Source organism: Lentzea kentuckyensis, from assembly GCF_002150765.1.
In the GTDB taxonomy this organism is placed as follows: domain Bacteria; phylum Actinomycetota; class Actinomycetes; order Mycobacteriales; family Pseudonocardiaceae; genus Lentzea; species Lentzea kentuckyensis.
The window spans coordinates 1-56,625 of record NZ_MUYM01000084.1 but is presented as its reverse complement, the minus strand read 5'-3'; the positions used below and the strand labels follow the sequence as shown (position 1 = coordinate 56,625).

The window sequence follows — 56,625 nt, the reverse complement described above, 5'->3', positions numbered from 1 at the left end:
TGGCGTTCGTCCCGCTCTACCAGGCCCATCCGCTGGCGGGTTTCCTCGTGCCCGCCGCGCTGCTGGTCACCGTCCCGGCGATCATCACGTGGTCAGGTCGCGGCGCTGGAACCCGGCGAACCCCGCAGCCAGAAACACCGCCGCCACCACGGTGAGCCACGCCAGCGGCCCGAAGGTGATGTCCGGGTACTTCGGGACGTGTGTGAACGGCGAGACGTCGAGCATCCACTGGTCGAGCTGCAGGGCCGGGCCGAGCAGCGTGATCACCAGCGACACCGACACCACCGCCCAGCTCACGCCCGTGAGCTGCGGGAACAGCCCGAACAGCAGCAGCGCCACGCCCGCGATCACCCACGCGGCCGGGAGCTGGGCCAGTGCCGCGCCGAGCATCCGCGGCAGTACCCCGCCGAGGTCGTCGGTCTGCAGGCCGTAGACCAGGCCCAGACCGAGACCCGACGCCAGGAGCACGACCGCACCGCCCACCAGGGCGAACACCGCGTGCGAGGCCACCCAGCCCCAGCGCGAGACCGGGGTCGCGAGCAGCGGTTCGGCGCGGAACGAGGTCTCCTCCGAGCGCAGCCGCAGCACCGCCTGGACCAGGTAGATCGAGGAGATCAGGCCCAGCAGCTGGGTGACGGTGGCGAAGAACGCGTCCACCATCGCGTCGGCGCCGCCGATCTTGCTGACGATCTGCCCGAGCGTCGGGTTGTCCTGCACCATCTGGCCGACCGCCTGCGCGACGCTGCCGTAGATCACGCCCACCGCGAACAGCGCGATCGACCAGCCGATCAGCGACCCCTTCTGCAGTCGCCACGCGAGCCCGAACGGGCTGCCGATCGTGCCGTGCGGCGGGCCGAGCCGCGCGGCCAGCAGGCCGAGCCCCACGTCGCGGCGGGTCACGATGTACGCGGAGACGCCCACCAGCAGGGCGAACGCCGCCAGCGGGAGCAGCAGCACCCAGAACCTGTTGTCGGCGAACGACCGCACGTGCTCGGTCCAGCCGATCGGCGAGAACCAGGTCAGCCACTGCGGGCCCGACTCCCCCGCCGCGTCACCCGCCGCGCGGAGCAGGTAGGTCACGCCGAGGAACCCGCCCGCGATCGCGTTGGACACGCGCGAGTTCTCCGAGAGCTGCGCGGTGAACGCGCTGACGCCGGTGAACACCAGCCCGACCGAGGCCGTGGACAGGCCGAACGCGAACGCGCCGGTCACGTCCAGACCCTTGCCGATCAGCACCAACGCCTGCAGCACGCCGATCAGCAGGCTGGTGCCGCCTGCCACGATGACCGCGGCGGCCAACGGCGCGTGCCGGCTGACGACCGTTGCACTGATGAGCTCGGTACGGCCGGCTTCTTCTTCGGCACGCGTGTGCCGGGTGACGACCAACATGGCCATGATCGCGATGAACAGGCCCGCGAAGACGCCCCAGCGCCAGACGACCAGGCCGCCCAGCGACGACCAGTCGTGCAGCGGGCCGAGCATCGCGAGGAACGCCGAGTTCGCGTTCGCGGTCGCTCCGAGCAACGCGCGGGACGCTTCCGTTCCGTACAGCTCTTCGAGCGCGGTCGTCGTCGACAACGTCGTGAAGACCAGGAACGCGACCCAGACGGGCAGCAGGATCCGGTCGCGGCGCAATGCCAGCCGCACGAGATGCCAGGTGCCGGTCATTTCGCGTCCTCGTAGTGCCGCAGGAACAGCTCCTCCAGCGTCGGAGGCTGCGAGGTCAGGGTGCGCACGCCCGAGGACACCAGCTGCTTGAGCACCGGGTCGAGCTTGTCCGAGTCGACCTCGAACTTGACGCGGTTGCCCTCGGCCACCAGGTCGTGCACGCCCGCCATCGAGGTGAGGCCGTTGGGCGGGCCCGCGAGCTCGGCGGAGATCGACGTGCGGGTCAGGTGGCGCAGTTCCGACAGCGTGCCGGTCTCGACGATGTGCCCGTTGCGGATGATCGAGACCCGGTCGCACAGGGCCTCGACCTCGGCGAGGATGTGGCTCGACAGCAGCACGGTGCGGCCGCGCTCGCGTTCGTCGTTGATGCAGTCCTGGAAGACGGCCTCCATCAGCGGATCGAGGCCCGAGGTCGGCTCGTCGAGGATCAGCAGCTCGACGTCCGAGGACAGGGCCGCGACCAGCGCGACCTTCTGCCGGTTGCCCTTGGAGTAGGTGCGGCCCTTCTTGCGCGGGTCCAGTTCGAAGCGCTCCAGGAGCTCCGCGCGGCGAGCCTTGTTCAGGCCGCCGCGGAGCCGTCCGAGCAGGTCGATGACCTCGCCACCGGTCAGGTTGGGCCAGAGGTTGACGTCGCCGGGGACGTAGGCGAGGCGGCGGTGCAGGGCCGCGGTGTCCTTCCACGGGTCGCCGCCGAGCAGCCGCGCGGTGCCGGAGTCGGCACGCAGCAGGCCGAGGAGGATCCGGATCGTCGTCGACTTGCCGGACCCGTTCGGGCCGAGGAAGCCGTGCACCTCACCGGTCCGGACGTCCAGGTTCAGGTCGTCCAGTGCACGCGTCGGACCGAAGGTCTTGACCAGGCCCGACACGGATATCGCAGATGTCATGCCCAGTAAGCTACACTTCTTTCACAACTTCGTGAAGGACGTAAATTTTGCTCGATCGGCTGACGAAAGGGGATGATGCCGCCGTGACGAGAGCTACAGAGCGTGACACGCAGGCGGTGAGCCAGTTCGTCGAACGCTTCGGCGGAATTCTGGCGGACACCGGCGTGCCCCGCATGCCGGCTCGCATCCTCGCGGCGCTGCTGACAACGGACTCAGGCCGGCTCACCGCAGCCGAGATCGCCGAACTGCTGCAGATCAGCCCGGCGGCGGTGTCGGGCGCGGTGCGCTACCTGACCACGGTCCAGATCGTCAGCCGCGAGCGGGAGCCCGGATCACGCCGCGACGTCTACCGGATGCGCGACAACGTCTGGTACGAGGCGACGTTCCGCAAGGACCAGATGCTCGCCATGGTCGACGAGGTGCTCGGCGAGGGTGTCGACGCGCTCGGCTCGGCCACCGAGGCGGGGACGAGACTGGACGAGACGCGAGAGTTCTTCCGGTTCTGCCACTCCGAGCTCGGGGACATGCTGGACCGGTGGCGCACGCACCGCGAGAAGTGGCTGGAAGAGCGCGAGGCCTGACTCCGCTCAGCCGAGCGGCACCACGACGAGGAGTACCCCCAGCGCCCACGTCGTCGTGCGCCACCGTGATGTTCACGGCCGGCGGAACGACATACGGAAAGGGAGGCTGAAGAATTCACCTGGGGGTGTTGGGGGATGCCGCGAAACGAGCGCCCGCTGGACGCGGGTGACAACGCACTGCTCCGGTTCGCACGGGACCTGCGTCTGCTGCGCGACAAGGCGGGCAAACCGACGTACCGGGCGCTGAGCGAACGCGCGCACTACTCGGAGGCCGCGCTGTCGCAGGCCGCGGGCGGGCGCAAGCTGCCGACGCTGGCGGTGACGCTGGCCTACGTCCGGGCGTGTGGCGAGTCCGAGGACGGCTGGGAGGAGCGCTGGCGCCGGCTGGTGGCCGAGCTGCGGGAACAGGAAGAACCGGACGACTCGGTGCAGGCGCCCTACGCCGGGCTGGCCGCCTTGAAGGAGGGCGACGCTGACCGGTTCCACGGCCGCGAGCGGCTGGTCGGCGAGCTGCTGGAACGGCTGGCGCGCAACCGCGTCGTCGTGGTCTTCGGCGCTTCGGGCTCTGGCAAGTCGTCGCTGCTGCGCGCCGGGCTGGTGCCCCGGCTGGACGGACCGGCGGTCGTCTTCACGCCCGGCGCCCATCCGGTCGAGGAGTGCGCGCTCCAGTTGACCAGGGTGATCGGCGGGCCCGCCGTCGTGCTGGAGGACGACCCGCGCGCACTGCACCGGCTCGTCCGGCAGGCGGCGCCGGACGGGCGTGACCTGGTGCTGGTGGTGGACCAGTTCGAGGAGCTGTTCACGCTGTGCCAGGACGAGGACGAGCGCCGCCGGTTCGTCGACGCGCTGCTCGCCGCCGCGACCACCGAGAAGAGCGGCTGCCGGGTCGTGCTCGGCGTGCGGGCCGACTTCTACGCCCACTGCACGGCGTTCGCCGGGCTGGTCGACGCGATGCGCGACGGTCACCTCACCGTGGGCCCGATGAGCGTCGACGAGCTGCGCCGCGCGATCGTGCAGCCGGCCGTCCGTTCGGGGTACGTCGTGGAGACGGCGCTGGTCGCCGAACTCGTGGCGCACGCCTGCGGTCGCGTCGGCGTACTGCCGATGCTGTCCCACGCGCTGCTGGAGACCTGGCGGCGGCGCCGCGGCACCACCCTGACGTCGACGGGTTTCCACAGCACCGGCGGCGTGGAAGGTGCACTCGCCCAGACCGCCGAGACGGTGTTCGACGGGTTGTCCGCGGACCAACGCGTCGTGGCGCGGGACCTGCTGCTGCGGCTGGTCGCACCCGGCGACGGCACCGAGGACACCAAACGACGCGCGTACCGAGCCGAGCTCGGCGAGGACCAGGACACCGCCCTGGTCCTCGACCGGCTGGTCGAGGCACGACTGGTCACGGTGGACCGCGACCGGGTGGAGCTGTCGCACGAGGCGCTGATCCGGTCGTGGCCCCGGCTGCGGAACTGGATCGAGGAGGGCCGTGAGGAACTGCGCCTGCACCTCGAACTCACCGCGGCGAGCACGGCGTGGGAGTCGCTGCACCGCGATCCCGGCGCGCTGTACCGGGGTGTGCGGCTCGCCCGCGCCCGGCAGTGGTCGGACAGCGGTCGCGCCGCGCTCACCGCGGCCGAACGGGAGTACCTGGACCTCAGCATCGCCGCCGAGACGGCCGAACAGCAGCTGGCCCGGCGGCGGACGGTCCGGTTGCGCCAGGCGGTCGGGCTGCTGACCGCGCTGGTGGTGCTCGCCGCCGGCACGACCGTGTACGCCGTGCAGACGGGGCGCGAGGCCACGCGTGAGCGCAACGCGGCGCTGTCGCGCGTGGTCGCGGCCAAGGCCGCGGGACTGCGCCGCAGCGATCCGAGCCTGGCCGCGCAGCTCAGCCTCGCCGCCTACCGGCTGGCACCCACCGACGAGGCCCGCGACGGCCTGCTGGCCTCACTACCGCTGCCCCACCAGGTGACGAGACATTCGGGCAACGTCAACACCGTCGCGTTCTCGCCCACCGGCAAACAGGTGCTGACCAGCAGCTACGACCGTTCGGCACGGGTGACCGACAGCAGCGGCCGGATGGAGGGCACCCGTGTGCTGACCGGGCACACCGCGACGGTCAACGCGGCGGCGTTCCGCCCGGACGGCGCTGTGGTCGCGACCGCGAGCTGGGACCACACCGCCGCGTTGTGGGACATCAGCGGACGCGAGGCGGTTCGGCTGTCGGTGTTGTCCGGGCACACGGCCGAGGTGAACGCCGTGACGTTCAGCCAGGACGGCAAGATCGCCGTGACCGCCAGCAGCGATCACACGGCGAAGGTGTGGGACGTCGGCAATCCGCGTGAGCCGCGCCTGCTCGCCACGATGACCGGTCACCACCACCTCGTCGTCGCGGCGGCGTTCCGCCCGGACGGCCGGGTCCTCGCCACCGCCGGGTTCGACCGGCGCATCGCGTTGTGGGACCTGGACCACCCCGACGCGCCACCGCACTTCCTCGTGGGGCACAGCGCCGCCGTCACGTGGGTCGCGTTCAGTCCGGACGGCACCCGGCTCGCGAGCACCAGCCAGGACCGCACCGCGCGGATGTGGGACGCGGCGAGCGGATCGCAGCTGGGCACGATGGCGGGGCACGAGGGCATCGTGCGGTCGGCAGCCTTCAGCCCGGACGGCAGCCTGCTGGCCACGGCGGGCGAGGACCGGACCGCGAGGATGTGGGACGCGCGGAAGTTCCAGCAGATCGCGGTCCTCGAAGGACATGCGGAGGGGGTCGTGTCGGTCGCTTTCGCCCCGGACGGACGAGCGCTGGCCACGGCGAGTGACGACGACACCGCGCTGTTGTGGCCGCTGCCGGACCCGCGGCCGGACCAGGTGGACGTGACCCGCGCGGCCGCCTGGGTGTGCGACGCGATCACGCAGCCGATCAGCGAGTCCGTGTGGACGTCGTACTTCCCAGGAGTGGACTACCAGCCACCCTGCTCGTGAACGAACCCGTGGCCCGTGAGCGACCAACGGCCGCTCACGGGCACGGTGTCACGTCAGCCCGTGATGAGCGTCAGGCCGTACGCCGAGAGGATCTCGTTGACCGGCTGGAAGTAGGTCGTGCCGCCGCTGGTGCAGTTGCCGGAGCCACCCGAGGTGACGCCCTGCGCCTGCGTTCCGCTGACCCACGAGCCACCCGAGTCACCGGGCTCCGCGCACACGTTCGTGCGCGTCAGACCGCTGACCGAGCCCTCCTGGTAGTTCACCGTCTGGCTCTTGGCCTGGACCTCGCCGCAGTGCCAGCCCGTGGTCGAGCCGGAACGGCAGATCGAGGCACCGACCGCGGACTCGGTGTGCCCGGAGACGACGACGTCGGCGCCGCCGTAGTGGTTCACCTTGGCCGTGGCCGTCCAAGCCGAGTTGGCGCGGACGAACGAGTAGTCGTTGCCGGGGAAGGACGACTTCTCGAACTGACCCAGCGCCGACCGGTCCACGCCCGCCACCGTGTCGCCCGGCGATCCGCAGTGACCGGCGGAGACGAACCCGCCCTGCACCGCGAAGCCGACCGAGCACCGTCCGGCGTTGTTGATGTAGTAGGCGTCGCCACCGCGGATGTCCTTGAACAACTGCGGTGCCTCGTCGGTCTCGACGACCTTCGCGACCGTGCCAGCCTTCTCCACCAGCGGCTTGGCCGCCTCGGCCTGACCGCGCTTGACGGTGATCGTCACCGCGTTCGCCTTGGTGTCCACGAACCAGCCGGTGACCGCGGCGGGCGCCTGGGAGGCGTCCAGCCTGGCCTTGGCCGAGTCGAGGTCACTGGCCTTGTGAGCGACCGTGCGGGGCTCGGCGCCGAGCCTGCGCAGCCGGTCGGTCTTGCCCGCGTCGGTCACGCCCACGACGAGCTTGCCGGTGGCCGCGTCGAACCACGCACCACCGAAGTCGTCGCCGGCGAAACCCTCCACGACGCGCTGCAGGACCGCGGCCGCGCTCTCCTGGCGAAGCCGCTCCGTCGCCTGCTGGGCGTCCAGCCCGAGGTCGCGCTGCATCGCGGCGAGCAGGTCAGCTGACGGTTCCGGCGCGGCGACGGCGGCAGGGGATGCCGTGGTCGCGAGGGCACCCGCCAGCACGGCGACAGCCGCGACAGCCATGCGCTTCATAGGCACTTCTCCTCAATATTCGGTTCTGCAGGGCCGGTGTAACGCCGGACCGGGCAACCGCGATGAGGAGATCAGCTGTGCTGCAACACAGCCCGCACGACACCGGATGATTGGCGTCCCCAGGCGGTTGAACTGCCCGATCAGTTCGTTCCTCCGTCTGGGTGACGCTATGTTGCGCTGCCTACCGGACGGTAGGGCCGATCGAGGGGTGGACCTCTCGGCGTTCGTGTTGGTATAGGGAAACCAAATGCGTTCTCTCGGCCTATTTCCGTGACTGTGCGCAACCATTCGTCTTGACACGAAATGTCAAATCTGTCAACAGTTCGCACTCGACGGCGTATCCCTCTGACCTGCGGTTTAGGGCTAGCGTGCAGACACCCTGTTCCCTGCACGAGGGAGAACCCTGCCATGCGAAGAGTCTTGGGTACGGGACTCGCCGCCGCTGCTGCCGTATGTCTGGCCGCCGCCGTGGTGCCCGCTGCTTCAGCTCAAGAAAACGTGGGGACGATTCTCGGCGCCGACCGCGCCGATGTCGTGAAGGACAGCTACATCGTCTCGCTGAAGGCCGACACGGCGTCGAGGGCCGCCGCGCCGAGCCTGGCGGGCAAGTACGGCGGCCAGGTCGGTCAGGTCTGGCAGCACGCGCTCAACGGCTTCTCGGTGAAGATGACGGCCAAGCAGGCCGCCCGCCTCGCCGCGGACCCGAAGGTCGCGTACGTCCAGCAGGACGCCGAGGTGCACCTGCTCGACGTCCAGCAGAACCCGCCGTCGTGGGGTCTGGACCGCGTTGACCAGCGGGACCTGCCGCTGAGCAACAGCTACCAGTACGACACCACGGCGTCCAACGTGACGGCCTACATCATCGACACCGGTGTGCGCACCACGCACTCCACGTTCGGTGGCCGTGCGACGTGGGGCACGAACACCTCCGGTGACGGCAACAACAGCGACTGCAACGGCCACGGCACGCACGTCGCCGGCACCATCGCGGGCGCGGAGTACGGCCTCGCGAAGGCCGCCAAGGTCGTCGCCGTCAAGGTGCTGAACTGCCAGGGCTCCGGCACCACCGCCGGTGTCGTCGGCGGCATCGACTGGGTGACGGCGAACGCGGTCAAGCCCGCGGTCGCCAACATGTCGCTCGGCGGCGGCGCGGACGCCACCCTGGACGCGGCCGTGCGCCGTTCCATCACCGCCGGCGTGACCTACGCGATCGCGTCCGGCAACTCGAACACCGACGCCTGCAGCACCTCGCCCGCACGTGTCACCGAGGCGATCACCGTCAACGCGTCGACCAACACCGACGCGCGTGCCTCGTTCTCGAACTACGGCTCCTGCACAGACATCTACGCACCGGGTCAGAACATCGTGTCGTCGTGGAACACCAACGACACCGCGACGAACAACATCTCCGGTACGTCGATGGCCACCCCGCACGTCGCGGGCGCGGCAGCGCTGTGGCTCGCCACGCACCCCAACGACAACCCCGCGGCCGTGTGGGCCGGCCTGAACGCGGCCTCCACGCCCAACAAGATCACCAACGTCGGCGCCAACACGCCGAACAAGCTGCTCTACACGCTGTGGGGCGGCGGCCAGCCCGGCACCCCGTCGGTGACGAACCCCGGCAACCAGACCTCCACGGTCGGCACGGCGGTCTCGCTGCAGCTCTCGGCGTCCGGCGGCACCCCGCCGTACACCTGGTCCGTCTCCGGTCTCCCGGCCGGTCTGTCGGCGTCCGCCTCCGGCGCGATCTCCGGCACGCCGACCACGGCGGGCACCTCCACGGTGACCGCCACGGTGACCGACTCGGCGGGCAAGACCGGTTCCGCGACCTTCACGTGGACGGTCAACGCGGTGGGTGGCGGCTGTGACGCCAAGACCAACTCCACCCCGGTGACCATCGGCGACCTGTCGACGGTGACCAGCACGATCGTCATCTCCGGCTGCGCGGGCAACGCGTCGGCCACGTCGTCGATCAAGGTCTCGATCACGCACACCTACAAGGGCGACCTCGTGGTGGACCTGGTCGCGCCCGACGGCTCGGTCTACAACCTGCACAACCGGTCCGGCGGCTCGGCCGACAACATCAACGAGACCTACACCAAGGACCTCTCCGGCGAGGCTGCCAACGGCACCTGGACGCTGCGCGTGCGTGACGCGGCGTTCCTGGACAGCGGCACGTTGAACAACTGGACGCTCGACGTCTGAGCTCCTTGAGCATCACCCCGCTGAACGAAACCGCCCCCGGTGCTTCCGCCTCGGGGGCGGTTTCCCGTTCAGGCCGCGAACCACTCGCGCCGGTGCTCGAACCACTCCTCCAGGTCGTCCTCGTCAAGACTCTGGCCCTGCAACAGTTCCAGGACCTCGTCGCGGTCCGGGTGGTCGCTCGCGCGCACGTGTTCGATGGTGGCTTTCACCCCCGCCGCCAACAGGTGCTCGACGTCGTAAGCACATCCGGCGTCGAAGTTGGCGCGCTTGATCGCGAAGTGCCGCCACACGTCCTCGACCTGCCGGTGCTCGGCCAGCAGGAACCCGGCCAGCGCCGCCTGCTCCCCCAGGCCGTGCGACGGCCCGTTCGCACAGCACAACGCCTCCTGCTCGACCAGGAACCGCAGCAGTGGCAGGTCTTCCCGCGTGCGGTCGTCGCGCAACACCTCGCCGCGCGCCGCCTCGTTCGCGTCCTCACCGTCCGTTGCGCGTTCGTACCGCAACCCTTGCCAGGCCGTCATCAGTCCATTGTGGCCGTGTCGCATACTCTGCCGGTGAGTCCTGGGGAGAGATGGCGGGTCGTCCTGCACGACGACGACCACAACCTGATTCCGGTGGTGCACTACCTGCTGCGCAAGCTCTGCGGCCACGGCTGGGAAACCGCGCGCGACCTGACCATGAAGGTCCACGAGACCGGTGGCACCGTCGTCGGTGTTCACGACCGCGAGACCGCGGAAGCCGTCACGGTCGAACTGCTCCGGCACGGGCTGTCGGCGAGCTTCGGGAGAGCCGGATGAAGCACCAGTCCTTCAGCGCCCATCCGGTCGACGGCGGCGTGCGGGTGGACATGACCAAGGGGCTCGCCTGGAGCTGGGGGCGGGCACTGCGCCTGCTGTCGAAGAGCTACGTGCGTGGCAACCCGTTCTACGCGCTGCGCGATCCCCGCTGGGTGCTGACCCAGCCTTCCCTGCTTCGCCACCTCTATCCAGATGTGGCGGAGTCGCGGCAGGAGTCGGAGGCGTTCCGGCGACGGCACCGGGACGTGCTGGCGGACCGCGAACTCATCGACCGGGTGCGAGCCCGCTGGACCGGCCCCAGGCCCATCGTGCTGACGCACGCCGAGGTCGACGAGTGGATCGCGGTGCTGGGACAGCTCCGGCTGTTCTTCGAGCTGCTGGCGTTCGGGCGCAAAGCGATGCCGTGGGCGAGCGCGTTCCAGCAGCTTCTGGTGATGGCCGTCGCGCCGGACACGTTCCCCGACCCGCGCAGTCAGCCGGTGGCCTAAGTGGGCTGGCGGCACAAGCGTCTCGTGGCCACCTGGCAAGCTGACCGCGCCGATGCGGAGACCACCGCGGCCGCACTGCTCCGGCGCGGCTTCAGGGTGACCGTCGAGGCCGCGGCATGACGGAGGCGTACGACTACTTCGACGCGGTGGCCGCGGGCGACGGCGTGCTGGAGCCCATGCCGTTCCTCGTACGGTTCGACGAGCTCGACGACTGGCACACGACCATGGGCCTGGTGCGCGCGCTGCAGAACGCACAGCGCGCGCCAGACGACACGATCATCCAGTGGCTCCTGGATCCCAGGCCAACACCGGCTGGCCCGTCGCTTAACGCTCCACACCCAGAGGTGGTCGCAATGAATTTGCCTTTACCCCGCCTTGGTGAAGATCAACAAGAAAATCCCGCAGTTTTTTCGTTGTGTTTGCGCGCGACGTTTTCGAGCGGACTCTCCTCCACCCAGGTGTATGCGGGCGGCCGGTACAGCGCGAGACGGTCCAGCAACCGGTCGATGTCGTCGTCGACGAGCAGCATCTCGCGATAGGGAACTTTCAGAAATCCTTCAGACACCATGTGGTCGACCAGCGCGATCAGGTGGTCGTAGTACCCGTCGACGTTGAGCAGGCCGATCGGCTTGGCGTGCAGCTCGAGCTGCGCCCACGTCCAGATCTCGCACAGTTCCTCCATGGTGCCCGCGCCACCCGGCAACGCGACGAACGCGTCCGACAGGTCCGCCATCAGCGCCTTCCGCTCGTGCATCGAGCCCACGACGTGCAGCTCGGTGAGCCCGTCGTGCGCGATCTCCCACTCGACCATGTGCTCCGGGATCACCCCGATCACCGAACCCCCCACGCTCAGCGCGCCGTCGGCCACGGCACCCATCGTGCCGATGCGGCCGCCGCCGTAGACGATCCCGGCCCCGCGCACAGCGAGGGTCCGACCGACCTCGGCGGCGACCTCCATGTGCCGAACCCGCCCCGCCGAGGAACCACAGAAGACAGCAACTCTCATGCCGTCACCTTATAGCGCGGCAACATTCGCATGTTTGGGATCAAAAATCCGAAACATTTACCTCCAATTTAACTTCGAGTTTCACCTGAGAAATTTCGAAGAATGATCTGACTGCGCTCCCGAGACCACGTTCGCGAGGTAGTAGTGAGAACATCGATCTCTTCGAGGAGTGACTCATGAATTGCGTGCATCTGATCGCCGGCCCCACCTGCTCGGGGAAATCCGACGTCGCGATGAACGTCGCCGCCGAACACGACGCACCGGTGGTCGTCGCCGATCGGATCCAGTGCTACGTCGACCTGTCCGTCACCAGCGCCCGGCAGGAGGGCGACCGCCGCCACCACCTCGGCGACCGGACCGTGCCGGATGGCGACTACCCCACCTACGAGGCCGCGCACGCGCTGCTGCGGAAGGTCGAGGCGCTGAGCGAGGAGCACGAGCACGTGGTGGTGGAAGGCGGGTCCATCTCACTGCTGAGCAGGTTCGCCGCCTGCCGGGGCCGTTTTCCGTTCCACCTCGTCGCGACGGTGCTGCCGCTCACCGACGAACGGGCACATCTGGACCGGCTGCGCACGCGGGCCGAGCGAATGATCACCGAGGGCATGCTCGACGAGATCGCGAAGGCCTGGCAGCACCGCGAGCAGCGCCCGTTCGTCGCTTCGGTCAACGGACCGGAAGCCGTGCTGCGGTGGTGCACCGAGACCGGCACCGATCCCGAGGACCTGCCGGGGATCGACACCACCGCGACCGCCGAGCTGGTCGAGCGGATCGCGGTGGTGCACCACGAGCACAGCCTGGAACAGCACGAGGTGTTCACCCGGCTGTTCGGCTGGAACCATCCCTGATGGTCAGAGCTCCACGCCCAGCAGCGCGTCCACCGCCGTGCGGATCTGCGACGGGCCGTGCTTCTCGGAACCGCCGTGCGCCAACGCCTCGTCGGCCCACGCGTCGATCGCGGCGAGAGCCTTCGCGGTGTCGAGGTCGTTGCCCAGGTGGTCACGCAGCCGGGTCACGGTGTCCACAGCGGACGGACCGGTGTCCAGGCCGGCCGCACGACGCCACTTGTCCAGCCGCACCAGAGCCTCGTCGAGCAACGACTGGGTCCAGGCGCGGTCGGTGCGGTAGTGGCCGGACAGCAGGGCGAGCCGGATGGCGTTCGGGTCGACCTTCTCGGCGCGCAGCTTCGAGACGAAGACCAGGTTGCCGCGCGACTTCGACATCTTCTCGCCGTCGAGGCCGATCATGCCCGCGTGCACGTAGTGGCGGGCGAACGGGTGCTCGCCGGTCTGGGCCTCGGCGTGCGCGGCGGAGTACTCGTGGTGCGGGTAGATCAGGTCGGAGCCGCCGCCCTGGACGTCGAAGCCCATGCCGAGACGGTTGTGGGCGATGGCGCTGCACTCGACGTGCCAGCCGGGGCGGCCCTCACCCAGTTCGGACTGCCACGACGGCTCGCCGGGACGCTTCAGGCGCCACAGCAGGGCGTCGAGCGGGTGCTTCTTGCCAGGACGTTCGGGGTCGCCGCCGCGTTCGGCCAGCAGCTTCACCATGGTGTCGGCGTCGAGGTTCGACTCGTAGCCGAAGCGGCCGGTGGCGTTGTGCGCGAAGTAGATGTCCGGGTACTCCGGGTCGTCCACGCGGTACGCCACGCCGTCGTTCACGAGCTTGACGATCACCTCGACGATCTCCGGGATCGCCTCGACGATGCCCACGTAGTCCTGCGGCGGCAGGACGCGCAGGGCCTCCATGTCCTCGCGGAACAGGGCGGTCTCGCGCATGGCGAGCACGACCCAGTCGTCCTGGTCGCGCAGTGCCCGCTCGAGCAGCGGGTCGTCGACGTCGGTGACGTTCTGGACGTAGTGCACGTTGTGGCCGTTGTCGAGCCACACGCGGTGCACGAGGTCGAACGCCAGATAGGTGGCGGCGTGGCCGAGGTGAGTCGCGTCGTACGGCGTGATCCCGCAGACGTACAACCTGGCGGTGTCTCCTGGAGCCGTGGGGCGCACCTCGCCCGTAGCCGTGTCGAACAGCCGCAGCGGGCGGGGGTCCCCCGGAACCCGCGGCACAGGAATCGATGACCAGGTCTGCATGCTTCCGACACTAACGCGTGCCGCCGGGTGGAGTGCACATTCCGGGTGTTGGGACGACCACCCCGAACGGATCAGGACAGAAAGATCGGACATTCGTTGACGACGTTGTCGCCGCGCCCCTAGCTTCCGAAGGCATGCTTCGTGTCGTCGTAGCCACGGTGGTAGCGCTCTCACTGTCCTCGGCAACCGCGTCGGCGGAGCCGGTGGATGCCTTGGCGTATCTGGAGAATCCCAGAATGACCGGGGAGAACCAGGAGCCCCCGCACCCGGATCTGAAACCCGAACGACGGCTGAGCCTCAACGGTGAGTGGCGCATCCGGATGTTCGACCGGCCGGAGGACGTCCGCGACACCCCGGACGGGTGGCGGACGGTCAGGGTGCCGCACACGTGGCAGACCGACTTCCTCGACCACCCGATGTTCCGCAACATCCCCACCGAGATGCACCCGGACAACCCGCCGGCTGTCCCGCACGACGTCAACCCCACCGGCGTCTACGAGAAGATCTTCGACCTGCCGGCGAACTGGGACCGCACGCTGGTCAGGTTCGAGGGCGTGACCAGCGGATACTTCGTCTGGGTCAACGGCGCGTACGTCGGCTACGACCAGGGCGGCTACACGCCGGCCGAGTTCGACATCACCAGCAAGCTCAAGGCCGGCCGCAACACGCTGAAGGTCCAGGTCCACCGCTGGGGCTCCGGCTCCCACCTGGAGGACTACGACCAGTGGCGGTTCTCCGGCATCTTCCGCGAGGTCTGGCTCTACTCGACGCCGAAGACCTATCTGAGCGACGTCACGATCAAGACCGACCTGGACGCCGAGTACCGCGACGCCACCATCGGCGCGGACGTCAAGATCGGCGGCCCGCAGGAGGGTCACACGGTCCGGACCAGGCTTTTCGATCCACAGGGCCGTGAGGTCGCGATCCGGGACGGCAAGGTCTCGAACCCGCTGAAGTGGACCGACGAGACCCCGAACCTCTACGAGCTCCGGATCGAGCTGCTGAAAGACGGCCGCGTGATCCAGACCGGCAGGCAGCCCGTCGGGTTCCGCGAGATCGAGATCATCGACCGGCAGCTGAAGATCAACGGCAAACGCGTCCTGTTCCGCGGCACCAACCGAGCCGAGACGTCAACGCACGGTAGCCGCTACGTCACCCGCACTGACCAGGAAAAAGACGTCCAGCTGATGAAGCGGTTCAACATCAACGCGGTGCGCACCTCGCACTACCCGAGCGACCCGTACTTCTACGAGCTGGCCGACCGCAACGGGCTGATGATCGCCGACGAGGTCGACATCGAGACCCACCACCACGACGGCTGCCCGGACAACTGCCTGGCGGAACGGCCGGAATGGCAGGACGCGTTCCAGAACCGGTTCGTCGCCATGATGCAGCGCGACAAGAACCACCCCAGCGTGATCATGTGGGACACCGGCAACGAGGCAGGTCTCGGCAAGGCGCACCACACGATGGCCGAGTACGCCAGGAAGAACGACAGCCGCCCGCTCTACCACCAGCCGAACTCGCCGGACGGTGACGCGCCGTTCGCGGACGTCTGGGGCCCGCGCTACCCGTCGCCGGCGAGCCTCGAAGCCAAGGCGAGGACGACCACCAAGCCGATCATCATGGGCGAGTACGCGCACGCGATGGGCAACAGCCTCGGCAACTTCAAGGAGTTCTGGGACGTCGTGCGCGCCTATCCGCAGGTTCAGGGCGGGTTCATCTGGGACTGGGCCGAGCAGAACATCGCGCTCCCCCTCCACACCACCCCGGACGACGCCAATGGCATCATGAGCTGGCTGTCCGGCAAACCGTCCCAGGTGGACGGACCGCACGGCAAAGCGTTGCAGCTCAGCGGACTCGACGACTTCGTGGAGGTCTACCGCGACCGCAGGCTCGACGAGGTGAGCACCGGCCTCACGCTCGACGCCCAGGTCAGGCCCGCCACGTGGACCGGCGACTTCACCGTCATCTCCAAGGGCGACCACCAGTACGCGCTGAAGATGGCCGACCGGACCACCCTGCAGTTCTTCATCCACAGCGGCACCTGGCGCACGGTCGAGGCCCAGGTCCCGGCCGACTTCTACGACAACTGGCACCGCGTCACCGGCACGTTCGACGGCACCAGGCTCCGGTTGCTGATCGACGGTCGCGAGGTGGGATCCACCAGCTACACCGGCACGATCGACTGGTCGCACTGGCCGGTCAACATCGGCCGCAACGCCGAGACCATGCAGGAGAACGTCCAGACCCGGATGGCGCACGGGGCGATCGACCAGGTCCGCGTCTACCACCGCGCCCTGACCGACGCCGAACTGGCGCAGGACCCCAAGAAGACCGCTGTGCTGGCGCTCGACTTCGAGCAGCTGGAGGACAAGGGCCGCCACCAGTCCTACGGCGCGGGCACCGGTGGCGTGGACGGCGTGGTGTGGGCGGATCGCCGGCCGCAGCCGGAGACCACCGAGCTGATGGCGGTCCACTCCCCCATCCGGTTCTCCTTCGCGGACAACAAACTGACGATCGTCAGCGAACGCCGGTTCACCGGCACCGACGACCTCGAACTGCGCTGGCAGATCCAGGACAACGGGCGCACGATCGCCCAGCACCGCGGGAAACTCCAGCCGGGCACGCTCACGTTCCCCGGCCACCCAGCGACCACCGAGCGCTGGCTGACCGTCCGCGCCACCGACCGGCAGGGCAACGACGTCGGCATCGGCCAGTTCCCGCTGGGCGGCACGCAGATCGCCGGCCTGCACACCGAGAGCTTCCCGGGCAGACTGACGACCACGCAGAACGACAACGAGATCGTGGTGTCCGGCAAGGACTTCCGGTACGTGGTCAGCAAGAAGTCGGGCACCCTCACGTCCATGCGCGTGCGCGGCACCGAACTGCTCAGGACCGGGCCGGAGCTGGACGCGTGGCGGGCACCGCTGTCCAACGAGTTCATGAGCGAGGACAACTCCTGGTACCGCAACGGCCTCGACCGCCTCACGACCACGCCGTCGAGCGTCACGGTCACGCAGAACGCCACGGACACGGTCATCACCGCCAAGTCCACCGCGCAGGCCGTGCGGAACGCGTCGTTCGGTCAGACCTTCACCTACCGGATCACCGGTGACGGCGAGATCAACGTCGGCCACCGGGTCGCGGCGCGGGACCGGATGCGCGATCTCAGCTACCTGCCGAACATCGGCTTCACGCTGAAAGTGCCTGAGACATACCAGAAGTTCACCTGGTACGGCCGCGGTCCCGGCGAGAACTACGACGACCGCAAGGCGGGCGATCCGGTCGGCGTCTACCAGTCCACTGTGGATCGTGAGTTCAACGACTACTACAAGCCGCAGGACTACGGCAACCACGCGGACACGCGCTGGGCGACGCTGTCCAACGGCCGTGCGGGCCTGCTCGTCGCGGGCGATCTGGACGTCCGTGTGTCGCAGTACGACGACCTGGATCGGGCGCCGTACCCGTTCGCGCTCAAGAAGAACGACGGCTGGAACACCCTGCACGCGTCGCATCGTGTGTCGGGTGTCAGCGAGACGTTCCACGAGCCGTTGCCGCAGTATCAGGTGGAGGCGGGCAACGAGTACGCGTACTCCGTGCTGCTGCGCCCGCTCACGCCCGTGGAGGCCGCAACGGGCAAACTCGGCCGTCATGTCGATTGCGCTCCCACGGCGCAGTTCAACGCCGCCGACACCGCCCTGGAACCGGGCGAGCAGGTCGAGGCCGAGCTCGTGGTCACCAAGCCGTGCCCCGGCATCACGACGGCCCGGCTGAGCGCGCCCGAGAACTGGTCGGTCTCCCCCTCGACCATCGACCTCAGCACCGGCTCCGCGAAGGTGACCGTCAGGCGCGAAGGAGGCGCGACGGGCGTCCGGCCGGTCTTCGCCGAGATCTCCACGGGCAAGGCGACCACGACCCTGACCGCGGACTTCACCGCCACGCCGCCCGCGCCGGCCGGGGACGCGGTGGTGTCGGGGCTGGAGTTCCTCGGCGAGAGCAACGGCTGGGGCCCGATCGAACGCGACCGGAGCAACGGCGAGCAGTCCGGCGGTGACGGCAACCCGATCAGCATCCGGGGCGCGAGGTTCGACCGGGGCCTCGGCGCGCACGCCGACTCAGAGTTCCAGGTCCACACGGGCGGGAAGTGCTCGAACCTGGCCGCCACGATCGGTGTCGACGACGAGACCGGTGGTAGCGGCAGCGTCCGGTTCGAAGTGCTGAAAGACAACCGGTCGGTCTACCTGAGCCCGGTGCTGACCGGACAGAGCGCAGCCGTGCCGATCAGCGTGGACACGTCCGGAGCAACGGTGCTGACGTTCCGGGTGACGGACGGAGGTGACGGCAACGCGCACGATCACGCCGACTGGGCGGGTGCGGTGCTGAGCTGCCGATAATTGTCGGACCCCAGGCGTACCGTTGGGATCAAGGGTATTCGCCGGTGAAGGGCGGGTCTCATGATCGTAGAAATCCTCGGCGGACTGGTCGCGCTCGGAGGCCTGAGCCTCGCCATGAGCGCCAGAGTGATCAAACAGTTCGAACAGGGACTGGTGTTCCGGTTCGGCAAGCTCCTGCAGGGCGTGCGCGGGCCGGGGCTGACGATGCTGATCCCAGGGGTCGACCAACTCCGGAAGGTCAACCTGCAGATCGTCACCCTGCCCGTGCCGGCGCAGGACGGCATCACGCGCGACAACGTCACCGTGCGCGTCGACGCCGTCGTGTACTTCAAGGTTCAGGACCCGGCGAAGGCCGTCATCAACGTCGAGGACTACCGGTTCGCGATGCTGCAGGTGGCGCAGACGTCGTTGCGGTCGATCATCGGCAAGAGCGAGCTCGACGACCTGCTGTCCAACCGCGAGCACCTCAACCAGGGGCTGGAGCTGATGATCGACACCCCCGCGCTGGCGTGGGGCATCGACATCGACCGGGTCGAGATCAAGGACGTGGCGCTGCCGGAGAGCATGAAGCGCTCGATGTCGCGGCAGGCGGAGGCCGAACGCGAACGCCGTGCCCGCATCATCACGGCGGACGGCGAGCTGCAGGCGTCCAAGAAGCTCTCCGAGGCGGCCGGGACGATGGAGGAAACTCCGGGCGCGCTCCAGCTGCGGCTGCTGCAGACCATCGTGGAGGTGGCGGCGGAGAAGAACTCGACGCTGGTGCTGCCGTTCCCGGTGGAGCTGCTGAGGTTCCTGGAGAAGAACACCAACGTGGAATTACCCCGAAGTGATTCACCGGAGCGTGATTCGACGGATTCATCCATGTGAGTTAACCCCGGTAACGCCCTTCTGCGCCGAACGACGTCTGTGCAGGGGGTAGTTGGGTATGCAGGAGAGGGTCCGAGGCAGGTTCGTCGGCATCGGCATCGGCTCGTACGAGCGGGTGCAGCCGCTGCAGCACGCCGTGAGCGACGTGCGGGAGCTGCGTGCCCTGCTCAAGGGCTACGAGGGCGAGCCCCTGGTGGACCCGACCGAGGCCGAGATCCGCGCGCACATGCAGACGTTGAGCGACGAGCCGCAGGACGGTGGCTCGTTGGTGGTGTTGTGGAGCGGCCACGCCATCCCGGTGACCGGCAAGCTCAGGCTGCTGGCCAGGGACAACAAGGGCAAGTCCGACGGCATCGCCATCGAGGACTTCGTCATGTGGTGCGCGGCGTCGGGCGCGCACCAGCTGCTGGTGATCGTCGACGCGTGCTACTCGGGCCAGCAGCTGGACGACGCCCTGGGCACCATCGCGAGCATGCAGGAGGAGCTGCTCACCGGGCACATGCACTGGGCGGGTGTCCTGGTGTCGTGCTCGAGCGTCGAGACGGCCCGCGACGGCCTGTTCGGCGGCAAGCTCCGCAACCTGCTGCGAGCCGGCCCGATCACGGACGAGGACGTGTGGCGCTGGAGCGACCGCACGCCGCTGGTCGACGGCGGCGCGGTCGGCACGGCGCTGCTGAACGCGTGGGACAGCGACGTGCAACGGCCGCGGTTCATGCAGTACGGCTCACCCCAGCCGATGCTGCCGAACCCGCTCTACGCGCCGCACACGGTGGTGAAGCACCTCCTGCTGGCGGCCCGCGGCGGCGACTCGCCGGACAACCGGTCGTGGTTCACCGGCCGCACCGCCGAGGTGGACCAGGTCGTCGGCTGGATCTCCTCGGCCACGCCGGGCCTGCGGGTGGTCACCGGCGCGCCGGGCACCGGCAAGTCGGCGATCGTCGGCCGCGTCGTCAGCCTCTCCAACCAGGCCGAACGGGATCTGCTGCTGACCTGCGGCCCGCCGTTCCAGCACGCCGACCCCGGTCAGGACTCGGTAGCGGCGGCCGTGCACGCCCGTGCGATGGACGCCGACCGGGTCGCTGACCTGATCAGCCGCCAGCTGGTCGCGGCCGGACTGGTCCCGCCGCCCGACGGCCCGCGCCGGGGCGTCGCGGAGCTGGTCGGCGTCGTCAGCACGCTCGCCAGGCCCCCGGTGATCGTGGTCGACGGCCTGGACGAGGCGCGCGGCGAGTCGTTCTCGATCGCCACCTCGCTGCTGACCAAGCTCGCGAACCACGCCGTGGTGATCGTCTCCACACGGCAGGCGCATCGGGCCGCGGGCGGCGCGCCGTTGCTGACCGAGCTCTCCCCGGTCGAGGTGCTGGACCTCGACAAGTGCGACAGCGCGTCCTGCGTCCGCGACTACGTGGTGGCACGACTGGGTTCCCGTGTTCCGCCGTCCACTGTGGACGAGATCACGCGGATGCCGTTCCTGGCCGCGTGGATGGTCACCGACCAGCTCCTGACCAGCAGTGGGGCGGACTTCGAACTGTCGCTGGGCGCCGCGTTCGACCGCGAGCTGGCGAAGGTGCCCGCCGCACGGCCGTTGCTGACCGCGCTGACGTGGAGCTACGGCGCGGGGTTCCCCGAGGCCGAGTGGATCGCGGTGGCGCGGGCGTTGTCCGGCGCGGAGTTCGGCCGTGACGACATCACCGCCGTGCTCACCGAGCTGGGCCGCCACGTGGTGCAGGACGGTGAGGAGGGCACCGCGGTCTTCAAACTGACGCACCAGACGTTCGCGGACCACCTGCGGCCGCCGTTCGCGCCGAGCAGGGACGCGGTGTTCGCGCCGGACGCCGAGAAGGTGGCGTGCGCGCTGATCGAGCTGTACCGGCAGCGGATGAAGGCGGGCATGCCGCCGGACGTGCCGGGCTACCTGTGGAAGTACGCGTGGCGGCACTGCGGGCACGCGGGCACGCGGGCGCTGGACGGTCTGCGCGCGCTCGCGATGATGAACAGGATGCTCCTGCCGGACATCGCGCTGGCGGCCACCACGGCGGCGGGAGAGCTGGCGCACTGGGGTCGCGGCGACGAGGCCATCGAGCCGCTGGAGGAGGCCGCCTCGCACTTCCGCGTGCTGGTGCCGGACATCCGGATGTACCTGGCGGATCTGGCGCACGTGCTGAACAGGCTCGGCCAGCGGTTCCGCGAGGCCGGTCGGCTGCAGCAGGCGGTGGCGCCCGCGGAGGAGGCCGTGGTCCGCTACCGCGAGCTGGTCGCGTCGACCCCGACGACCGCGGAAACCCTCACACACAAACGGCTCGCGCAACGCATCGCCAAGACGACGTCGCACGGCGGCGACAACCCGACGTACGCGACGCACCTCAGCGGCGCGCTGGTCGACCTCAGCGAGGTGTACGCGATGGTCGGCCGCCGGCACGAGGCCTTGTCCGCCGCCAGAGACGCGGTGGCCGCGGTGGCCGCCGCCGACGGCGGTGCCCCGCTGGCTCGCGCGCTGCTGTGCCTGTCCGCGCGGTGCTGCGAGACCGGGCGGCGCTACGAGGCCATGCAACGCTCGAAGCAGGCCGTCGACGAGTACTGGCGGCTCGCGCAGACGAACCCGGCGTTCCTCGCCGACCTGGTGGCGGCGCAGGTCGAACTGAGCCGCGACTACCTGACCCTGGGCAGGCTCGCCGAGGCCGACGGGGTCACCCGGCAGGCGGCGGAGATCAGCGGCACGCTCGGCAGGCACGCGGCGTTCCGCCCGCTGCTGGCGGACGCGGCGCTGAGCCTCAGCGTCGCGTACAGCATGGTCAACCGCAGGGACGAGGCGCTCACCACCGCAAGGCAGGCCGCCGAGCTCGCGGAGGGCCTGCGGATCCACGGTCAGGCGCTGCACAACCTCATGCGCCGCCAGCGCGACGCGGGCAAGCCGGAGGACGCGCTCGCGACCGGCGTGCTGACCGTGGACGTGTGTCTGCTGCCCGAGCACGCGCACCGGTTGTCGACGCTCGCCGCCGCGTTGTTCACGCTCGACACGATCTGCGCGGGGCTCGACCGGCCCGAGGTCGTCGACAGGACCTGGGACAAGGTGACCGACCGGTTCGCCGGCTCGCACCTCGCCACGCTGCTGATGCTGCGGGCGGCGGCCACCCAGGCCGGTGATCCGGCGGCGGCGAAGTGGCTGTGCCAGGCGCTGACCCACGTCGGGCAGTCCCGCCAGGCCATCCACGACGTGCACGACATCGCACGCCGCCACTACGACTCGGGTCCGTGGCCCTGGGACACCACGCCGGACTGGCTGACGGTCGACCGCACGCTGTTGAAGACCGCACGGCGCTGGGTGTTCGCACGGTCGTACGCCGACGAACGCGCGATCCTGCTCGAACACCCCGAACTGCTCTCGACGGACGCGGACGTCGCGGTCACCGAGGCGTTGTACGGCACGAGCCTGATCGAGGCACAGGTCATCCAGTCGCGGCGGGCGACCGCACAACAGCAGGGTGTGCCGCTCGCGTACCGGCCGTGGCTGCTCGCGAGCCTCGCGGACGAGTTCGTCGACGCCACGCCCGCCCGCCGCCGCGAACTGCTGGCCACGCGCCGGGAAGAGTTGCTGGACAAGGAAGTCCTGCGCAACATCCGGGACAACAAGCCCGTGCACGCGTTGCTCATGCTGGCCGACGAGGACATCGACGTGGTCGACCTCGTGCTGGACGCGCTGGAGGACCCGGCACGGGTCACCGAGATCCTGCGAGCACTCGCGGCGAGCGCGTCACCCCAGGCCCTCACCCAGGCCGTGACGGCGTTGGAGCCACACGCGTTGGCAGCGCTGTACAAGGTGGTCGCGCGCGCTCGGGCCGGTGACAAACGTCTGGCGTTGCCCGCCGCGGGCCAGCGTCTGGCGTGGATCCACGAGCTGACCTATCTGGTGCCCGCGAACCTCAAGCTGCTCACTCTCATCCGCACACTCGCTGAGGAGTCCTGATGACCGATCTCGTCGTCGTACTGCCCGGCATTCTCGGCAGCACGTTGCGCGACAAGGACGGCGTGATCTGGGAGGTGTCCGGCCGGGCCGCCCTGCGCGCCGTCCTGTCGCTGGGCCGCAGCCTGCACCGGCTCAAGCTCCCCGCCGGCATCGGTGACGAACACCCTCAGGACGGCATCGAGCCGGTCGCGCTGATGTCGGACCTGCACGTGATCCCGGGCATCTGGTCGCCGTTGAAGGGCTACGACCGGGTGACCAAGCGGATGAACTCGCTCGGCTACACCGTCGAGAAGGGCAACCTGATCCTCTTCGCCTACGACTGGCGGCTGTCGAACCGCTACAACGGCGCGTTGCTGGCTCGGCGCGTGGACGAGGCGTTGGACCGGATCGGGCCGAACGCCAAGGTCAGCTTCGTGTGCCACTCGATGGGCGGACTGGTCGCGCGGTGGTGCATCGAGCAGTGCGGGATGGCCGAGCGAACGGCCAAGCTGATCACGATGGGCACGCCGTACCGAGGTGCGGCGTCGGCGTTGGAACAGCTGGTCAACGGGGTGCGCAAGGGCCTCGGGCCGCTGGCGGTCGACCTGACCGAGTTCGCCCGGTCGATGCCGTCGCTGCACCAGCTGTTGCCCGAGTACGCGTGCATCGAGGCGCCTTCCGGGCTGGTCAAGACGACCGAGACCACGTTGCCCGAGCTGGACACCAAGATGGTGGAGGACGCGGCGGCGTTCCACGGCGCGTTGACCGACTCGTTCGCCGACCGCACGTACGCGATCATCGGCGGTAAGCAGCCAACGGCCACCACGGCACGCATCGCCGACGGCAAAGTCACCTGCTATCGGACGTACGAGGGTGAAGACCTGTACGGCGATGCGACCGTTCCCGCCGTCGGTGCTGCTCGAAAGGGTCTGGCGTTGTCGTCGAACACGCTGCACCGCGTGACGGAGCAGCACACGTCGTTGCAGGACAACGCGGCGGTACTGGACGCCGTCGAGTCGTTCCTGACCGCGAAAGAGATCATCCCCCGGAACGTCACTGCCACGGAACCGCAGGTCAGCGTGCCCGACCTGGCGCTGGTCAGCGAGGACCTGGAGGTCACCGTCGAGCTGAAGGACACCACGCCCCGTGCGTTGAAAGTCGCGTTGCTGAACGAGCAGGGCAAACAGGTCGAAGCACGCAGTCCGGCGATCTCCGAGACCATGAACATCAAATTCGGCGGATTGGTCCCCGGCGCGTACTACGTGCAGGTCAGCGGCATTTCGGTCGGCGCTCCGGTGGTCCCGGTGACCTCCGCGGTGCTCGTCATGGATTGCCCCGCGGTCTGACCGGGAGGACGATAAACGCCTGCACGGAGGAGGCGCGATGACCACGATCAAGCCAACGCCAGTAGTGCCCCATCCGGGGGCGGCGCGTGCGCGGCCGAAAGGCTCGTACTTCCTCTCGCTGTTCAAGACCACAGATCCCAAACAGATCGGGATCATGTACCTGACCACGTCGTTCGCGTTCTTCATGATCGGCGGCGTGATGGCGCTGCTGATGCGCGGCGAGCTGGCGCGGCCGGGTCTGCAGTACCTGTCGAACGAGCAGTACAACCAGCTGTTCACCATGCACGGCACGATCATGCTGCTGCTGTACGCGACCCCGATCCTGTTCGGGTTCGCGAACTTCATCCTGCCGTTGCAGATCGGCTCACCGGACGTGGCGTTCCCGCGCCTGAACGCCTTCTCGTACTGGCTGTACCTGTTCGGCGGCATCATCGCGACGGCGGGCTTCGTGACACCGGGCGGCGCGGCGGACTTCGGCTGGTTCGCCTACACGCCGTTGTCGAGCGCGGTGCACTCGCCGGGCGTCGGCGCCGACATGTGGATCATGGGCCTGGCGGTGTCCGGTCTGGGCACGATCCTCGGCGCGGTCAACATGACCACGACGGTCGTGACGCTGCGGGCGCCGGGCATGACGATGTTCCGGATGCCGATCTTCACCTGGAACATCCTGGTGACGTCCGTGCTGATCCTGCTGGCGTTCCCGATCCTCACGGCCGCGTTGATGGGCCTGGCGGCGGACCGGCACCTCGGGGCGCACGTCTTCGACCCGGCCAACGGCGGCGTGATCCTGTGGCAGCACCTGTTCTGGTTCTTCGGCCATCCCGAGGTGTACATCGTCGCCTTGCCGTTCTTCGGGATCGTGACCGAGATCTTCCCGGTGTTCAGCCGCAAACCGTTGTTCGGCTACAAGGGCCTGGTGTTCGCGACCCTGGCGATCGCGATGCTCTCCGTGGCCGTGTGGGCGCACCACATGTACGCGACGGGTGCCGTGCTGTTGCCGTTCTTCTCGCTGATGACGTTCCTCATCGCCGTGCCGACGGGCATCAAGTTCTTCAACTGGATCGGCACGATGTGGAAGGGGCAGCTGACGTTCGAGACGCCGATGCTGTTCTCGATCGGCTTCCTCGTGACGTTCCTCTTCGGCGGCCTCACGGGCATCCTGCTCGCCGCGCCGGCCGTCGACTTCCACGTGTCCGACACGTACTTCGTGGTGGCGCACTTCCACTACGTGCTGTTCGGCACGATCGTGTTCGCCACCTACGCCGGCATCTACTTCTGGTTCCCGAAGATGACCGGGCGGATGCTCAACGAACCGCTGGGCAAGCTGCACTTCTGGACGACGTTCCTCGGATTCCACGGCACGTTCCTGGTCCAGCACTGGCTGGGCAACGAGGGCATGCCGCGTCGGTACGCCGACTACCTCGCCTCCGACGGCTTCACGACGCTGAACATGATCTCGACGGTCAGCTCGTTCCTGCTCGGCGCGTCCGTGCTTCCGTTCGTGTTCAACGTGTTCCGGTCCTACCGCTACGGCGACCCGGCCCCGCAGGACGACCCGTGGGGCTACGGCAACTCGCTGGAGTGGGCCACGACCTCGCCCCCGCCGCGGCACAACTTCAAGGAGCTGCCGCGAATCCGCTCCGAGCGCCCGGCGTTCGAGCTGCACTACCCGCACATGGTCGAACGAATGCGCGACGAGGCGCACTTCTCGCTGGTGCATCCCGGCAAGCACAGGGCTGGCAAGGATGAAACCACCGAGAAGGCGCTCGCCTCGACGGAACGGGACGGGCCGACCGAGTAGTCAGCGCCGGGCGGCGGGCACCATGCCCGCCTCGACCACGGCCTTGCTCAGCGGCGTGGCCAGCTCGACGAACCGCTGCTTCTCCTGGTCGCTGAGGACGTCGTAGGCCGGCGCCGCCATGTGGTCCGTGTCGTCCTCGATGCCCTGCCGCAACTCGCGTCCCTTCTCGGTGAGGAGCTGGTCCTCGCCGACGAGCCCGCGCCGCTGCAGGTCGTCCACCGTCGCGGCCCACTGCTCCTCGGACCACGCCCGCGTCTTGCGCAACACCTCCGCCGGGAAGTCGCCCGTCGCGACGTGCAGCACGAGCGCCTCGATGCCGGTGATGTTGTGCCTGAGCAACGCCGCGAGGTGGCCGTCGCCGCGGAACTCGCGCAACAGCGTCTGCGCGTGGAACAGCTGCAGGGGGTTCTCGTCCGGCCACGGCAGACTCGCGTGGGCGGCGAACAACGGGCGGCCGCTCAGCATGTCCTTGGCCCGCTCGGCAGCGCGCCTGGCCAGCCCGGTGATCTCCTTGAGGTCGTCCGGCAGCACCTTGCGCAGCGCCTCGTCCGCCGCCTCCCACCGCAACTCCAGCATCCGCTGCGGCGTGACCTTCTCCCAGGCCTGCGGAATGCGCGCCCGCACGATCGCGGGGTTGAAGTTGTAGAACGTCGCGATCACGACCTCGGCGCCGACCGCCCCCATCGCAGCCGCCCGTGACGCGAAGTACCCGCCGGGCCGGTCGAGCCCCACGCTCGCGTACCGCGACTCCGCCTCGGGGGCGAAGTAGATCATCCCGTGCACGGCCTCGAGCGAACGAAACAGAGTCCTGATCATGTTCCCAACCTAGTACTCGCCAGGCGGGGGAAGTCCAGGGTCAGCCGGAAATGGCCGGTGCGACCGAAATCTCGCCCGCACCGGCCATGCTCAACCGACGATCACTGGTTCGCCCAGAGGAAGTACTGGTTGCTGTCCGCGTCCAGCAGGCAGCCGACGGGCGCACCGGTGCCGGCCTTGTAGTCGATCCCGTCGCGCTGGCACTCCGTAAGGCCGTCGTCGTTACCGGGGTACGGGCCCGCCACGACTCGCCACGTCAGGACACCCATGTCAGTGCTGGGAACCGCGGCGGCCGTACCGCCCAGCGCGGCAAATGCCGCGACCGCGACCGCAGCACCGGACATCACCTTTGCGAACTTCATGCTTCCCCCAAGAAGATTGAGAACTCGCTGTTCGATCTCGACCGTGCGCGCCATCCCGGAGACCTGTCGTCACCCGGGATAGGGAGCGTGATCGGCTTGCCACATCACGACACCCGTGTCGCCACTTGGCACCGCGGCGGCCGTACCGCCCAGCGCGATGAACGCCGCGAACGCGACCACGGCACCGGACACCACCTTCGCGAACTTCACGCTTCCCCCGACGATCACAGGTTCGCCCAGAGGAAGTACTGGTTGCTGTCCGCCTCCAGCAGGCAGCCCACCGGCGCACCGGTGTCGGCCTTGTACTCCACCGCGGCGGTCTGGCACTGCGCGGCACCATCGGGGTTGCCGGGGTACGGGCCCGCCACGACTCGCCACGTGAGGACACCCATGTCGTTGCCGGGAACCGCGGCGGCCGTACCGCCCAGCGCGGCAAATGCCGCGACCGCGACCGCGGCACCGGACATCACCCTTGCGAACTTCATGCTTCCCCCAAGAAGGTTGAGAACTCGCTGTTCGACCACACCGACCGGCCTCAGCCGACGATCACTCGTTCGACCACAGGAAGTACTGGTTGCTGTCCGCCTCCAGCAGGCAACCAACCGGCTTGCCGGTCTCCATCTTGTAGAGCACCCCGGCCCGCTGACACGCCCCGAGACCGTCCTCGTTACCCGGCCACGGACCCGCGACCACGCGCCACGTCAGGGCACCCATGTCGCCACCGGGAACCGCGGCCGCCGCCGTCCCGCCCAGCGCGGCGAACGCCGCGACCGCGACCGCGGCACCGGACATCACCTTTGCGAACTTCATGCTTCCCCCAAGAAGGTCAGGAATTCGCTCTTCGATCTTGAACCTACGACACAGCGCAGTCAGGCGATCACGACCAGTTGAACAGTTGCACGTTCACATAGGCTGCCCGCACGTCAGGCACCGAAAATTGTCAGACCCCTCTGTCAGGCTCCGAGACGTGGATTCGAACACCTTCTGGCAGCTCATCGCCGCCGCCCGCGCGAGCGTCGGCGACCCCTCCGACAGCGAGGCCGTGGCCACCGCCGCCGCCACCCTGCTCGCCGCCCGGCCGCCCGCCGAGATCGTTGCGGCCCAACAGGTTCTGTGGGATCTCCTGGCCGAGTCGTACGAGAACCCGCTGTGGGCGGCGGCCTACCTGATCAACGGCGGCTGCTCGGACGACGGCTTCGACTACTTCCGCGGCTGGCTGCTCACCCAGGGTCAGGAGGTCTACGACGCGGCCCTGGCGTCACCGGACTCCTTGGCCTCGCTGCCGGTCGTGATCGCCGCCGCCGAGTCCGAGCAGGAGATCGAGTGCGAGGCCGCGCTGTCGATCGCCTGGACCGCGCACCTCAAGGCCACGGGTATGCAGTTACCGCAGGACGCCTTCCGGATCCGCTACCCCGAGCTCGACCCGGAGTGGGACTTCGACTTCGACGACGGCGAGGAAATGGCCGCCCGCCTGCCGAAGCTGACCGCGCTCTACGAGATCTGACCGCTGCGGCCGGCCACGAGCACGCCGAACGCCACGTGATCGAGCCATTGCGGAATCCTGGGCAGAGCACGGATCTGGGCGTTGTGGCGCCCGATCACCTCCAGGTCGAGGGCGGCGATCAGCAACCCCGCCACCGCCCCACCGACAACACCACGCACCCGAAGCCGTGTCAGCACGAACATCCAGAACGCCGACACGGCCAGATGCACCGCCACGCCTGCAAAAGCACCGCCGCGCACCAACGAACCGGCAGCACGAGTGGCGCGCAACGGCGAGCCGCCGACCGCGAGAGCGTGGACGGTCGACGGCGCGCCGCTCAGCACGACGGCGAGCAAGAAGCGGCGTATCACCGACGCTTGCGCCGAGACTTCAGGTAGTCGCTGACCACGGCCGCGCCCAGGCCCTCCTCGTCCGGCGACACGACGCGTCCACCGCCGCGCCGAGCCACGATGTCGACGAAGGCGGCCAGCCGGGGGTCGTCGCCCAGCTTGAACACCGAGATCGTCGCCCCGAGCCGGGCCAGCGCGTCGACCTCGTTCAGGGTCTTGGTCAGCGTTCGCGGCAACGGCGGGTAGTTGAACTCCGCGTCCCCGTCCGGCTCCAGGTGCGCGGTGGGCTCGCCGTCGGTGACGACCAGCACCACGGGCTGTGCGTCCGGATGGCGACGCACGTGCCGTCCTGCCAGCAACAGCGCGTGGTGCAGGTTCGTGCCCTGCTCCCACACGCCCTCAAGACCCGTCAACTGGCCGATGTCCACCGCCTCGGCATAACGCCCGAACGTCACCAGCTGCAACGCATCCGTCCGGAAACGGGTGCGCACGAGGTGATGCAACGCCAAGGCCGTGCGCTTCATCGGCACCCAACGGCCGTCCTGCACCATCGACCAGGAGGTGTCCACGCACAACGCCACAGCGGCACGCGTGCGGTGTTCGGTCTCCGACACCTCCAGATCAACGACGTCCAGGGACATCGAGCCGGAGCGCAGCACGGAGTTGCGCAGGGTTCGCGGCACGTCCCAGGGTTCGGTGTCGCCGAACTGCCAGGGCCGGGTCGAGCCCATCAGCTCGCCCGCGGCGCCTGCGGACACGGTGTCGCGCGAGCCCTGCGACGACCGCAGTTGGTCCACGACGCCGCGCAGGGCTGTTTCGCCCATGCGCCGCAAGGCTTTCGGGGTCAGGCGCAGCGAGCCGTCCGGCGAGCGTTCCACGATGTTCTGCTGCCGCAGCGCCTTCTCCAGCTCCGCCAGGCGGCGGGCGTCGACGGAGGCCGACGAGCCCAGCTGACGTTCCAGCGCCTCCAGGTCGATGTCCTCCAGGCGGGCGCCCGGATAGGACTGGGACAGCTGCTCGGCCAGGCCGTCCAGTTCGGCCAGGTCCGCCATCGCCTGGGCACCCTCGCCCAGCCCCAACGGGTCCTGGCCGCGGAAGCGCGCGGAGGACGTCCAGTCCTCACCCGGCCGCAACCGCTGCAACAACGAGTCCAAAGTAGACAGAGAGGAGCCGATGCCGCCGAAAGCCTGTTGCGACAACGCGGAAAGCTCGGCGCGCTGGGCGTCGGTCATCGAGTTCATCATTCGCTGCGCGGCGGCCGAGCGGGCGGCCAGGGCGTCGATGAGCTCGTCGACGTTGCGGGGCTTCTCCGGGAAGAACTCGCCGTGCTTGCGCATGAACTCGTCGAACAGGCGCGGCGTGTCCGGGGAGCCCGAGGCGTGCGCCTCCAGCAACGAGTTCAGGTCACGCAGCATGCGCTGGATTCGGCGAACGTCCTCGGAGTCCACGTTGGACAGTGCTTCCTTCATGCCCTGGAAGCGCTGGTCCAGCAGTTCCCGGCCGAGCAGCTCGCGGATCTGCTCGAACGCCTCGCGGGCCTCGGAAGAACGCCAGTCGTACGACGACAGCTCAGAGACGGCGGCGGCGGTACCGGGCGGCAACGCGTCGAGCTGGGCCTCGCGGAAGCGCGCGTCGTCGGACGGATCCGGGAACAACGCGCGGCGCTCGGCCTCGACCGCCTTGTCGAGCAGCTGGCGGACCTCGGACAGCGTGCCGTCCAGGCGGTGCCGGCGCTGGATCGACGCACGGCGCTGCCACAGCCGCGAGGTCAGGTCGTCCAGACCCCGCGTGCCGTCCACACCCCGCCGCAGGAGCTCGCGCAACGCGGACGACGGGGACGCGCCTTCCATGATCTCGCGGCCGAGCTCGTCGACGGCCGCGCGAAGGTCGACCGGCGGCGCCAACGGATCGGCGCCGCCTCCCCAGCGTCCGTAGCGATATCTCATCCGTACACCGATCGGTCGTCGTCGGAGGAGGTGTCCTTCGACAGGTGGCGGGTCAGGTAGAGCGATTCCAGGGCCAGTTCCACGGCGGAGGCGATGCGGCCGACCGGGTCCTTGGGGCCCGCGCCCATCCGTGCCGCCACCTCGTGCAGGATCGGGAGCTCCGGCAGGGCCGCCAGCAGGTCGCCGGCGTGCACGCGGTCACCGGTCGCGACCGGGTGGCCGTCCGAGACGACCTCGGCCAGCGCCCGCAGGTTCAGCCCCGCCAGCCGGGCGCGGGCGGTGTCGGCGATCGAGCGGCGCAGCAGGTGCACGAGCACCTCGTCCTCGCGCCCCTCCTCCCCCGCCTCGAACTCGAGCTTGCCGCGCAGCACGTCCGGCACCGACTCCAGGTCGATCGGGCGGGCGATCGCCGGGGTCTCGCCGATCAGCGCGGACCGGCGCAGTGCCGACGCCGCAACGGTTTCCGCCGCCGCGACGGCGAACCGGGCGGAGACGCCGGAACGCTGGTCGATCGACGACGACTCGCGCAGGTGGCGGACGAACCGGGCGATGATCTCCAGCAGGTGGTCGCCCACCTCGGCGACGAGATCGGCTTCCTGGCGGACCAGGTCGACCTCGGCGTCGATCTCCAACGGGTAGTGCGTGCGCACCTCGGCGCCGAAGCGGTCCTTCAACGGCGTGATGATGCGGCCGCGGTTCGTGTAGTCCTCGGGGTTCGCGGTCGCCACGAGCAGCACGTCCAACGGCAGCCGCAGCGTGTAGCCGCGGACCTGGATGTCGCGCTCCTCCATGACGTTCAGCAGCGCTACCTGAATGCGTTCGGCCAGGTCAGGCAGCTCGTTGATGGCGATGATGCCGCGGTGGGCGCGCGGGAGCAGGCCGTAGTGGATCGTCTCCGGGTCGCCCAGCGATCGTCCCTCGGCGACCTTCACCGGGTCGACGTCGCCGACCAGGTCGCCGACGGACGTGTCGGGCGTCGCGAGCTTCTCCGCGTAGCGCTCGTCGCGGTGCCGCCACACCACCGGCAGGTCGTCGCCGAGTTCCGCCGCCCGGCGCCTGGACTCCGGCGTGATCGGGTCGAGCGGGTGTTCGCCCAGCTCGGAGCCCTCGATCACGGGCGTCCACTCGTCCAGCAACGTCACCAACGTGCGCAAAAGCCGCGTCTTGCCCTGACCGCGCTCGCCGAGCAGGACGACGTCGTGGCCGGCCAGCAGCGCGCGTTCCAGCTGGGGAAGCACCGTGCGGTCGAAACCGACGATGCCGGGCCACGGGTTGCGCCCTTCGCGCAGGGCCGCGAGGAGGTTCTCCCTGATCTCGGTCTTGACGCCGCGCGGCAGGTGCCCGGCGGCGCGCAGTTCGCCCGCCGTGCGGGCCAGGTTCTGGGTCACGCAGACGACGCTACGCACCGAATCCGGGCCCGTCGATGTGGAGCAACTCCAGGCGGCGGCGCTTCTCGTACAGCAGAATGCGGGGCGATATGAGTGACAGCGTTGATTTCAAATGGGCGCCCTCCCCTGCCGACTGGCGGGCCAGCCTGCGGGCGATGGTGCCGATGTTCCGGTGGGCGCCGTGGTTCGCGGTCGTGCTCGGCGTGTTCTCCCTGATCCTGCTGTTCGGCTTCGACGACATGGTGCCGGTGGCGATCTTCGGCCTGGCGTGCGCGCTGGTCATCGGGTTCATGGAACCGGTCGCGGTGTGGTGGCGCTTCTCGTCGGACGAGATGCTCAGCCGGACCGTCGCCGGCAGCGCGGACGACCAGTCGTTCCGGATGGCCGTGGGCAACTCGGTGCGCGAGGAGATCGTCTGGGACGAGCTGCCGGGCTGGACCGAGACCCGGCAGGGCTTCGTGCTGGAGACCCTCGGCGACGGCGCGGCGTCGCTTTCGGTGCCGCACCGGGCGTTCGCGTCCGATGAGGACATGGCGTCGTTCCGCACGCTCCTGGAACAGCACATCGGTCCGGCCCGTTAAATGTGTGAGCAGGTGTCTCGGATCGGACACACCGGGTGGGGCTCACGGGCTCGGGCCACGTAATCTCGTCGGGTGTCCTGTGCGAGTGCCACGCTGGTCGTGTGGACGTCGGGATGGCTGCACGGTCTGGCCGCCTCCGACGACGTCCTCGACGCCCTGCACACGTGGGCCGAGCAGCACGAGGTGGTGGCCGACGACGACGGCACCGCCACGGCGCTCGACCTCCCCGGTCCCGACGAGGCCCCGGTGGGCCCCGCCCTGCTGCTGGCCGCGTTGCGGCGCGCGGGCGCCACTTCAGCGCGCCTCGCGTTGCCGGTACCCGGTGACGTGCGCGGGCTGGGCGGCAAGGGCCCCCTCTCGACGTGTGCGCTGCGGTCCGGCGAGGCGCTGGTGATCCCGTCCGTGCACATCGGGCTGGTGCCGAAGATCGTGGCGGACGGCGTGATGCGGTGGACCGTGTTCGACCTGCCGTCGTCGAACGGCCTGGAGCACATCCCGATCGGCGAGGCGGAACACGGCCTGAGCGCGGCACTGCGGGAGGCGACGGCCGCGCTGGCCTCCCTCGACGTGGCCAAGCACCGGCCGAACGTGCGCAAGGAGATCGCCGACCTCTCCGCCGCGAACTCACACCTGCCCTGGCCGGGCGCGATGCCGCCACGCGCGTTGCGGGTGCTGCAGCGGGCCGCAGAGGTCGACGCGATCGTGCAGGTGGCCAGGTCGGACTCCCCCGGCGGCGCGATGTCCGCGTCGGCGATGACGGCACGGACCGAGGCGCTGCGACCGGTCGCGGAAGCGGTGCGGCGGGCCCGGTGCGCGGCGGTCGACGAGGCCGTGCGCGTGCTGGCGGACACCGGAGCCGGCCGCCACTGATCAGGGTGTGCGCCTGCGCAACGTCACCGCGCCCAGCACGAGCGCGAGGAGTCCGCACGCGGCCACGATCGCGAGGTTGCGCACCAAGTCGCTCGTGATGTCGGACGACGTCGTCACGGCCGTGAGTGCGTCAACCGCGTACGACAACGGCATGACGTTCGACAGCCACTCCAGCACGGGCGTCATCGACTCACGCGGCGCGAACAGTCCGCACAACAACACCTGCGGCATGACGAACAACGGCATGAACTGCACGGCCTGGAACTCAGTGCGCGCGAACGCACTCGCGAACAGGCCCAACGCCGTGCCCAGCAACGCGTCCAGCCCGGCGATGACCACGAGCAGCCACACCGAGCCGCCGATCTCCAGGCCGAGCCACGACAGCGAGATGCCGACCGCGACCAGCACCTGGACCAGCGCCACGATCCCGAACGCCAGCGCGTAGCCGAACAGCAGGTCCAGCTTGGCGATCGGCATGGTCATGAGCCGTTCCAGCGTGGCCGTGGTGCGTTCGCGCAGGGTCGTGATCGACGTGACGATGAACATGATCGCGAACGGGAAGACCGCCAGCAGCGCGGGTGCGGCGCGGCTGAACGCCTGGTCGGAGTTGAAGACGAACCGCAGCAGGATCAGCAGCAGCGACGGCATGAGCACCATCAGCGCGACGGTGCGGCGGTCGTGCCGGAACTGGTTGAGGATCCGCGCGGTCGTGGCGAGCAGGATCGAGGTGTTCACGCCGACTCCTTCTCCCGGACGAGGTGCAGGAACGCCTGCTCCAAGTCGCTCGTGCCGGTCTCTGACAGCAGCGCGGAAGGCGTGTCGTCCGCCAGAAACGCCCCGTCACGCATCAGCAGCAGCCGCGAGCAACGCGCGGCTTCGTCCATAACGTGACTGGACACGAGCAAAGTGACGCCGCGGTCGGCCAACGAGCGGAACAACGTCCACAGCTCGTCGCGCAGCAACGGGTCGAGGCCGACCGTCGGCTCGTCCAACACCAACAGCTCGGGCTTGCCGAGCAACGCCACCGCGAGGCTCGTCCGGGACAGCTCACCACCGGACAACGACGCCACGAGCTGGCCCTCGTGCCCGCCGAGCCCCACCTCGTCGATCACGCGCCGCACGTCGGACCGGGGAGCCCGCAGCACGGCGGCGAAGTACCTGAGGTTCTGCTCGACGGTGAGGTCCGCGTACACGGACGGGTTCTGCGTCGCGTACCCGATCCGGTCGCGCAGCCCAGGACTGCCGGCGGGCGAGCCGAGCACCGACACCTCGCCGGCCTCGACGATCTGCACGCCGACGACCGAGCGCAGCAACGTGGTCTTGCCGCAGCCGGACGGTCCGAGCAGGCCGGTGACACTGCCCCGCGGGATCGTGCAGCTCACGTCCCGCAGGACCAGACGATCGCCCCGGCGGACCCGGAGCCCGGTGACCTCAACGGCCGCGGAACTGGTCATGCGACCAATTCTGCGCCCGTTGAAAAACTACTGTCTAGGTGCGGACGGGCCTCTTGGCCGGTTCGCAACACAACGGCGCGCACAGCGCGCCGTTCACCGTGCAGCCCGCCGCCGTGAAGTCCGACAGCTTCCGCGCGGGAACGCCGGCCACGTGCTCCGCGACCAGTTCGGTCACGAGCTCGGCGAACCGCGGGTCCGCGTTCGGGGTGGCGGCGCGGGCGAACTCCATGCCCAGCTCGGCCGCACGGTCGCGGGCCTCGGTGTCGAGGTCCCAGACCACCTCGAGGTGGTCGGAAACGAACCCGATCGGGCACACCACGACCCCGGTGACGCCCTTGGCGTGCAGCGCGTCGATGTGGTCGACGACGTCCGGCTCCAGCCACGGGATCTGCGGCGGCCCGGACCGCGACTGCCACACGACGTCGTACTCGGTGACACCGAGCTCCGCGGCGACCAGCCGGGAGGCCTCGACGACCTGCCGGGAGTAGCGGTAGCCGCCCTCGGACGGCGGTCCGGCGGCTTTGTCGGCGGACACCGGCACCGAGTGCGCGGTGAAGACGAGCCGGTAGGAACCGGACAAAGAAGAAGCCGCGGCACGAACACCGTCCGCGAACGCGCCGATGAACAGCGGGTGGTCGAAGAACTGGCGCAGCTTCACGAGTTCCGGACCGTCCGGCACGGCCTGCAGCGCCCGCACGATGTCCTCGTCGTACTGCCGGCACGCCGAATAGCCGCCGTACGCGCTCGTCGGGAAGACCAACGCGCGCTTGACCCCGTCGGCCTTCATCTGCGCGACGGCGTCCTCGACCATCGGGTGCCAGTTGCGGTTGCCGAAGTAGATCGGCAACTCGAACCCGCGGGCCTTGACCGCCTCGATGGCCTCGAGGTTCAGGCGGTTGATCGGCGACACGCCGCCGAAGTGCTGGTAGTGGGCCTCGACCTCGTCCAGCCGCTCCGGCGGCACGCCACGTCCGCGAACAACGTTCTCCAGGAAGGGGCGGACGTCCTCAGGACCTTCCGGGCCGCCGAAGGACAGCCAGAGCAGCGCATCGAAACTCACCGCTCCATCCAATCAGACGCCCCAACGCCCCACACGACGAGCCGTTGTGACCTCAGAGACCGAGGAAGTGCACACCACCGTCGACGAACACCATCGAGCCCGTCGTGGCCGGGAACCAGTCGGAGAGCAGGCCGCAGACCGACTTCGCGACCGGCGTCGGGTCGTCCACGTCCCACGAGAGAGGAGCCTTCTCGCCCCACATCTTCTCCAGCTCAGCGAAGCCGGGGATGGACTTCGCGGCCATGGTGCGCACCGGGCCGGCCGAGATCAGGTTCACGCGGATGCCGTCCGGGCCGAGCTCGCGCGCCATGTAGCGGTTGATCGACTCGAACGCCGCCTTCGCCGCGCCCATCCAGTTGTACGCGGGCCACGCCTGGCGGGCGTCGAAGTCCAGACCGACGACCGACGAGCCGTGCGACAGCATCGGGCGAACGGCCTGCACGAGCGACTTGTACGAGTACGCCGACACGTGCATCGCGACCGAGACGTCCTCCCACGGGGCGTCCATGAAGGGCGCGCCGAGGCAGCTCTGCGGGGCGAAGCCGATGGCGTGCACGACACCGTCGAGGCCGTCGACGTGCTCACCGACGCGCTCGGCCAGCGTGTCGAGGTGCTCTTGGTTCTGCACGTCGAGCTCGACCACGGGCGCGGGCTTGGGCAGGCGCTGGGCGATGCGCTGCACGAGGCTCATCCGGCCGAACCCGGTCAGCACGACCTCGGCGCCCTGTTCCTGGGCGACGCGTGCGACGTGGAAGGCGATCGACGCGTCGGTGATCACACCGGTGATCAGCAGTCGCTTGCCTTCGAGCAGTCCGGTCACTTGATCCAACCCTTTCGCAGTAACGAAAACTTCAGTGGCCCATGCCGAGGCCGCCGTCGACCGGCAGCACGGCACCGTTGATGTAGCCGGCCTCGTTCGCCGCGAGGAACGTGACGGCGCGCGCGATCTCGTCGGCGGCGCCGTAACGACCGGCCGGGATCTGCTTCAAAGCGGCTTCGCGGACGGCCTCTGGCAGCTCGGCCGTCATGTCCGTGGTGATGAAGCCCGGCGTGATGACGTTCGCGGTGATGTTGCGCGAGCCCAGCTCCAGGGCGATCGAACGCGCCATGCCGACCATGCCGGCTTTGGACGCCGCGTAGTTCACCTGGCCCGCGCCGCCGGTGAGACCCACGACGGACGAGATGAAGACGATGCGGCCGAACTTCTTGCGCAGCATGCCGCGGGAGGCGCGCTGGGCGAACCGGAACGCACCGGTCAGGTTCGCGTCGACGACCTGGGTGAACTGCTCCTCGCTCATGCGCAGCAGCAGCGTGTCCTGGGTGATGCCCGCGTTGCACACCAGCACCTCGACGGGACCGTGCGCGGCCTCGACCTCGGTGAACGCCGCGTCGATCTCCTCCGAGTTCGTCACGTCGCACTTCACGCCGAGCAGGCCTTCGGGAGCGCCGGACCCGCGGTGGGTCACCGCGACCTTGTCGCCCTGCGCCGCGAACGCCTGCGCGATCGCGAGGCCGATGCCGCGGTTGCCTCCGGTGACCAGAACGGACCGACTCACTAGCTCTCCCGAGAATCGCTGCTGGTTGACCGGGTGAGGTTATCGGCTACCGGCAGGTAGTCCGGCATCGGCGGAGCCATGTCACATCCATCCAGGCATGATCGGGTGATGCGGGCCTTTCTCGACCGACTCCGCCGTGACGTGGACGGCGACGTCCTCGACGACCCGGCGAGCCGGGCCCTGTACTCGGCCGACGCGTCGAACTACCGGCACGTGCCACGGGTGATCGTCCGTCCACGCACGACGGACGCGGTGGTCGCGGCCGTCGGACTCGCCGCAGAGCACCGCGTGCCGATCACCAGCCGCGGCGCCGGGACGTCCATCGCGGGCAACGCGTGCGGCACCGGTCTGGTGATCGACTTCAGCCGGTACCTGAACTCGTTCGAGATCTCCGGCGACCGGGCGTTCGCGCAACCGGGCGCCGTGCTCGACCGGATCAACGCGAACGCCGGCGACTTCCTCTTCGGGCCCGACCCGTCCACCCACTCGCGCTGCACGATCGGCGGGATGATCGGCAACAACGCGTGCGGCGCGCACTCGGTGAAGTGGGGCAAGACCAGTGAGAACGTCGCGAACCTGCACGTGCTCACGGCGGACGGCCGCACCTTCGACACCACGAACCCGCCCGAGTTCGCACTCCCGTCCTTCGACCCGGCGTGGTTTCCCCGGCTCAGCCGCCGGGTCAGCGGGTACGCGCTGGACGCCCCGACGCTGACCCAGCAACTCGTCGGCACCGAGGGCACCTGCGTCGTGCTGCTCGGCGCGGAGCTGAAGCTGGTCCGCAGGCCGGAACGCCGAATCCTCGTCGTGCTCGGGTTCGCGGACACCTACGACGCCGCCGACCAGGTCACCCGGATCGAGGACGCGCTCGCGGTCGAGGGCATCGACGAGGCGCTGGTACGAGCCGTGAAAACGCGGCCTGACCTGCCGGAGGGCCGCAGCTGGCTGTTCGTCGAGGTCGAAGATCACCCCGAACGTGTCGCCAAGATCACCAAGAACTCGATGATCATCCACGACCCCGCACAGCAGCGGGCGCTGTGGCGGATCCGCGAGGACGGCGCCGGGCTCGCGACCCGGATGCCCGACGGCGGCGAGGCGTGGTCGGGCTGGGAGGACGCGGCCGTGCCACCGGAGCGGCTCGGCACCTACCTGCGCGAGTTCGACCAGCTGCTGGCGCGCTACGGCCGGCGCGGCATCACCTACGGCCACTACGGCGAGGGTTGCCTGCACGTCCGGATCGACTTCGACCTGGCCGCGGGCCACCGCGCGTTCCTGGAGGACGCGGCCGATCTCGTGGTGAGCCACGGCGGCAGCCTGTCCGGCGAGCACGGTGACGGCCAGGCGCGGTCCGAGCTGCTGAGCCGGATGTACCCGCCCGCGGCGATCAAGGCGTTCCAGGACTTCAAGCACGCCTTCGACCCGTCCGACCTGCTCAACCCCGGCCGGATCGTGGAGCCGCTGAAACTCGACGACGACCTCCGGATTCTCGTGGCACCGCCGAGGATTCCAACGCGTGCGGAGTTCGCGAGCGACACCCGGCGCTGCGTCGGCGTGGGCAAGTGCCTGAACACCAAGGGCGGCGTGATGTGCCCGAGCTATCGGGTCACCAAGGAGGAGAAGCACTCGACGCGTGGCCGTGCGCACCTGCTGTTCGAGATGCTCAACGGCGAGGTGATCAAGGACGGCTGGCGTTCGTCCGAGGTCGCCGAGGCGCTCGACCTCTGTCTGGGGTGCAAGGGTTGTAAACGCGACTGCCCGGTCGACGTCGACATGGCGAGCTACAAGGCGGAGTTCCTGCACGAGCACTACAAAGGGCGTGTCAGGCCGCGCTCGCACTACGCGATGGGCTGGCTGCCGACCTGGCTGAAGTACGGGCTGGTCAACAGGTTTACGGCGAAGTTCGGCCGGTTCGCCGGGATCACGCCGGAACGCGCGCTGCCCACCCCGGTCACTCCCCTGGTCCGCCAGCTGCACCCGCTCGGCCAGGGCGACCCGGTGCTGCTGTTCCCGGACACGTTCACGAACTTCTTCGAGCCGGGCATCGGCCTCGACGCCGCGAACGTGCTGGCACATCTGGGAAACCGCGTCGAGATCCCGTCCGCGAACGTCTGCTGTGGACTGACGTGGCACTCGACCGGCCAGCTCCCGAAGGCCCGCCGGGTCGTCGAACGCACGGCGCGAGCGCTGCTGCCGTGGACGAGCCGGGGCGTCCCGGTGATCGGCCTGGAACCGAGCTGCACGGCGTTCCTGAAGACCGAGGCCCCGAAGCTGTCGGACGATCCGGCCGTGCGGGCGCTGGCCGACGCCACGCAGACGTTCGCCTCGTACGTCGAACCCCGGCTGCCGGATCTGCCCGGCGAGCGCGACGCCGTGGTGCAGACCCACTGCCACCAGTACGCGGAACTGGGCTTCGAACCCGACCGCGAGGTGATGGCGAAGGCGGGCCTGAAGCCGAAGATCGTCGAGGGATGTTGCGGCCTCGCCGGGAACTTCGGCTTCGAGCGAGGCCACTACGACGTCTCGATCGCGTGCGCGGAACAGGACCTGCTACCGGCGTTGCGCGCCGACTCCGACGCGCTGGTGATCGCGGACGGCTTCAGCTGCCGCACGCAGATCCGCCACACCACCGATCGCAGGCCCGTTCACCTGGCCAGCGCGCTGGCCGCCCTAATCGCGGTCGAGGACTGAGTCCTTCGAGGTCTCGCGCATGAACCCGTAGACCAGCAACGAGATCAGCACGCACCCGGCGACGTAGTAGAAGAACACCTTCTCCATGCCGGCCTGCTTGAACCACAACGCCACGTACTCGGCCGTGCCACCGAAGATCGCGACGGTCAGCGCGTACGGCAGCCCGACCCCCAGCGCGCGGATGTTCGTCGGGAACAGCTCGGCCTTCACGATCGCGTTGATCGAGGTGTACCCGGTGACGATCACCAGCCCGCCGAGCATCAGCAGGAACGCCGGGAACGCCTCGGAGGTCTTCGCCAGCGTCGACAGCAGCGGCACGGTGGCCAGCGTGCCGAGCACACCGAAGCCGAGCAGCAGCGGACGGCGGCCGATCCGGTCGGACAGCGCGCCCGCGACCGGCTGCAACACCACGAACATTAGCAGCGCGGCGAAGTTGATCCAGCTGACCGTCGCGGCGTCGATCTTGCTGGTGTTCACCATGAACTTCTGCAGGTAGGTCGTGAACGTGTAGAACGCGACCGTGCCGCCCAGGGTCAGGCCGACGACGAGCAGGCATTCCCTGGGGTGCTGGAGCAACGCCCGGAAGGTGCCCTTCTGCGGGTTGTCCTTCTGCTTCTCGAAGTTCTCCGACTCGTCCATCCCGCGGCGCAGCCACATCACGATGATCGCGCCGGTCGCCCCGATGACGAACGCGATCCGCCAGCCCCACTCCATCATCTCGGGCTTGGACAGGAACTGCTGCAGCACGATCTGCACGCCCAGCGCCACCAGCTGACCAGCCGTCAGCGTCACGTACTGGAAGCTGGAGTAGAAACCGCGCCGCGCGGGAGAGGCCACTTCGGACAGATACGTCGCCGAGGTCGCGTACTCACCACCGACCGACAGCCCCTGCAACAACCGCGCGAGCACCAGCAGAATCGGCGCCGCCACACCGATCGTCGCGTACGACGGCGTCAGCGCGATGATCAGCGAGCCCAGCGCCATCAGCGTGACGGAAAGCGTGAGCGCGGCCCGGCGGCCGTGCCGGTCGGCGTAGCGGCCGAGCAGCCACCCGCCCAGCGGTCGCATGAGGAAGCCGACGGCGAACACGGCCGCAGTGTTGAGCAGCTGCGCGGTCTGGTCGCCCTTCGGGAAGAACGCCGCCGCGAAGTAGATGCTGAACGCCGTGTAGGCGTACCAGTCGTACCACTCGATCAGGTTGCCGACTGATCCGCGCAGCACGTTCGCCACCACTCGGCGTTCGCTGCTCTTCTCCTGAACCACTGTCATGCCCGACACCATCTCGGCGCGCGGACACCCGTCACAACCTGGGCAGAGGCATCTTTACAGTCACTTAGGCGCGTCGCCACGCGCAGGAAACAGACGTCATGGCCGATACTGCTCGTATGCGGGTGCTGTTGGTCGAAGACGACGACGGTGTCGCGGACGCCCTGGTGGAGGCACTGCGGGCGAACGGGCACCGGCCCGCACGCGTGCGCAGGGGTGCCGACGCGTTGATCGCCCACCGCGACGCGGACGTGGTGCTGCTCGACCTCGGCCTGCCCGACCAGGACGGGCTGGAGGTGCTGCGCAAGCTCCGCAAGATCGACCCGGTGCCGGTGCTCGTGCTGACCGCACGCGGTGACGAACGCACGGTGGTGCGCGGACTCCGGCTCGGCGCGGACGACTACCTGGTCAAACCGGTGCGGCTGGCCGAGTTGCTGGCCCGCATCGACGCGGTGGCGCGCAGAAGCGCGGCGCGGTCGCGGGAACCCGACGAGGTGGTGCGGGTGTCCGATGTGGAGATCGACCTGCAGAGCCGCCAGGTCGTGGTCGGCGGACGCGAGATCTCGTTGACCACCAAGGAGTTCGACGTGCTGGCGGTGCTCGCTCGCCGGCCGGGCACAGCGGTCAGCCGGCAGCAGCTGATGGACGAGGTGTGGGGCAACGCCTTCGTGGCGGTGTCGCGGACCCTCGACGTCCATCTGACGCAGCTGCGCGCGAAGCTCGACCGGCCGGGGCTGCTGCACACGATCCGCGGTTTCGGCTACCGGCTCGGTGAATAGATGCGGCAACGGCTTCTGTTGGTGCTGCTGCTCTTCTCGCTCTCGGCCGTGACCGCGTTCGCCTTCCCGCTGCTCATGAGCACCGCCTCCGAGCGCACCCAGCAGTTCGTGATCAGCCGCACGGCCGACATGGACCGCTTCGCCACCCTGCCCGCCGACGCCGTGGTGTCCGAGGCGTTGCGGCACACCGAGATCTACGGCGAGGAGATCGTGGTCGTCGACGCGGCGGGCGAGCCCGTCGTCGAGGCGGGCATGAAGGTCGCCGAGGTCTCCGCTCAGATCGACGCCGCGCTGCGCAACCAGCCCGCCGCGCCCGTGCCGACCGTGCTGCCCTGGAACGGTGGCGACGTCCTGTTCGCCCGTCCCGTCGGCACCGGCACGAAGGTCGCGGGCGCCGTGGTCATGCGGGCGTCGACCCGCGTCGCCGCCCTGGACGTGGCGCGCCGGTGGGCGATCGTGCTGGCCGGGGCGTTGCTGGCGGCTTGCGCGTGCGTGCTCCTGGCGCTGGTGGTGGCGCGGTGGTTGCTGCGGCCGTTGAAAGAGCTCGACCGGGGCGTGCGAGCGGTCGCCGAGGGCCAGCGGCGGACGCACGTGGCCGACACCGCGGGACCGGCCGAACTGCGGGCGTTGTCGGAGTCGTTCAACCGCATGTCCGATGCCGTCGCGGAGGCCGCCGACCAGCAACGAAGGCTGATCGCCGACGCCTCGCACCAGCTGCGCAACCCGATGGCGGCACTGCGGTTGCGGGTGGACATGCTGCCGCGGAACGGTTCCCTGCTGACCGAGGTCGAACGCCTGGAGTCGTTGCTGGACGGGCTCTTGGCCCTGGCGTCGGCGGAGAGCACCGCCACCGAACGCGCGGCGGGCGGCGTCGAACCCGAACTCGCCGACCTGCAGGTCGTGGCGCACGACCGGGTCGACGCGTGGCGCGCGGCGGCACAGGCGGAAGGTGTCACGATCACCGTCGACGACCGGGCGCCCGGACTGGTGCGGTGCGCGGTGTCGGATCTGGCGCAGGTGCTGGACGTCTTGCTGGACAACGCCATCAAGTACGGCGGCTCCGAGATCACCGTGGTGTGCGACCGGGCGACGTTGACCGTGCGCGACAACGGCCCCGGACTGTCCGAAGAGGACATCGCCAGGGCGACGGAGAGGTTCTGGCGCGGCGACGACTCGCAGCGGGGAACCGGGCTGGGCCTGGCGATCGCGGAGAGGATCGTGACGGCGCACGACGGCGAGCTGACGCTGCACTCGGACGGCGGCCTGGTCGTGACGGTGGAACTGCCGAAGGAGCCGTTGCTGTGAAGCGCCGGACCTTCCTGCTGGGCGCGCTGGCTCTCACCGCGTGCGGGACGAGCGAACCCACCGGCACCATCAGGATCGCGGGCGGCGAACCCGGTGGCTTCTACAACGACTTCGCCGCCCTGCTGTCCCGCCTCTCCCAGGGCTCGCTCACCATCACCCCGATCGAGACCGGCGGCAGCGCCGACAACCTCGATCACCTCCGCGAAGGCACCGCCGACCTCGGCCTGACCCTGAGCGACAGCGCCCACCTGGAGTCCGGCCTGGTCGCGCTGGGCCGCGTCTACGAGAACTACCTGCAGCTCGTGGTGCTCGACGACTCCCCGTACCGCACCGCCGCCGACCTGATCGGCAAACCGGTCTCGCTGGGCGCGGCCGGCTCGGGTGCCGCGCTGCAGGGCTCACGACTCGCGCTGGGCGTGCGGGAAGAGCACTACCCGCTGCGCAACGCCGTCGACGCCCTGAAAGCCGGCGAGATCGCCGCGCTGCTGTGGTCCGGCGGCGTCCCCACCCCGGAGCTCGACCGGGCCAGCGGCATCCGGCTCCTGCCGCTCGACACCTACCTGCCGAGGTTGCGGCAGGACTACGGCAAGGTCTACGAACGCGTCGACGTGCGCATGGGCGTGTACGGCTCGCCGGTCGACGTCCCCACGATCGGCACGCCGAACCTGCTGGTGTGCCGGCCGGACCTGCGCGACGACTACGCGGGTGCCGTCGTGCGGCTGCTGGTCGCGAGGGCCGCGGAACTCGTGCCGGAGCAGGCGCTCGGCACCCAGTACCTCGACGTGCGCAGTCTGATCGACACGGGCAAGGTGCCGCTGCATCCCGGTGCGGCGGCGGAATACCGGAGGCTGCACGGATGATCATCACGATGGCGTCGATCTCGCTGGACGGCTTCATGGAGGGGCCGGACCACGACATCAGCTGGCACCACGTCGACGACGAGATGCACGAGCACTTCAACACCGAGCTCGCCAGGATGAGCCGGTTCATCGACGGCCGGCGCAACCACGAGACGATGCTCGCCGCGTGGCCGCACACCGACGAGCACCCGGAGTGGCCGAAGCCGATGCACGACTTCGGCCGGATCTGGCGGGAGATGCCCAAGATCGTCTACTCGCGGACGCTGGAGACCGCCGAGTGGAACACGGTGGTCAAGCGCGAGATCGACCCGGACGAGCTCCGGAAGCTGCCCGGCGACAGCATGGTCGGCGGCTCGCAGCTGGTGGGAGCGTTCTTCGACCACGACCTGATCGACGAGGTCCGCCTCTACGTCAACCCGGTCGCGATCGGCGGCGGCACGCCGTTCTTCAAGAAGGCGAAAGCCCTGGCGCTCAAGAGCACCAGGGCTTTCGACATCGGTGTGGTGGAGCTGATCTACGGCAGGCCCTGAAAACCATGAACGGCGCTTTTGTGGACCTGAGGTCCACAAAAGCGCCGTTCATGGTCAGATCTACGGCAGGCGCTGACCGAGCAACAAGGCCGCGGCGGCCGCGAACATCGCCGTCATCGTGCCGAGCAACAGCCACGGCTTCGACGCGTCCGCCTGCTTCTTCTCGTAGCCGATCTGCTCGCCGAGCGTGTCGTAGACCCGGCGCAGCTCCTCGGCCGAGGCGGCCTTGAAGAACTCGCCGCCGGAGATCTTCGCGATCTCCTTCATGGAGTCGTCGTCGACCGGCACGGACTGCTGCCGGCCCTCGATGTCGACCACGCCGTCCTCGGTGCCGAACGAGATCGTGGAGATCGGGATCGCGGCCTTCTTCGCGTCCTCGGCCGCGTCGAACGCCTTGCGGGTGCCGACCGTCTCCTTGCCGTCCGTCATCAGCACGATGCGGGCGGGCGGCGGACCCTCAGCGCCGCCGACGACCTTGCCGAACGAGTCGATCGACGCCATCGCGGCCACCAGCGCGTCACCGGTCGCGGTCGACTGGGCGAGCTTGAGCCCGTCGATCGACTGCGTCACGGCGGCGCGGTCCGTCGTGGGCGCCACCAGCACGGTGGCCGAGCCGGCGAACGAGATCAGGCCGAGGTTGATGCCAGGGGTGAGGCCCTCGGCGAACGACTTGGCGGCCACCTGCGCGGCCTCCAGCCGGGACGGCTTGACGTCCGTCGCCTTCATCGACAGCGACACGTCGACCACGAGCATCACGGTCGCCCGGTTGCGCGGCACCCGTTGCTCGGACGTCGGCCCGGCCAGCGCCACCGTCAGCAACGCCAGAGCCGCCAGCAGGAACGCCGCCGGGACGTGCCGCGACCAGCGCTCACGCTTGGGCGCGACCTTCTCCAGCAGCTCCAGGTTCGTGAACCGCAGCACCCGCTTGCGCCGGATCCGTTGCGCCACCACGTATCCGGCGGTGAGCAGCGCGACGCCGATGAGCAGCAGGAACCACCACGGGGCGACGAAGTTCGAGAAGCTCACGCGACACCCCCAGACCAGCGGCGCTTGCGCGCCACCACGAAACGAACCGTGTCCGCGATCCAGTCCGAGTCGGTGCGCAGCACCAGGTGCCCGGCGCCCGCGCGCCGCAGCCCCGCCGCCACCTCGGCCCGGTGTTCCGCGGCCGCCGCGTTGAACTCCTTGCGCAGCAACGCCGACGCGGTCACCTCGCGCTGCCGTCCGCTCTCCGGGTCGGACAGCACGACGGTGCCGACCTCTGGCAGGTCGACGTCACGCGGGTCGACGATCTCGATGGCGACGATGTCGTGCCGGGCGGACAACGCGCGCAGCGGACGTTGCCACTCCGTGCCACCGAGGAAGTCCGAGATCACCACGATCAGCCCGCGCCGCCGTGGCGGGCGACGCAGCTGCTCCAGCAACGCCGCCAGGTCGCCGCGGGTGCCTTCTTCGGCGCGTGGGATCTCGGCGATCTTGCGGATCATGCCCCGTGCGTGGGCCAGACCGCCGCGCGCCGGGATGCGGACGTTCTCCGCGCCGGTCGAGACGGCGGCGCCGATCCGGTTGCCGCCGCCGCGGGTCAGGTGCGCGACCGCGGCCGTCGCGGCGATGGCCAGGTCGCGCTTCTCGCAGACCGCCGTGCCGAAGTCGAGCGACGGCGACAGGTCGATCGCCATCCACGTCTCCAGCTCGCGGTCGGCGACCGTCTCGCGGATGTGCGGCACGGTCGTGCGCGCGGTGACCGCCCAGTCCATCCGGCGCACGTCGTCACCGGGCTGGTAGGTGCGCGCCTCGCCCGGTTCGGTGCCCGGTCCCGGCACGAGGCCGAGGTGGTTGCCCTGCAGCAGGCCGTCGAGCCGGCGCCGCACGTCGAGCTCCAGCATGCGCAGCGCGGCCTCCATCCGGACGCCTCGCAGCACCGGCGGCGCCCACGAGGGGCGCTCCTCGGCGGCTTTCTCCCGACTCACTGCCTACCAGCCGCAACCGGCTGCTGCGGACGGGCCGACACCTGCGGCAACGGCACGATCTGCAGCACGCGCGTGATGATGTGGTCGATCGGCACACCGTCGGCCAGCGCGTCGTACGAGAGCACCAGGCGGTGGCGCAGCACGTCCGGAACGACGTCCACGACGTCCTGCGGCAGCACGTAGTCGCGGCCGCGGACCAGCGCGAGGCCACGGGCGGCGGCGATGATGCCCAGCGACGCACGCGGCGAGGCACCGTAGGCGACCCAGCCGGCGACGTCGGTGAGACCGTGCTCGCCCGGCGCGCGGGTCGCGATCACCAGGCGCACCACGTAGTCGACCAGTGCGTGGTGGACGAAGACGCGCGACGCCACGCCCTGCAGGCGCACCAGTTCCTCCGGCGAGAGGACCTGGCTCGGCACCGGCGCCTCGACGCCCATGCGGTAGACGATCTCGCGCTCTTCCTCGGCGGTCGGGTACTCGACCTGGATCTTGAACAGGAACCTGTCGCGCTGCGCCTCCGGCAACGGGTACACGCCCTCGTTCTCGATCGGGTTCTGCGTCGCCAGCACCAGGAACGGGTTCGGCATCGGGAACGTCCTGCCGCCGATGGACACGTGCCGTTCGGCCATGACCTCGAGCATCGCCGACTGCACCTTGGCGGGCGCGCGGTTGATCTCGTCGGCGAGCACGAAGTTCGCGACGACCGGGCCGAGCTCGACGTCGAACGCCTCGCTGGACTGGCGGTAGATGCGGGTGCCGAGGATGTCGGCGGGCACCAGGTCGGGCGTGAACTGCACGCGGCTGAACGAGCCGCCGACGACGCGGGCGAACGTCTCGACGGCGAGCGTCTTCGCGACACCCGGCACACCTTCGAGCAGCAGATGGCCCTTGGCCAGCAGACCCACGAGCATCCGCTCGACGAGCCGGTCCTGGCCGACGATCACCCGCTTCACCTCGAACACGGTGCGTTCGAGCAGCTGGGCGTCACGAGCCGGGGTGACGGGCGCCGATGCGTTCGGCGTTGCCTCGGCGGCGGGCTCGGTCACGTGCGGGCCTCCATGCGGAACAGGGTTTACCGATAGTGGAACAGTTTTACTCTTGGCCTGTTCAACCGCTGTGAAGGGTGTCCAGGTCATCCGGTGTGTCGACGTCGCGCGCCTCACCGGGCAAAGCGGACACTTCCACCGGGTCGAGCCGCAGCAGAGTCTTGCGCAGCGGCAGGTCCCGCGGCTCTTCGGGTAGGGCTTCGCGCAGCTCAGCGGCGTTCCAGTAGCCGATCAGCCACTGCACGCGGTCGTCCTTGAGCACGGCGTTGCGACCGGCGGCGCGGAGTCTCGCGATGGTGTCCTTCGTGAGACCGGGTTGATCCACGGCGAGCACCGCGACCCAGTCCTCGGTGATCTTCGCGAGGCCTGCGGCCAGGCCGGCGAGCGGGCCGCCGCCGGGCGGATCCTCACGCGCCCAGACGACTCCAGGAAGATACTTCTCCGGCCCCACAACGACTTTCTGCGCCGCATCGTCCACAACGGACAGCACGTGGTCGAGCAGTGTCGCGTCCCGATAGGACAACGCGGCCTTGTCGACGCCACCGAGCCGTTCGCCCTTGCCGCCGGTGAGGATGATCACCGCGTACGTCATGCGCGCCCCCTGACGTGTGCCGCGACGCCTTCCAGGAACAGGTTCAGGCCGAAGTCGAAGTCCGCCCCGATGTCCTCGACGCCGAGAACGTCGTCCACGTCGAACACACCGGCCGCGACGACCTTGGCGAGCGAGGGCATCCCGCGAGGGTCGACCACCTCGCGCAACGCCTGCCCGTACTGGTGGTTGAACTGAGCCGGGTTCTCCTGGTAGCCCTGGGACAGCGTGAAGGTGAGCCGCGCCTCACCCTGCACGAAGGTCGACAGGCCCATCACGATGCCGACCTTCTCCCTCGGCTCCAGCGGCACACCTTCGAGGGCGCTGAGCGCCCTGTCGAGCCAGGCGAGGTTCTTCGGGCCGACCGGCGGGCCGCTGATCGGGATCTGCATGAACCACGGGCGCCTGCCGATGGCCGTGAGCACCGCTTTCGCCCAGAACCCGAGCTGGTCGCGCCAGTCGCCGTCCGGCAGCGGAGGCGGTTCCTCCATCGCCGCGTCCCACATCAACGTGAGCAGTTCGTCCTTGCTCTTCACGTGCCGGTAGAGCGCCATCGTGGCGTTGCCCAGCTCCGCCGCGACGCGTGCCATCGACACGGCGGCGAGCCCCTCGGCGTCCGCGACCGCGATGGCCGCCCGCGTGATGTCGGCGGCGTCGATGGTCGGCTTGCGCCCCCTCTTCATGCCCCCTAGTCAAACAGATGCGTATGTCATACGCTAATTCAGGTTTTGCGTATGAGGTACGCATAAAGGGGGTTTCGATGATCGTCGAGACAGAGGGTTTGACGAAGAGGTACGGCTCGCAGACCGTCCTCAACGACCTGGATTTGAAGGTGTCCGAGGGATCGGTGCTCGCCCTGCTGGGGCCGAACGGGGCGGGCAAGACCACCACGATCCGCATCCTGAGCACGCTGACCAGGCCTGACGACGGTTCGGCGCGCGTCTGCGGGTTCGACGTGGTGCGCGCGGCCACGTCGGTGCGCGGCGTGATCAGCCTGACCGGGCAGTACGCGGCCGTGGACGAGGAGCAGACCGGCCGCGAGAACCTGGTCATGATCGCGCGACTGCGGCGTTTCGCCAGGTCAGCGGCACGTTCGCGAGCGTTGGAGCTGCTGGAGCGGTTCGACCTGGTGGACGCGGCGGACCGGCGGGTGCGGACGTACTCCGGAGGCATGCGACGGCGGCTGGACCTGGCGATGAGCCTGGTCGCCCGGCCGCGACTGCTGTTCCTGGACGAACCGACGACCGGCCTCGACCCGGTGAGCCGCACGACGATGTGGGACGCGATCGGCGACCTGGTGCGTGACGGCGTGACGATCTTCCTCACCACCCAGTACCTGGAGGAGGCCGACCGCCTCGCCGACCGGATCGTGGTGCTGCACAACGGAAGCGTCGTCGCGGACGGCACCGCGGACGCGTTGAAGAACTCGGTCGGCGGCACCCGGCTGGACCTGACTTTCGAGTCTTTCGAGGACACTTCGCGCGCTCACGCCGTGGTCGGTGGCGTGATGGACGGATTGATGTTGAGCGTGCCGTCGGACGGCAGCGCTTCCCATGTGCATCGCGTGCTGGACGACCTGGTGGCGGCTCGGGTGAGCGTGTTGCGGGTGTCCACGCACCGTCCGACGCTGGACGACGTCTTCACCACGTTGACGGCGGTGGCCGCATGACCGCGTCGCTGACGATGGCCGGCCGCAGCATCCGGCTGAGCCGCCGCAACCTCGACGTCGCGATCATGTCGATCCTGTTGCCGGTGCTGATGATGGCGTTGTTCGTGTACGTGTTCGGCGGCGCGATCAGGCATGTGGAGTCCTATGTGGACTATGTGGTGCCCGGGATCATGGTGCTGTGCACCGGGTACGGCGCCACCTCCACCGCGATGTCGGTGGCCGACGACATGAAGAACGGCGTCGTCGACCGCTTCCGCTCGATGCCGATCAGCGGCTTCGCCGTCCTCACCGGTCACGTCACCGCGTCCGTCGCCCGCAACACCGTGGCCACGTTCGCGGTCGTGCTGGTCGCACTGCTGATGGGCTTCCGGCCGTCGGCCTCGCTGGGCTCGTGGCTCCTGGCGATGGGTCTGCTGCTGCTCTACGTGCTCGCGCTGTCGTGGCTCGCGGCCGGCGTCGGCGTGATCGCGCGGACCGTCGAGTCCGCGAGCCTGCTGGGGTTCTTCATGCTGTTCCTGCCGTACCTGAGCAGCGCGTTCGTGCCGGTCGAGACGATGCCGGCGGTGCTGCGGGCGTTCAGCGAACACCAGCCGATCACGCCGGTGATCGAGACCGTGCGGGCGCTGCTGAACGGTGCCTCGCCGCAGTCGGGCTGGCTCGCACTGGCGTGGTCGGGCGGGCTGCTGGTGGTGGCTTTCGGGTGGGCCACCTGGTTGTTCGGCCGGATCAGCCGTCGTTGAGGTGCAGCGCGTCGAGGCGGGCGAGTTCCCAGGAGGTGAGCCGGAGTTCGCCCGCCTCGACGTTCTGCTGGAGATGTCCCGGGTCGCCCGTGCCGGGGATGACCAGCACGTGCGGCCCTCTGGCCAGCGTCCAGGCCAGCCGGACCTGGGCGGGCGAGGCGTCGTGGGCCCTGGCGATCTCGCTGACCTCGTCGTCCTCCTGCTGCCCACCGGCCTCCTTGGCGGCCCCGGTCAGCGCGAAGAACGGCACGTACGCGACGTTGCGCTCACCGCACACGCCGATGAACTCCTCCTGTTCCGGGTGATGGCCAAGCCCGTACGAGTTCTGCACGCACACGACCTCAGCGATCCGCTGCGCTTGGTCGAGGTGGTGCGGCTTGACGTTCGACAACCCGAGGTGCCGGATCAGTCCGTCCCGCTGGAGTTCCGCGAGCTGCTCGAAGTGAGCGCTGACGTCGTCCAGCCCGCTCACCCGCAGGTTGACCACGTCGAGGTGGTCCCGCCCGAGCTGCCTCAGGTTCTCCTCCACCTGTCCCCTGAGCTGTCCCGGCGTCGCGAGCGGCAGCCACTCCCCCTGCGGCGTGCGGCTGGGCCCGACCTTGGTGACGATCACCAGGTCGTCCGGGTACGGCGAGAGCGCGCTGTTGATCAGCTCGTTCGCGGACCTGGTGGCGGAGAAGTAGAAGGCGGCGGTGTCGATGTGGTTGACGCCCAGCTCGACCGCCCTGCGCAGCACCTCGATCGCCTGCGCGCGGTCCCGCGGTCTCGCCTCCGGGTCGAACGCGCCTCCCTGCTGCGGCAGACGCATCGCGCCGAAGCCGACCCGGTTCACGGTGAGGTCACCCAGTCGCCACGTCACCCCTGCCACTGTGCCAGCCTTGGTGTCGTGGATCTGTTCACCCTCGACGAAGCCAAGGCCGAGCTCGCCCGGCTGCTGCCGGTCCTGGACGAGATCGTCCGGCTGCGCGCCGACGCGGCCGAGCTCGCCGTCGGGTCCTCGTCGCTGGGCGGCCTGCCGGAGTTCAAGGCCGCGCAGGCCCGGCTGGACGAGCTGATGGAGTCCGTCCAGCAGACCGGCGCCGAACTGAAGGGCTTCGCGCCGTTGCTCGTCGACTTCCCGTCCTCGATGGACGGCGTGCCGGTGCTGCTGTGCTGGCTGGAGGGCGACCGTGAACTCGGCTGGTACCACCGGGCCGATCTGGGGTTCGCGGGCCGTCGCCCGCTCTAACCCGGTGCCAGGAAACCCGCTGTGCCCAACACGCCGATCAGGCCGGCGATGAGGCCCAGCGCCATCAGGTACTGCTTGGCGGTGGTGCGACCGGGCATGCGTTGCAGGATGATCCCCGCCGCCAGCGTCAGCGCTCCCGCGATCGGTGCCAGTGCCCGCCACGCCGTGTCCCAGGTGAACGGCAGGTAGTCGTCCGCGCCGTACAGCGACAGGATCAGCGCGGGCAGACCGAGCCCGGCGGCCGCGGCGGCGGCGAGCATGTTGAACCGTTGCTGCGCCTCGCCCTCCTGCGCGACGGCGAACGTCGACACGCTGCTCAGCAACGACTGCAGCCGGGTGATCTCCTCGCCGAGCTCGACGTCGATCGCCTCGCAGTGCCGCACCACACCGGGCACCCTGACCTCGCGCAGCGTGTCACGCGCCTGGTCGCGAGCACGGCTGAACGCGATCGACAGTTCCACGAGCTGCGCCATCACCAGCCGTAGTGCCGTGTTCCTGCGCTGCGCCAACAGGTCCGCGACCTGACGTTCCATCTCGTAGCGCAGCCCGCGCAGCTCCGCGACGGTGTTCCGCGACCCCTCGGCGATGGCCTTGGCGATGACGGCGCCCTTGTCGCCCTGCACGGGGTGCGCGGGGTCCTTCAGCAGTTCCGCCACGTCGTCCCCCGGCCACGACTCGCGGTGCCAGCCACCGTTCTCCCGCCACGCCGCGCGGACCGTGACGTCGATCCGGTCGCCGTCTGTGCGTGCCTGCCCCACGAGGAGTCTGCGCACCTCGCCCTTCGTGACCCGTACGAACGGCACGGCGTACCCGTCGGGCTCCTCCCCTCCCACGGTCACCGTCACCTGAGCGCCGAGCAACGGGTCGGCGGGGTCACCGGCCAGCACGCGTAAGTCCACATCCCGATCTTCGCACGGTGACCGGATCCGTCCGCTCCCCGCCCAGGCCGTGCCTGTTCGCGCACTGCCGTGGCCGCGAGGCTTGGTGGCATGAAGCGAGCATTGATCGTCATCGACGTGCAGGAGTCGTTCCGCCAGCGCGCCAACTGGGCGGACACGTCCAACCCGGACATCGTCGGCAAGGTGAACCAGCTGGTCGACCTGTCGCGGGACGCGGGCGACCTGGTGGTGTGGGTGCTGCACTCCGAGCCCGGCAGCGGCGGCGTGTTCGACCCCGCGCTCGGGCACGTGCGGCTGATCGACGGGCTCAAGCCGCTGGACGACGAGCAGATCCTGACCAAGACGTCGCACAACGCGTTCACCACGACCAACCTGCAGCAGACGCTGACCCAGCACGGCGTTCGCGAGCTGCTGATCAGTGGTATCCGGACCGAGCAGTGCTGCGAGACGACCACGCGGGTCGGGTCGGATCTCGGGTTCGACATGACGTTCGTGACGGACGCGACCGCCACCACGCCGTTGCCGCACTGGCGGACCGGGAAGGTGCTGGGCGTTGAGGAGATCATCGAGCGGACCGAGTACGTGCTGGCGGGTCGGTTCGCGCGGATCTCGGATGTCGCTACGCTGACCGGATCGTGACCAGAGTCGTTTTTCTGCTCGTTCCTGGAGTGCACCTGCTCGACCTCGCGGGGCCGGCGCAGGTGTTCTCCAGCGCGGCCGACCTCGTGAGGGGCTACGAGTTGTCGTACGTGGGTGACTCGGACTCCGTGCTCAGCCATCAGGGCGTGCCGCTGGGTACGTCGTCCGAGTTGCCCTCTCTCGACGTGCACGACCTCGTGTTCGTGCCGGGGTGGCGTTCGCCGAAAATCGTCGGTACCGGGCCGTTGAGTGCGCGCGCGTTGGAATGGTTGCGCGCGCACCACGCCAGCGGTGGCACGGTCGCGAGTGTGTGTGCCGGTGCGGAAATCTTGGGGCGCGCCGGCCTGCTCGATGGCCACAGGTGCACCACGCACCACGAACTGCAGGAGGAACTCGAACGGCGCTACCCGGCCGCACGGGTCGTGCGCGATGTTCTGTTCGTTGAGGACAACCGGGTCGTGACGTCCGCCGGCATCGCGAGTGGCATCGACTTGGCGTTGCATCTCGTTGCTGTGCGCCACGGACCTTCTGTGGCCGCCGCGATCGCACGCACGATGGTCGTCTACGCGCGCAGGAACGGTGACGACCAGCAAGCCAGTGTGCTGTTGCGGCACCGGTCGCACGTCAACGAAACGGTGCACCGCATCCAAGACGTCATCGAGTCACGGCTCGCGGACCGTCTGTCGTTGGCCGAACTGGCTGTGGCGGCCGGATGCAGCGAACGAACCGTCACGCGCTTGTTCGGCCGTGCGACAGGCATGACGCCGTTGAAGTACCAACAAGCGTTGCGCGTCGAACGGGCCGAACACCTCATCGGTCAAGGCGCCACCGTCGAGACAGCAGCGCGGAACGTCGGCTTCGAGGACGCCCGGATGTTGCGCCGCCTGCGTTCGCGCTGAAAATTGTCAGACCCCAGGCATAGTGTGACCCGCGTGACGACTCTTTCGAACCGCCCCAACACCGCGTTGCTCGTGATCGACGTGCAGAACGGCGTGGTGAACCACGCCCACAACCGCGACGAGGTCGTGGCGAACGTGGCCGTCCTGGTGGACAAGGCGCGTGCGGCCGGCGTCGACGTCGTGTGGGTGCAGCACAGCAACCCCGAGCACATGCCCAAGGAGTCCGACGGCTGGCAGTTCGTCCCCGAGCTCAAGCTCGCCGACGGCGAACCGGTGGTGCACAAGACCTACGCCGACTCGTTCGAAGCGACCGACCTGGAGGAAGTGCTGGCGGCCAAGGGCATCGGCAGCCTCGTGGTGTCCGGCGCGCAGACCGACGAGTGCATCCGCTCGACCCTGCACGGCGCCATCGTGCGCGGCTACGACGCCAAGCTGGTGAGCGACGCGCACACCACCGAGGACCTGTCCGAGTGGGGCGCGCCCACGCCGGACAAGGTCATCGCGCACACCAACCTCTACTGGGAGAACCACACCGCGCCGGGCCGTGAGGCGGGCGTGGTCAAGACGGAGGAGGCCTTCAAGCCAGCCGGTTGATCTCGGCGCTGCGCAACAGCTTCGGAGCCTGGGCACCCTTGGCCAGCGCCACCATGGCGCGGCCGAGGTGCTCGGTGGTCGTGACGTACCTGGGCGCCACCTTCTTCAGCACCGGGAAAAGCCACGCCGACCACGAGTAGAGGTACCGGTAGATCCGGGTCCGCGAGGTGATCCCGTGCCGCGGCTGGATGAACCCCGGCCGCACCACGAACACCCGCCGGTCCAGCGCCAGCAACTCGTTCTCCGTGCGCCCTTTCACCCGAGCCCACATGGTGTTGCTCTCGGCGTTGGCGCCTTCGCCGGACACGTACACATACGTGCCACCAACAACACGCGCGGCTTCAAGCGCGTAGTCGTGCGTCACGGGCAGGTACTCGGCCTCGCTCAGACCCGCCGATGTCACGCCCATGCAATAGAAACACGCGTCGGCGTCGGCCAGCTGATCAGCGATCGGGGTCAGGTCGCTGAAGTCCGCGTGCACGACGTGCCGCTGCTTCGGATCGGTAGCGGCCAGAGCGGACCGCCCGACCGTCACGACCGAGTCGACCTCCGGGTCGAGCAGACACTCGCGCAGCGCACCCTGGCCGACCATGCCGGTCGGACCAAATACCACGATCTTCACGCCACAAAGCTAAGCACCTGCCCAGAAGTCTTGTCCGAAACCTCACGACTCGTTGATGCCGAGCGCGTCTGCAAGTACCACCAACTCTTGATCGAATCGCCCTCAACTACACCCAACCGGTTCGTCACCCGACGAACCGTTGCCGTGTCCTCCGTCCAGAACCGCCCTGTTGGTAGTAGAAAAGTGCCTGTTGATGTTGAGTTGGCGGTACTTGCAGACGCCATCAAGCCGAACGGGCG

55 protein-coding genes (1 of these 55 only partly in view) are annotated in these 56,625 nt (G+C 69.2%); 26 read left to right on the top strand and 29 right to left on the bottom strand.

Annotated features, from left to right (window positions below; translation table 11 throughout):
* A protein-coding gene (locus B0F77_RS34400) for an MFS transporter (protein ID WP_245849014.1) crosses the window boundary here: on the top strand, positions 1–155 show its 3' end. The gene continues 1,006 nt to the left of window position 1, outside the view; 155 of the gene's 1,161 nt are visible here — the last part of the coding sequence; the start codon falls outside the window, past its left edge; the stop codon is at positions 153–155.
* Here B0F77_RS34400 and B0F77_RS34395 read toward each other — a convergent pair.
* On the bottom strand, positions 85–1,668 hold the full coding sequence (locus B0F77_RS34395) for an ABC transporter permease (RefSeq protein WP_086667201.1): 1,584 nt from the start codon (positions 1,666–1,668) through the stop codon (positions 85–87). The genes B0F77_RS34400 and B0F77_RS34395 overlap by 71 nt on opposite strands.
* Positions 1,665–2,552, bottom strand: a complete 888-nt coding sequence (locus B0F77_RS34390) for an ABC transporter ATP-binding protein (protein ID WP_086667200.1) — start codon at positions 2,550–2,552, stop codon at positions 1,665–1,667. Before B0F77_RS34390 ends, B0F77_RS34395 begins: the two co-directional genes overlap by 4 nt.
* Before the next feature lie 83 nt (positions 2,553–2,635).
* Here B0F77_RS34390 and B0F77_RS34385 point away from each other — a divergent pair, with 83 nt between their 5' ends.
* Together B0F77_RS34385 and B0F77_RS34380 are read left to right on the top strand one after the other, a co-directional pair.
* Positions 2,636–3,133: a GbsR/MarR family transcriptional regulator gene (locus tag B0F77_RS34385; RefSeq protein ID WP_245849012.1), complete on the top strand. Its 498-nt coding sequence runs from the start codon at positions 2,636–2,638 to the stop codon at positions 3,131–3,133.
* 135 nt (positions 3,134–3,268) lie between these two features.
* On the top strand, positions 3,269–6,106 hold the full coding sequence (locus B0F77_RS34380) for an nSTAND1 domain-containing NTPase (RefSeq protein ID WP_086667199.1): 2,838 nt from the start codon (positions 3,269–3,271) through the stop codon (positions 6,104–6,106).
* Positions 6,107–6,159: 53 nt separating this feature from the next.
* On the opposite strand, the gene B0F77_RS34375 is transcribed toward B0F77_RS34380, so the two are convergent.
* Positions 6,160–7,260, bottom strand: coding sequence for a S1 family peptidase (locus tag B0F77_RS34375; protein ID WP_086667198.1), 1,101 nt, complete (start codon positions 7,258–7,260; stop codon positions 6,160–6,162).
* 408 nt (positions 7,261–7,668) lie between these two features.
* On the opposite strand from B0F77_RS34375, the gene B0F77_RS34370 reads away from it, so the two are divergent.
* Positions 7,669–9,465, top strand: a complete 1,797-nt coding sequence (locus B0F77_RS34370) for a S8 family peptidase (protein ID WP_086667197.1) — start codon at positions 7,669–7,671, stop codon at positions 9,463–9,465.
* 68 nt (positions 9,466–9,533) lie between these two features.
* Here the strand turns inward: B0F77_RS34370 and B0F77_RS48185 are convergent, their stop codons facing one another.
* Complete coding sequence (locus B0F77_RS48185) at positions 9,534–9,986, bottom strand: hypothetical protein (RefSeq protein ID WP_158102897.1); 453 nt, start codon at positions 9,984–9,986, stop codon at positions 9,534–9,536.
* Positions 9,987–10,019: 33 nt separating this feature from the next.
* Here B0F77_RS48185 and B0F77_RS48180 point away from each other — a divergent pair, with 33 nt between their 5' ends.
* Both B0F77_RS48180 and B0F77_RS34360 read left to right on the top strand, forming a co-directional pair.
* On the top strand, positions 10,020–10,262 hold the full coding sequence (locus B0F77_RS48180; protein WP_158102896.1) for an ATP-dependent Clp protease adaptor ClpS: 243 nt from the start codon (positions 10,020–10,022) through the stop codon (positions 10,260–10,262).
* A complete protein-coding gene (locus B0F77_RS34360) occupies positions 10,259–10,750 on the top strand; it encodes a DUF2017 family protein (protein ID WP_086667195.1) in 492 nt (163 codons plus the stop codon). Before B0F77_RS48180 ends, B0F77_RS34360 begins: the two co-directional genes overlap by 4 nt.
* Before the next feature lie 385 nt (positions 10,751–11,135).
* Here the strand turns inward: B0F77_RS34360 and B0F77_RS34355 are convergent, their stop codons facing one another.
* Positions 11,136–11,756 (bottom strand): LOG family protein, encoded by a 621-nt coding sequence (locus B0F77_RS34355; protein ID WP_086667194.1) that lies wholly within the window; start codon positions 11,754–11,756, stop codon positions 11,136–11,138.
* 176 nt (positions 11,757–11,932) lie between these two features.
* Here B0F77_RS34355 and B0F77_RS34350 point away from each other — a divergent pair, with 176 nt between their 5' ends.
* Positions 11,933–12,601, top strand: coding sequence for an isopentenyl transferase family protein (locus B0F77_RS34350; protein ID WP_086667193.1), 669 nt, complete (start codon positions 11,933–11,935; stop codon positions 12,599–12,601).
* 3 nt (positions 12,602–12,604) lie between these two features.
* On the opposite strand, the gene mshC is transcribed toward B0F77_RS34350, so the two are convergent.
* Positions 12,605–13,843, bottom strand: coding sequence for a cysteine--1-D-myo-inosityl 2-amino-2-deoxy-alpha-D-glucopyranoside ligase (gene mshC, locus B0F77_RS34345; protein WP_086667192.1), 1,239 nt, complete (start codon positions 13,841–13,843; stop codon positions 12,605–12,607).
* A gap of 236 nt (positions 13,844–14,079) precedes the next feature.
* Between mshC and B0F77_RS34340 the strand changes: the two genes are divergently transcribed.
* Genes B0F77_RS34340 through ctaD form a run of 5 tightly spaced genes read left to right on the top strand, consistent with a single transcriptional unit; the run spans position 14,080 to position 26,197 of the window.
* Entirely contained in the window at positions 14,080–18,240 is a 4,161-nt protein-coding gene (locus B0F77_RS34340) for a glycoside hydrolase family 2 TIM barrel-domain containing protein (protein WP_245849010.1), read from the top strand.
* 60 nt (positions 18,241–18,300) lie between these two features.
* Positions 18,301–19,107 carry a slipin family protein gene (locus B0F77_RS34335; RefSeq protein ID WP_086667190.1) on the top strand — a complete coding sequence of 269 codons (807 nt, stop codon included), beginning with the start codon at positions 18,301–18,303 and terminating at the stop codon, positions 19,105–19,107.
* A gap of 58 nt (positions 19,108–19,165) precedes the next feature.
* Positions 19,166–23,071, top strand: coding sequence for an AAA family ATPase (locus B0F77_RS34330; RefSeq protein WP_086667189.1), 3,906 nt, complete (start codon positions 19,166–19,168; stop codon positions 23,069–23,071).
* Positions 23,071–24,396 (top strand): esterase/lipase family protein, encoded by a 1,326-nt coding sequence (locus tag B0F77_RS34325; RefSeq protein ID WP_086667188.1) that lies wholly within the window; start codon positions 23,071–23,073, stop codon positions 24,394–24,396. The genes B0F77_RS34330 and B0F77_RS34325 overlap by 1 nt, the downstream gene beginning before the upstream one ends.
* Positions 24,397–24,433: 37 nt before the next feature.
* Positions 24,434–26,197: an aa3-type cytochrome oxidase subunit I gene (gene ctaD, locus B0F77_RS34320; RefSeq protein WP_086667187.1), complete on the top strand. Its 1,764-nt coding sequence runs from the start codon at positions 24,434–24,436 to the stop codon at positions 26,195–26,197.
* On the opposite strand, the gene B0F77_RS34315 is transcribed toward ctaD, so the two are convergent.
* The 5 genes from B0F77_RS34315 to B0F77_RS34300 all read right to left on the bottom strand — a co-directional run bounded on the left by B0F77_RS34315 (position 26,198) and on the right by B0F77_RS34300 (position 28,185).
* A complete protein-coding gene (locus B0F77_RS34315) occupies positions 26,198–27,013 on the bottom strand; it encodes an SCO6745 family protein (RefSeq protein ID WP_086667186.1) in 816 nt (271 codons plus the stop codon).
* 101 nt (positions 27,014–27,114) lie between these two features.
* Complete coding sequence (locus B0F77_RS34310) at positions 27,115–27,375, bottom strand: hypothetical protein (protein WP_143467036.1); 261 nt, start codon at positions 27,373–27,375, stop codon at positions 27,115–27,117.
* Between the two features lie 69 nt (positions 27,376–27,444).
* Positions 27,445–27,585 (bottom strand): hypothetical protein, encoded by a 141-nt coding sequence (locus tag B0F77_RS48175; RefSeq protein ID WP_158102895.1) that lies wholly within the window; start codon positions 27,583–27,585, stop codon positions 27,445–27,447.
* 14 nt (positions 27,586–27,599) lie between these two features.
* Entirely contained in the window at positions 27,600–27,860 is a 261-nt protein-coding gene (locus B0F77_RS34305) for a hypothetical protein (RefSeq protein ID WP_086667184.1), read from the bottom strand.
* A gap of 61 nt (positions 27,861–27,921) precedes the next feature.
* A complete protein-coding gene (locus B0F77_RS34300; RefSeq protein ID WP_086667183.1) occupies positions 27,922–28,185 on the bottom strand; it encodes a hypothetical protein in 264 nt (87 codons plus the stop codon).
* A gap of 157 nt (positions 28,186–28,342) precedes the next feature.
* Here B0F77_RS34300 and B0F77_RS34295 point away from each other — a divergent pair, with 157 nt between their 5' ends.
* On the top strand, positions 28,343–28,879 hold the full coding sequence (locus tag B0F77_RS34295) for a DUF4240 domain-containing protein (protein ID WP_086667182.1): 537 nt from the start codon (positions 28,343–28,345) through the stop codon (positions 28,877–28,879).
* On the opposite strand, the gene B0F77_RS34290 is transcribed toward B0F77_RS34295, so the two are convergent.
* From B0F77_RS34290 to B0F77_RS34280, 3 genes are read right to left on the bottom strand one after another with little or no spacing between them, the layout of a single operon-like run.
* On the bottom strand, positions 28,867–29,229 hold the full coding sequence (locus tag B0F77_RS34290) for a hypothetical protein (RefSeq protein ID WP_086667181.1): 363 nt from the start codon (positions 29,227–29,229) through the stop codon (positions 28,867–28,869). The two genes, B0F77_RS34295 and B0F77_RS34290, sit on opposite strands and share 13 nt — an antisense overlap.
* Positions 29,226–31,154 carry a vWA domain-containing protein gene (locus B0F77_RS34285; RefSeq protein ID WP_086667180.1) on the bottom strand — a complete coding sequence of 643 codons (1,929 nt, stop codon included), beginning with the start codon at positions 31,152–31,154 and terminating at the stop codon, positions 29,226–29,228. Before B0F77_RS34285 ends, B0F77_RS34290 begins: the two co-directional genes overlap by 4 nt.
* Positions 31,151–32,542, bottom strand: coding sequence for a sigma 54-interacting transcriptional regulator (locus B0F77_RS34280; protein WP_086667179.1), 1,392 nt, complete (start codon positions 32,540–32,542; stop codon positions 31,151–31,153). The genes B0F77_RS34285 and B0F77_RS34280 overlap by 4 nt, the downstream gene beginning before the upstream one ends.
* Positions 32,543–32,631: 89 nt before the next feature.
* Here B0F77_RS34280 and B0F77_RS34275 point away from each other — a divergent pair, with 89 nt between their 5' ends.
* Both B0F77_RS34275 and B0F77_RS34270 read left to right on the top strand, forming a co-directional pair.
* Positions 32,632–33,123: a YcxB family protein gene (locus B0F77_RS34275; protein ID WP_143467035.1), complete on the top strand. Its 492-nt coding sequence runs from the start codon at positions 32,632–32,634 to the stop codon at positions 33,121–33,123.
* 72 nt (positions 33,124–33,195) lie between these two features.
* Entirely contained in the window at positions 33,196–33,993 is a 798-nt protein-coding gene (locus B0F77_RS34270) for a hypothetical protein (protein WP_086667177.1), read from the top strand.
* Here the strand turns inward: B0F77_RS34270 and B0F77_RS34265 are convergent, their stop codons facing one another.
* Genes B0F77_RS34265 through fabG form a run of 5 tightly spaced genes read right to left on the bottom strand, consistent with a single transcriptional unit; the run spans position 33,994 to position 38,063 of the window.
* The gene (locus B0F77_RS34265) at positions 33,994–34,728 is read right to left on the bottom strand and encodes an ABC transporter permease (RefSeq protein ID WP_086667176.1); all 735 of its coding nucleotides are present in this window, start codon (positions 34,726–34,728) and stop codon (positions 33,994–33,996) included.
* On the bottom strand, positions 34,725–35,447 hold the full coding sequence (locus B0F77_RS34260; protein WP_086667175.1) for an ABC transporter ATP-binding protein: 723 nt from the start codon (positions 35,445–35,447) through the stop codon (positions 34,725–34,727). Before B0F77_RS34260 ends, B0F77_RS34265 begins: the two co-directional genes overlap by 4 nt.
* 34 nt (positions 35,448–35,481) lie before the next feature.
* The gene (locus B0F77_RS34255; RefSeq protein ID WP_086667174.1) at positions 35,482–36,507 is read right to left on the bottom strand and encodes a ferrochelatase; all 1,026 of its coding nucleotides are present in this window, start codon (positions 36,505–36,507) and stop codon (positions 35,482–35,484) included.
* A 52-nt stretch (positions 36,508–36,559) separates the two neighbouring features.
* Positions 36,560–37,327, bottom strand: coding sequence for an enoyl-ACP reductase FabI (gene fabI / locus B0F77_RS34250; protein WP_086667173.1), 768 nt, complete (start codon positions 37,325–37,327; stop codon positions 36,560–36,562).
* Positions 37,328–37,358: 31 nt separating this feature from the next.
* Entirely contained in the window at positions 37,359–38,063 is a 705-nt protein-coding gene (gene fabG / locus B0F77_RS34245) for a beta-ketoacyl-ACP reductase (protein WP_086667172.1), read from the bottom strand.
* A 108-nt stretch (positions 38,064–38,171) separates the two neighbouring features.
* On the opposite strand from fabG, the gene B0F77_RS34240 reads away from it, so the two are divergent.
* Positions 38,172–40,751 carry an FAD-binding and (Fe-S)-binding domain-containing protein gene (locus B0F77_RS34240; protein WP_086667171.1) on the top strand — a complete coding sequence of 860 codons (2,580 nt, stop codon included), beginning with the start codon at positions 38,172–38,174 and terminating at the stop codon, positions 40,749–40,751.
* Here B0F77_RS34240 and B0F77_RS34235 read toward each other — a convergent pair.
* On the bottom strand, positions 40,731–42,020 hold the full coding sequence (locus B0F77_RS34235; RefSeq protein ID WP_086667223.1) for an MFS transporter: 1,290 nt from the start codon (positions 42,018–42,020) through the stop codon (positions 40,731–40,733). The two genes, B0F77_RS34240 and B0F77_RS34235, sit on opposite strands and share 21 nt — an antisense overlap.
* A 116-nt stretch (positions 42,021–42,136) precedes the next feature.
* Here B0F77_RS34235 and B0F77_RS34230 point away from each other — a divergent pair, with 116 nt between their 5' ends.
* From B0F77_RS34230 to B0F77_RS34215, 4 genes are read left to right on the top strand one after another with little or no spacing between them, the layout of a single operon-like run.
* Positions 42,137–42,796: a response regulator transcription factor gene (locus B0F77_RS34230; protein ID WP_086667170.1), complete on the top strand. Its 660-nt coding sequence runs from the start codon at positions 42,137–42,139 to the stop codon at positions 42,794–42,796.
* On the top strand, positions 42,797–44,101 hold the full coding sequence (locus B0F77_RS34225; protein ID WP_086667169.1) for a sensor histidine kinase: 1,305 nt from the start codon (positions 42,797–42,799) through the stop codon (positions 44,099–44,101).
* Complete coding sequence (locus tag B0F77_RS34220) at positions 44,098–44,961, top strand: TAXI family TRAP transporter solute-binding subunit (protein WP_086667168.1); 864 nt, start codon at positions 44,098–44,100, stop codon at positions 44,959–44,961. Before B0F77_RS34225 ends, B0F77_RS34220 begins: the two co-directional genes overlap by 4 nt.
* Positions 44,958–45,491 (top strand): dihydrofolate reductase family protein, encoded by a 534-nt coding sequence (locus tag B0F77_RS34215; RefSeq protein ID WP_086667167.1) that lies wholly within the window; start codon positions 44,958–44,960, stop codon positions 45,489–45,491. Before B0F77_RS34220 ends, B0F77_RS34215 begins: the two co-directional genes overlap by 4 nt.
* Before the next feature lie 60 nt (positions 45,492–45,551).
* Here B0F77_RS34215 and B0F77_RS34210 read toward each other — a convergent pair whose 3' ends face one another.
* The 5 genes from B0F77_RS34210 to B0F77_RS34190 all read right to left on the bottom strand — a co-directional run bounded on the left by B0F77_RS34210 (position 45,552) and on the right by B0F77_RS34190 (position 49,779).
* Positions 45,552–46,517, bottom strand: a complete 966-nt coding sequence (locus B0F77_RS34210; protein ID WP_086667166.1) for a VWA domain-containing protein — start codon at positions 46,515–46,517, stop codon at positions 45,552–45,554.
* Complete coding sequence (locus tag B0F77_RS34205; protein ID WP_086667222.1) at positions 46,514–47,395, bottom strand: DUF58 domain-containing protein; 882 nt, start codon at positions 47,393–47,395, stop codon at positions 46,514–46,516. Before B0F77_RS34205 ends, B0F77_RS34210 begins: the two co-directional genes overlap by 4 nt.
* 62 nt (positions 47,396–47,457) lie before the next feature.
* Positions 47,458–48,507: an AAA family ATPase gene (locus tag B0F77_RS34200; protein WP_086667165.1), complete on the bottom strand. Its 1,050-nt coding sequence runs from the start codon at positions 48,505–48,507 to the stop codon at positions 47,458–47,460.
* A gap of 61 nt (positions 48,508–48,568) precedes the next feature.
* Positions 48,569–49,099, bottom strand: a complete 531-nt coding sequence (mobA, locus tag B0F77_RS34195) for a molybdenum cofactor guanylyltransferase (RefSeq protein ID WP_086667164.1) — start codon at positions 49,097–49,099, stop codon at positions 48,569–48,571.
* Positions 49,096–49,779, bottom strand: a complete 684-nt coding sequence (locus B0F77_RS34190) for a TetR/AcrR family transcriptional regulator (RefSeq protein WP_086667163.1) — start codon at positions 49,777–49,779, stop codon at positions 49,096–49,098. The genes mobA and B0F77_RS34190 overlap by 4 nt, the downstream gene beginning before the upstream one ends.
* A gap of 77 nt (positions 49,780–49,856) precedes the next feature.
* Between B0F77_RS34190 and B0F77_RS34185 the strand changes: the two genes are divergently transcribed.
* Both B0F77_RS34185 and B0F77_RS34180 read left to right on the top strand, forming a co-directional pair.
* Positions 49,857–50,765, top strand: coding sequence for an ATP-binding cassette domain-containing protein (locus B0F77_RS34185; protein WP_086667162.1), 909 nt, complete (start codon positions 49,857–49,859; stop codon positions 50,763–50,765).
* Positions 50,762–51,505, top strand: coding sequence for an ABC transporter permease (locus tag B0F77_RS34180; protein WP_086667161.1), 744 nt, complete (start codon positions 50,762–50,764; stop codon positions 51,503–51,505). The genes B0F77_RS34185 and B0F77_RS34180 overlap by 4 nt, the downstream gene beginning before the upstream one ends.
* Here B0F77_RS34180 and B0F77_RS34175 read toward each other — a convergent pair.
* Positions 51,492–52,364 (bottom strand): oxidoreductase, encoded by an 873-nt coding sequence (locus tag B0F77_RS34175; protein WP_425435759.1) that lies wholly within the window; start codon positions 52,362–52,364, stop codon positions 51,492–51,494. The genes B0F77_RS34180 and B0F77_RS34175 overlap by 14 nt on opposite strands.
* Before the next feature lie 27 nt (positions 52,365–52,391).
* Here B0F77_RS34175 and B0F77_RS34170 point away from each other — a divergent pair, with 27 nt between their 5' ends.
* Positions 52,392–52,733 (top strand): DUF2203 domain-containing protein, encoded by a 342-nt coding sequence (locus B0F77_RS34170; RefSeq protein WP_086667220.1) that lies wholly within the window; start codon positions 52,392–52,394, stop codon positions 52,731–52,733.
* Here B0F77_RS34170 and B0F77_RS34165 read toward each other — a convergent pair.
* The gene (locus B0F77_RS34165) at positions 52,730–53,632 is read right to left on the bottom strand and encodes a hypothetical protein (protein ID WP_143467034.1); all 903 of its coding nucleotides are present in this window, start codon (positions 53,630–53,632) and stop codon (positions 52,730–52,732) included. The two genes, B0F77_RS34170 and B0F77_RS34165, sit on opposite strands and share 4 nt — an antisense overlap.
* Positions 53,633–53,722: 90 nt before the next feature.
* Between B0F77_RS34165 and B0F77_RS34160 the strand changes: the two genes are divergently transcribed.
* Genes B0F77_RS34160 through B0F77_RS34150 form a run of 3 tightly spaced genes read left to right on the top strand, consistent with a single transcriptional unit; the run spans position 53,723 to position 55,764 of the window.
* Positions 53,723–54,271, top strand: coding sequence for a cysteine hydrolase family protein (locus tag B0F77_RS34160; protein WP_086667159.1), 549 nt, complete (start codon positions 53,723–53,725; stop codon positions 54,269–54,271).
* Entirely contained in the window at positions 54,268–55,170 is a 903-nt protein-coding gene (locus tag B0F77_RS34155) for a GlxA family transcriptional regulator (RefSeq protein WP_086667158.1), read from the top strand. Before B0F77_RS34160 ends, B0F77_RS34155 begins: the two co-directional genes overlap by 4 nt.
* A gap of 33 nt (positions 55,171–55,203) precedes the next feature.
* Positions 55,204–55,764 carry a cysteine hydrolase family protein gene (locus B0F77_RS34150; RefSeq protein ID WP_086667219.1) on the top strand — a complete coding sequence of 187 codons (561 nt, stop codon included), beginning with the start codon at positions 55,204–55,206 and terminating at the stop codon, positions 55,762–55,764.
* Here B0F77_RS34150 and B0F77_RS34145 read toward each other — a convergent pair.
* A complete protein-coding gene (locus B0F77_RS34145) occupies positions 55,748–56,386 on the bottom strand; it encodes a Rossmann-fold NAD(P)-binding domain-containing protein (protein WP_086667157.1) in 639 nt (212 codons plus the stop codon). The genes B0F77_RS34150 and B0F77_RS34145 overlap by 17 nt on opposite strands.
* Positions 56,383–56,625, bottom strand: a 243-nt coding sequence (locus B0F77_RS49285) for a hypothetical protein (protein ID WP_211294188.1), incomplete at its 5' end; no start/stop codon positions are given. The genes B0F77_RS49285 and B0F77_RS34145, both read right to left, overlap by 4 nt.

Bases quoted from the DNA above. Each gene is read 5' to 3' on its own strand.
- B0F77_RS34160 (WP_086667159.1), top strand. From the start codon at position 53,723: ATGAAGCGAGCATTGATCGTCATCGACGTGCAGGAGTCGTTCCGCCAG.
- B0F77_RS34260 (WP_086667175.1), bottom strand. From the start codon at position 35,447: ATGACCAGTTCCGCGGCCGTTGAGGTCACCGGGCTCCGGGTCCGCCGG.
- B0F77_RS34315 (WP_086667186.1), bottom strand. From the start codon at position 27,013: ATGATCAGGACTCTGTTTCGTTCGCTCGAGGCCGTGCACGGGATGATC.
- B0F77_RS34190 (WP_086667163.1), bottom strand. From the start codon at position 49,779: ATGAAGAGGGGGCGCAAGCCGACCATCGACGCCGCCGACATCACGCGG.
- B0F77_RS34215 (WP_086667167.1), top strand. From the start codon at position 44,958: ATGATCATCACGATGGCGTCGATCTCGCTGGACGGCTTCATGGAGGGG.
- B0F77_RS34340 (WP_245849010.1), top strand. From the start codon at position 14,080: ATGACCGGGGAGAACCAGGAGCCCCCGCACCCGGATCTGAAACCCGAA.
- B0F77_RS34205 (WP_086667222.1), bottom strand. From the start codon at position 47,395: ATGGAGGCCGCGCTGCGCATGCTGGAGCTCGACGTGCGGCGCCGGCTC.
- B0F77_RS34310 (WP_143467036.1), bottom strand. From the start codon at position 27,375: ATGAAGTTCGCAAAGGTGATGTCCGGTGCTGCGGTCGCGGTCGCGGCA.
- B0F77_RS34350 (WP_086667193.1), top strand. From the start codon at position 11,933: ATGAATTGCGTGCATCTGATCGCCGGCCCCACCTGCTCGGGGAAATCC.
- B0F77_RS48185 (WP_158102897.1), bottom strand. From the start codon at position 9,986: ATGACGGCCTGGCAAGGGTTGCGGTACGAACGCGCAACGGACGGTGAG.
- B0F77_RS34240 (WP_086667171.1), top strand. From the start codon at position 38,172: ATGCGGGCCTTTCTCGACCGACTCCGCCGTGACGTGGACGGCGACGTC.
- B0F77_RS34360 (WP_086667195.1), top strand. From the start codon at position 10,259: ATGAAGCACCAGTCCTTCAGCGCCCATCCGGTCGACGGCGGCGTGCGG.
- B0F77_RS34235 (WP_086667223.1), bottom strand. From the start codon at position 42,020: ATGACAGTGGTTCAGGAGAAGAGCAGCGAACGCCGAGTGGTGGCGAAC.
- B0F77_RS34375 (WP_086667198.1), bottom strand. From the start codon at position 7,260: ATGAAGCGCATGGCTGTCGCGGCTGTCGCCGTGCTGGCGGGTGCCCTC.
- B0F77_RS34325 (WP_086667188.1), top strand. From the start codon at position 23,071: ATGACCGATCTCGTCGTCGTACTGCCCGGCATTCTCGGCAGCACGTTG.
- B0F77_RS34180 (WP_086667161.1), top strand. From the start codon at position 50,762: ATGACCGCGTCGCTGACGATGGCCGGCCGCAGCATCCGGCTGAGCCGC.
- B0F77_RS34355 (WP_086667194.1), bottom strand. From the start codon at position 11,756: ATGAGAGTTGCTGTCTTCTGTGGTTCCTCGGCGGGGCGGGTTCGGCAC.
- B0F77_RS34305 (WP_086667184.1), bottom strand. From the start codon at position 27,860: ATGAAGTTCGCAAGGGTGATGTCCGGTGCCGCGGTCGCGGTCGCGGCA.
- ctaD (WP_086667187.1), top strand. From the start codon at position 24,434: ATGACCACGATCAAGCCAACGCCAGTAGTGCCCCATCCGGGGGCGGCG.
- B0F77_RS34390 (WP_086667200.1), bottom strand. From the start codon at position 2,552: ATGACATCTGCGATATCCGTGTCGGGCCTGGTCAAGACCTTCGGTCCG.
- B0F77_RS34230 (WP_086667170.1), top strand. From the start codon at position 42,137: ATGCGGGTGCTGTTGGTCGAAGACGACGACGGTGTCGCGGACGCCCTG.
- mobA (WP_086667164.1), bottom strand. From the start codon at position 49,099: ATGACGTACGCGGTGATCATCCTCACCGGCGGCAAGGGCGAACGGCTC.
- mshC (WP_086667192.1), bottom strand. From the start codon at position 13,843: ATGCAGACCTGGTCATCGATTCCTGTGCCGCGGGTTCCGGGGGACCCC.
- B0F77_RS34185 (WP_086667162.1), top strand. From the start codon at position 49,857: ATGATCGTCGAGACAGAGGGTTTGACGAAGAGGTACGGCTCGCAGACC.
- B0F77_RS34330 (WP_086667189.1), top strand. From the start codon at position 19,166: ATGCAGGAGAGGGTCCGAGGCAGGTTCGTCGGCATCGGCATCGGCTCG.
- B0F77_RS34285 (WP_086667180.1), bottom strand. From the start codon at position 31,154: ATGAGATATCGCTACGGACGCTGGGGAGGCGGCGCCGATCCGTTGGCG.
- B0F77_RS34335 (WP_086667190.1), top strand. From the start codon at position 18,301: ATGATCGTAGAAATCCTCGGCGGACTGGTCGCGCTCGGAGGCCTGAGC.
- B0F77_RS34380 (WP_086667199.1), top strand. From the start codon at position 3,269: ATGCCGCGAAACGAGCGCCCGCTGGACGCGGGTGACAACGCACTGCTC.
- B0F77_RS34275 (WP_143467035.1), top strand. From the start codon at position 32,632: ATGAGTGACAGCGTTGATTTCAAATGGGCGCCCTCCCCTGCCGACTGG.
- B0F77_RS34395 (WP_086667201.1), bottom strand. From the start codon at position 1,668: ATGACCGGCACCTGGCATCTCGTGCGGCTGGCATTGCGCCGCGACCGG.
- B0F77_RS34225 (WP_086667169.1), top strand. From the start codon at position 42,797: ATGCGGCAACGGCTTCTGTTGGTGCTGCTGCTCTTCTCGCTCTCGGCC.
- B0F77_RS34300 (WP_086667183.1), bottom strand. From the start codon at position 28,185: ATGAAGTTCGCAAAGGTGATGTCCGGTGCCGCGGTCGCGGTCGCGGCG.
- B0F77_RS34370 (WP_086667197.1), top strand. From the start codon at position 7,669: ATGCGAAGAGTCTTGGGTACGGGACTCGCCGCCGCTGCTGCCGTATGT.